We start from the raw sequence: 55,436 nt of genomic DNA on the forward strand, positions 1-55,436 counted from the left end.
AGGCGCCGATGGCGCCGGCGCCGGCCGCCGAGCCCGGCGGCCTCGTCTTCGAGGAGCCCGGCTTCTCGCCGACCCCGATCGACCGCACCTCGCCCTATCGCGACGACCCGGAACCCGATCCGGCGCCGCGCCAGACCGCCTCGGTCCATGCCGGCTATCCGCCCCAATATCCGAGCATGGGCGAGCCGGTGCCGACCGGCCCGTCGCGGGTCGAGCCGCTGACCACCGCGTCGGTCGCCGCCGCCGTGACGCCGGCCGCGACCCTCGCCTGCCCGATGGTGTCGCAGCTCGACCGCTGGGTGGTGGAGGGCGTGCAGCCCGCCGCGCAACGCTGGTTCCGCCAGCCGGTGGTCGAGATCAAGCAGATCTCCGCCTACTCGTGCCGCGGCATGAACGGCAATCCGCGCGCCCGCATCTCCGAGCACGCCTTCGGCAACGCGCTCGACATCGCCTCCTTCAAGCTCGCCGACGGCCACGTGATCACCATCAAGGGCGGCTGGCGCGGCACCCCGGAGGAGCAGGGCTTCCTGCGCGACGTCCAGGTCTCGGCCTGCCAGCTGTTCTCCACCGTGCTGGCGCCCGGCTCGAACGTCTTCCACTACGACCACATCCATGTCGACCTGATGCGCCGATCGTCGGGCCGCCAGATCTGCCAGCCCGCCGCCGTGCCGGGCGAGGTGGTGGCGGCGCGGGCGCGGGCGAACGGCGGCTATGCGGCGCGGCGGCCCGACTTCGGCGCCACCGGCGCGCTCGGCAGCCGCCCCGCCCCGAAGCGCACCGCCGGCGCCGGCTCCTCGCGGTTCGACGAGGATCGCGAGATGCCCACCGCGGTCCCTGGCGAGGACTGAGGCGAGGACTGTTGCGCCGGCCGGACCGGACCGCCGATCCGAGGTCGGCGGGCTGCCGGAGCCGTTAGCTCGAGCCCTCGAACGGGACGTCGACGGTGCGCGCCATGACGAGAGCGGTCTCGGCGCGGCGGTTCTCACGCTTTGTGAACCCCTCGGCGAGCAGCGTGTCGACGGCCGCGAAGGCCGACACCTCGCCGCGGTCGAGGCGGCGATCGGTGGCATCGAGGATCTCGACGGCTCGCGGCATCCCGGGGCGGCCAGAGATTGCTGACGTACAGCGGAGTGGAGCCGGCGCGGATGAACCAAGGAGATGAACCCGTCACGATCGCGCAACAGGCACGCTTCCTCGCCGTGGCACTGATCGTCGGCGCTCTCACGGGCGTGTTCGGCGGCTTCTTCCACCTCGCCATCGACTGGATCATCGATTGGCCGACATGGCTCGCGGACCATGCCGAGGGTTGGCTGTTGGTCGCGGCGAGCGCCACCATGACCATGGCGGCCACGTTGCTTGCGGTGTTCATCACCCGGCGCTTCGCCCCCGAGGCGAGCGGGAGCGGGGTCCCGGAGATCGAGGGGGCCATCGCCGGGATCAGGCATGTGCATTGGGAGCGCGTGCTGCCGGTGAAGTTCATCGCCGGCATTGCGGCGATCGGCTCTGGCCTGGTTCTCGGCCGCGAGGGGCCGACCATTCACATGGGCGGATCGGTTGCGCTGGCCGCGTCCGAAAAATTTCGTTTGAGCACCGAAGACCGGCAGGCGTTGCTCGCGGCAGGCGCGGGAGCAGGTCTCGCCTGCGCCTTCAATGCCCCGATGTCCGCCGTGCTTTTCGTGATCGAGGAAACGCGCAAGCAATTTCCGTACAGCTTCCAGAACTACATGGGGGTGTTCGCTGCGGCGATCGCCGGCACGGTGGTGACCCAGATCATCTCGGGTGCGCGGCCGTGGCTTCCGCTGCCCGCCGGGGTGGCAGGGTTGGCTTCGTTGCCTGTCTTCGCAGCCCTGGGCATCATCCAGGGGGCCGTGGGCGTGCTCTTCAATCGAAGCATCATGGCGATGCTGGACGTGGCCGCCGCATGGCAGCACCGCGCGCCGTTTGTCTGGCCTGCTCTGGTGGGGCTGCTGGTGGGCGCCCTGATGATCGTCGCGCCGCTCACCGTCACGGGTGGGGAGCGGGTCATCTCACAGATCGCCGTTCTGCCCCCGAGCGCGGGCGTGCTCCTGATTCTCGCGGTCGCTCGGTATTTCACCTCGGTTGCCTGCTATTCCGTCGGGACGCCGGGCGGCATCTTCGCGCCCATCCTGTCCGTGGCGACCTGCATCGGATTGGCCTTCGGCGTGCTCCTGCAGATGACGTTCCCCGAAGAGTTGTCCAGCCTCGGGGTGACGCCCGTCTCCTTCGGAATCGTGGCGATGTCCGCCCTGTTCAGTGCGGCAGTCCATGCACCTGCCGTGGGCGTGGTGCTGGTGGTCGAGCTCACCGGCGCCTATGCGCTCGTTCTGCCCATGCTGACGGCCTGCCTCACGGCCAGCCTCGTGGCCCGATGGCTCGGCGGACGCCCGATCTATGAACAGATGTTGGAGCGGACCCTCGCCGCGGCGGGCCGGACGCCGCCCTCCAGCGCGGATGTCGGTCTGGCTGCCGACTCGAATCGTCCTGCGACGTGACATCAGAGCGTGCGCCGAGACCGAGTGCGACGAGACCGGCGCAGATCGCGAGCAACACGGACGGCGTAAATATCTCGCCCTTCCGCAGCATGCTGGTCATCGCCGCGCCGCACACCGCCGAGCCGATGCCGCAGCCGAGCGCGAACAGTATTCGGCTGCTTGCGCTTCGTCCGGAAAAGCCGGACCCTCCGACGGCGAGTCGGCCGGCTCCGCCCGCGGACGGCGGACCGGCGGCGCAGCGGAGGGGCAGGGTGTCGGCGCGCGCGGGCAGCCGTTTTCGGACAGCGACGGGGCTCGTGCGACGGCTCGTCCGGCGCCCCGTGCCGCTGCGGCTGGCGCTGTCGCTGCTGGCGCTCGCGGCGCTCCTGCCGAGCCTCGCCTTCTTCGCCGTCCAGTATCGCTCCGCCGTCGACGAGAAGCAGATCCAGGTCGAGCGGCAGGGGCGCCTCTACGCCCGCGCCATCGCCGACGACATCCTCGGCGAGCTCGCCGTCAAGAAGGCGCAGCTCGTGGTGCTGGCGACCTCGCCGTCGATCGCCGCCGACGACCTCGCCGCCTTCCATGCCCAGGCCCGCCAGAGCATCGCGGCCGGGCCCGGATGGATCGCGATGTTCGGCGAGGACGGCCACCAGATCCTCAACACGCTCGAGCCGTTCGGGCGGGTCCTGCCGCGCACCGGCGCGCCGGCGCTGGTCCGCCGCGTCGCCGAGACCGGCACCTGCGCCAGCTCGGGTGTGTTCCGCACCGCGCTCGACCGCATCGTGGTGGTGCTGCTCTGCCCGGTCCCGGGCACCGACCGCGTCCTCTCCGGCGTGCTGCCGATCCAGCACCTGGCCGGTGTCGTCGCCCGGCAGACGCCGGCGGGCTGGCTCGCGACCCTGGTCGACGCGGACGGCCGGGTGATCGCCCGCAGCGACGCCGCCGACACCGGCGCGGCGCTGGCGCCGGCGCTGCTGGCGCGCATCGGGGACGCGACGGCCGGCTGGGCCGGTGCGGCGCCGGGCGGCGGCGACCTCGACATCGCCTGGCATCGTCTGCCCAACGGCTGGACCGTGATGGCGGCGGTGCCGCACGCGACCGTCGACGCGCCGATGCGGCGCTGGAAGTCCGATGTGCTGTGGAGCCTCGTCGTCTTCTCGGCGCTCGCCGTGCTGTGCTCGGCGCTGGTCGGCGAGTGGATCATCCGCTCGACCCGCGAGCTGTCGCGCGCCGCCCGGGTGATCGGGGCGGGCGGTGTGATCGACGCGGTCGACACCGGCATCCGCGAGATCAACGAGGTCGGGCGGGCGCTCGCCGAGGCCTCCAACGACCGCGCCCGGGGCGAGATCGCCAACGCGCATCTGGCCGCGATCGTCTCGTCGTCCGGCGACGCCATCATGAGCGTCTCGCTCGACGGCGAGATCCTGAGCTGGAATGCCGCCGCCGAGGAGCTGTGGGGCTACCGGGCCGAGGAGGCGGTGTGCCATCCGCACGCGATGCTTCTGCCGGCCGACCGGTTGCACGAACTCGATGCCAAGCTGGACGCCGCGCGCGCCGGGCAAAGCCTGCGGCTGGAGACGATCCGGCTGCGCCGCGACGGCACGCCCGTCGAGGTGTCGCTCGACGCCGCCCCGATCCGCGGCGCCGACGGCACCCTGGTCGGCATCTCGGTGATCGCCCACGACATCAGCCGGCGCAAGCGCGACGAGGCGCATATGCAGTTCGTGATGCGCGAGCTGTCGCATCGCACCAAGAACCTGATCACCGTGATCATCGCGATGGCGCGGCGCACCGCCCGCCAGAGCGACGACTTCTCGGACTTCGAGGTGAAGTTCACGGGCCGGCTGCACGGGCTCGCCCGCTCGCACGACCTGCTCGTCCACACCGACTGGATGGGCGCCAGCATCGAGGAGCTGGTGCGCCTGCAGCTCGAGCCGTTCGTCGGGGAGGCGGCGCTGGAGGTCGAGGGCGCGCCCCTGATGCTGCGGCCGGAGGCGGTGCAGAATCTCGGCTTCGCCCTGCACGAGCTCGCCACCAACGCCAACAAGTACGGGGCGCTGGGGCAGGCGGGCGGGCGCGTCCGCATCGCCTGGCGGCTGGCGACGGCGCCGGACGGCGGCGAGCGGGTGCGGCTCGTGTGGCAGGAGAGCGGCGGCCCGCCGGTCACGCCCCCGACCCGGGCCGGCTTCGGCTCGACCGTCATCCAGAAGCTCACCGAGGCGTCGCTCAATGCCGTGGTGACGGTCGCCTACGATCCCGAGGGGTTCCGCTGGGAGGCCGACATGCCGGCGGCCGAGATCCTGTCCGACGTCCCCCCTCCGGCGCCTCCGGCGCCGGTCGCCGCCGGCGACCCGCCCGGCCCGGCGCCGGCCGCCCCGGACGGTCCTGCGGCGCCCCCCTCCGACCCTGCGGCCGTGTCGGCCGAGCCCGAGGCCGCCCGGCCGGGCTGAAGCGCACCAGGACGGGGACCGCCGCCGGCTCGTGCCGCTCCGCCAGCGGCGTTCGCGCGACGTCAACCACGCCGCGGATCCGCCCTGATCGCGACAAAGCGCCACTTCCCCACCACAGCCCCGGTGCCGATATAACTCCCCAGACCTGCCCCCGTTTTGCGCAGGGGCTTTGGAGGAGACGCATGTTCGGTTCGCGCACGCGCCCGATTTTCCTTTCTTTCGCCGTGGCTTCGGCCCTCGTCCTGGTGGCCGGCGACTTCGCCTGGGCACGCGCCGGCGGTGGCTCGAGCGCGGGCAGCCGCGGCAGCCGCACGTTCTCGGCGCCGGCGCCGACCCGCACGGCTCCGTCGACGGCGGCGCCGATGGAGCGCTCGATGACCCAGCCGGCGCGGCCGAACGCCGCAAGCCCGGCGGCCGCCCAGCCCAATCGCGGCGGGCTGTTCGGCGGCTTCGGCGGCGGCCTGCTGGGCGGTCTCGCGGCCGGCTTCCTCGGCGCCGGCCTGCTCGGCATGCTGTTCGGCGGCGGCTTCATGAGCGGCCTCGGCGGCTTCGCCTCGATGCTCGGCCTGCTGCTGCAGATCGGCCTCGTCGCGTTCCTGGCGATGTTCCTGTGGCGAATGTGGCAGGGCCGGCGCGCCCAGCAGCACGCCATGGCGGGCGGCCCGAACTATCGCGAGGCGCATGGCGACCAGCCCCGCAACGGGCTCGGCATGCCGCTCGGCCTCGGTGGCGGCACCGGTGGCGGCCCGGCGGCCGGGCTCGGCGCCGGCCTGGGTGGCGGCCTGGGGGGCGGCCTCGGCGCCCGCCCGGCGGAGCCGTCCGACGACATCGGCATCGCCCCGCAGGACTACGACGCCTTCGAGCGCCTGCTCACCGATGTCCAGGGCGCCTACGCCAAGGAGGACCTCTCGGCCCTGCGCACCCGCGTGACGCCCGAGATGCTGTCCTACTTCTCGGAGCAGTTCGCCGAGAACGCCGGCCGCGGGGTGATCAACGAGATCGCCGACGTGAAGCTGGAGCAGGGCGACCTCGCCGAGGCGTGGCGCGAGGGTGACACCGACTACGCCACCGTGGCGATGCGCTACTCGCTCGTCGACCGCATGGTCGACCGGGCGTCCGGCAAGGTGGTGTCGGGCGGTGAGCCCGAGACCATCACCGAGGTGTGGACGTTCCGCCGTCCGCGCGGCGGCGCCTGGATGCTCTCGGCGATCCAGCAGGCGAGCTGACCGCCCACTCCGGCACGCGCCCGGAGCGAGCAGGAGACACGACGGCCGCGGGGCGACCCGCGGCCGTCTTCATTTGATCTGATTGTTTGGTCTACCTGGTCATGGCCGGGCTCGTCCCGGCCATCCACGTGTTCGCGGCCGTGGGGCTCGGACGTGGAGGCCGGCACGAGGGAGCATGACGGGGCGTAGATTTGGGTGAGGAGGCTCACACCCGCTCGATCAGCATCGCCAAGCCCTGGCCGACGCCGACGCACATGGTGCACAGGCCGTAGCGGCCGCCGCTGCGCCGGAGCTGATAGAGCGCCGTCGTCACCAGCCGGGCGCCGCTGGCGCCGAGCGGATGGCCGAGCGCGATGGCGCCGCCATACGGATTGACGCGCGGATCGTCGTCGGCGACGCCGAGCTGGCGCAGCACCGCGAGGCCCTGCGCCGCGAACGCCTCGTTCAGCTCGATCACGTCGACGTCGCCGATCGCGATCCCCAGCCGGCCGAGCAGCGTGTTGACGGCCGGCACCGGGCCGATGCCCATCACGCGCGGGGCGACGCCCCCCGCCGCCATGCCGAGGATGCGCGCCTTCGGGGTCAGGCCGTGACGCTTCGCCGCCTCCTCCGAGGCGACGATGACGGCGCAGGCGCCGTCATTGACGCCCGAGGCGTTGCCGGCCGTGACGGTGCCGTCCGGCCGCACCACGGGCTTGAGCTTGCCGAGTGCGTCCAGGGTCGTGACGCGCGGATGCTCGTCGCGGTCGACGACGGTCGGCTCGCCCTTGCGCTGCGGGATCGTGACCGCGCAGATCTCCTCGGCGAGGCGGCCGTCCGCCTGGGCGGCCGCGGTCTTCTCCTGGCTGCGCAGCGCGAACAGATCCTGGTCGGCGCGCGACACTTGGAAGTCGGTCGCGACGTTCTCGGCCGTCTCCGGCATCGAGTCGATGCCGTACATCGACTTCATCAGCGGATTGACGAAGCGCCAGCCGATCGTCGTGTCGTAGATCTTCGCATCGCGCGCGAACGGCGTCTCGGCCTTGCCCATCACGAAGGGCGCGCGCGTCATGCTCTCGACGCCGCCGGCGAGCGCCAGCTCCATCTCGCCGCAGGCGATGGCGCGCGCCGCCTGGCCGATCGCCTCCATGCCGGAGGCGCACAGGCGGTTCACCGTGACGCCCGGCACCGTCTCGGGCAGTCCGGCGAGCAGCAGCGCCATGCGGGCGACGTTGCGGTTGTCCTCGCCGGCCTGGTTGACGTTGCCGTAGAACACGTCGTCCAGCGCCGCCCAGTCGACCGACGGGTTGCGCGCCATCAGCGCCTTCATGGGCACGGCGCCGAGATCGTCGGCGCGCACCGACGCGAGGGCGCCGCCGTAGCGCCCGAAGGGAGTGCGGATCGCGTCGCAGATGACGGCGTGTCGCATGATGAAAACGTCCTCGTGAGACTCAGGATTTGCGCAGCAACGGAAAGCCGCAGAGCCGCTCCAGGGCCGCGTGGTCGAGGCCCGGGACGAGGCCGTGGGCGACGACGCCGGCGGCCGTGATGTCGAAGGTCGCGTGGTCGGTGTAGACGCGCTTGACGCAGCCCACCCCGGTGAGCGGGCTCGCGCAGCGCTCGACCAGCTTGCACGCGCCCGTCTTGGTGAGCAGGTCCATCATCACGAACACCGACTTGGCGCCGATCGCCAGATCCATGGCGCCGCCGACCGCCGGGATCGCGTCCTTGGCGCCGGTGTGCCAGTTGGCGAGGTCGCCCGTGACCGAGACCTGATACGCGCCGAGCACGCAGTAGTCGAGATGGCCGCCCCGCATCATCGCGAAGGAATCGGCGTGGTGGAAATAGGCGGCGCCGGGCAGGGCGGTGACGTACTGCTTGCCGGCATTGATCAGGTCGTCGTCCTCGTCGCCCTGCTGCGGCTTCGGCCCCATGCCGAGGAGGCCGTTCTCGGTGTGCAGGATGATGGCGACACCCTCGGGCAGGCAGTCGGCGACCTCGGTCGGCGCGCCGATGCCGAGATTGACGTAGGAGCCGTCCGGAATGTCGGCGGCGATGCGCTCCGCGATGGCGCGGCGGCTCAGGCGTTCGATGGTGCTCATCCGAGACTCTCCGCTTCCGCTGCTCATGTCCGCCGTCCGGCGGCCGGCACCGCGACGACGCGCTTCACGAAGATGCCGGGTGTCACAACGTGCTCTGGATCGAGGTCGCCGACCCCGACCACCTCGGACACCTGGGCGATCGTGCAGGCCGCCGCAGTCGCCATCACGGGCCCGAAATTGCGCGCCGTCTTGCGGTAGACGAGGTTGCCGAGCGCGTCCCCCTTGTGGGCCTTGATGAAGGCGTAGTCGGCCCGGATCGGATATTCGAGCACGTAGTGCTTGCCGTCGATCTCGCGCGTCTCCTTGCCGTCGGCGAGCAGCGTGCCGTAGGCGGTCGGGGTGAAGAAGGCGCCGATGCCGGCGCCGGCGGCGCGGATGCGCTCGGCGAGATTGCCCTGCGGCACCAGGTCGAGGATCAACTCGCCCTTGAGGTAGCGCTCGTCGAAGGCCTTGGAGTCGGCCTGGCGGGGGAACGAGCAGACGATCTTCCTCACCCGGTCGAGCTTGATCAGCTTGGCGATGCCCTCCTCGCCGGTGCCGGCATTGTTGGAGATGATCGTCAGCGCCTTGGCCCCCTGCTCGACCAGGGCGTCGATCATCTCGAACGGCACGCCGGCGTCGCCGAAGCCGCCGATCATGATCGAGGCGCCGTCCGGAATGTCCGCGAGCGCGTCCTGGAGCGACGGGCGGATCTTGTTCATGGGCTCTCCCTGCCGGGCGCGTAAATCCGGGATTTCGCACCCCTGTTCGATTAGCGCGCGGAACGTTGCCCGTCCCCTGCAGTCGGGTCAAGTTCTATAATCGCACAAGTGTTCGAAAGAGAGCTTGTTTGCAGGCGGTGCAGACCGACGGGCTCCACGACCGTGGACGATTCGGCGCGGTGAGGGCTGGCGTCGGGCTGCACGTCCGGGTAGACCCGTGCACCGGGAACTGCGCGATAATCGAACGCGACGACTCGCGCCGGCGGCAGGTCCGGCGGACCGGCAGGAGCGCGATGACGAAGACCCGACCCGAAGCTGCCACCGAGCCCGGCGCGGCCATCGACGTCGATGCCGACATGGACGACGACGCCGTCGCGGCCGGTCCGGCGGCGGAGGGGCCGCTGCCCGGCGATCCCAACATCATGACGTCGCTGGTGCGTGGGCTCGCCGTCATCCAGGCGTTCTCGCGCGACACGCCGTCGATGACGATCTCGCAGATCAGCCAGACGACCGCGATCCCGCGCGCCGCCGTGCGGCGCTGCCTCTACACGCTCAAGGCGCTCGGCTTCGCCGACACCCAGGATGGCCGTCGCTGGGTGCTGCGGCCGCGCATCCTGGCCCTCGGCCACGCCTATCTCAGCTCGATCCCGCTCACCCGTGTGGCGCAGCCGCTGCTGCGGCGGATCAGCGAGCGGCTCAACGAGTCGTGCTCGATGGCGATCCTCGACGGCGACGACATCGTCTACATCGCGCGCGCCTCGGTCTCCCGCATCATGACCATCGACCTGCATGTCGGCAGCCGGCTGCCGGCGGCGTTCACGTCGATGGGCCGGGTGCTGCTGGCGGCGCGCCCGCAGGAGCTCGACGCGCGGCTCGCCCGCGTCACCTTCACGCCGTTCACGCCCAACACGGTGCGCGATGCCGCCGCCCTGAAGGCCGAGATCGCCAAGGTGCGGGCCGCCGGGTACTGCATCGTCGACCAGGAGCTCGAGCTCGGCCTGCGCTCCATCGCGGTGCCGATCGTCGCCTCGGACGGCACCGCCTATGCGGCCCTCAACATCGGCGCGCATGCGTCGCGCATCTCGGCGGCCGAGATGGTGGAGACCATCCTGCCGCTCCTGCGCGAGGCCGCCGCCGAGCTGTCGCTCTGCGTGGGGTGACGATCACGCCGCCTCTGGACCGCGGCGCCGCGACGCGGCACAGTCGCGGCCGTGAGGTCCATCCCGCGGCCGCCCGGCCGAACCATCCCAACAACATCCGGCGGTTGCACGAGCGAGGAGCGTTTCCCGTGAGCCTGACGTCTGCCATCAAGGGCGTGATCCCGATCTCGCCGACGCCGTTCTTCGCGGACGGCCGTGTCGACATGGATTCGATGGCGCGGCTCACCGACCACTTCGGCGCGTCGGGGGTCGACGGCATCACCATCCTGGGCCAGCTCGGCGAAGCGCCGAAGCTCGAGTTCCAGGAGGCGCGCGCCATCGTCGAGCTGGTGGCCAAGCGCTTCACGCAGCCGATCGTGGTCGGCGTCTCGGCGCCCGGCTTCGCGGCGATGCGGGCGCTCGCCCGCGAGGCGATGGAGCTCGGCGCCTCGGGCGTGATGATCGGCCCGCCCAACACGCTGCGCACCGACGACCAGATCGTCGGCTACTATCGCCAGGCCGCCGAGGCGATCGGCCCGGACGTGCCCTTCGTGCTGCAGGACTACCCGCTCACCTTCTCGGTCGTGATGACGCCGAACGTCATCAAGCGCATCGTCGGCGAGAACGAGAACTGCGTGGTGCTCAAGCACGAGGACTGGCCCGGCCTCGACAAGATCACGGCGCTGCGCGGCTTCGAGAAGGACGGCGCGATGCGCCACATCGCGATCCTCGTCGGCAACGGCGGCCTGTTCCTCGATTTCGAGATGGAGCGCGGCGCCGACGGGGCGAACACCGGCTACGCCTTCCCCGAGATGCTGGTCGACGTGGTCAAGCTCTCGGCCGCCGGGAAGCGCGACGCGGCGCACGATCTGTTCGACGCGCATCTGCCCTATCTGCGCTACGAGCAGCAGCAGGGCCCGCTCGGCCTCGCGGTGCGCAAGTGGGTCTACATGCGCCGCGGCCTGATCGCCTGCGACACCCAGCGCAAGCCCGGCGCGTCCCTCAACGCCGCCGCGAAGGGCGAGGTCGAGTATCTGCTCTCCCGCATCGCGCGGACCGACAGCCGCGCCGTGCTGAAGGCGGCGTGATCCGACGAAGCGTCATGCGCGGCGAAGACCCTGCGCATCTATCCTCTTCGCGAGATGGATGGCCGGGTCGGCCGGCTGGTTCGGTCCTGACCCTCTCCCAGAGGGAGAGGGTCGACGCGCTCATGCGCGTCGGGGTGAGGGGTTAGGGCGTCAATTGGAGGGCTCGGCATCCCCTCACCCGGACGTCGCGCCTACGGCGCGAACCCCGACCTCTCCCCGCTGGGGAGAGGTGACGGCCGTGCTGTTCACGACCTTCCGTGCTGATCACCTCGACCGACAGAGCTACTTCACCCCCGGCAGGGTCTTCACGAGCTTGCGGAAGGCGTCGCCGCGGACCTCGAAGTTCTTGAACTGGTCGTAGGACGCGCAGGCGGGCGACAGGAGCACCACGGCCTGCTGGAGGCCGGCCGCGGCGGCGTCCGCGGCGGCCTTCGCGACCGCCTGGTCGAGCGTGCCGGCGATCGTCCACGGTGCCTTGCCGTCGAGCGTCTGCGAGAACTCCTGCGCCGCCTCGCCGATCAGATAGGCTTTTCGCACGCGCGGGAAGAACGGCTCGAGCGACGTGATGCCGCCCGACTTCGGCTTGCCGCCGGCGATCCAGAAGATGTCGGAGAAGCAGGCGAGCGCGCGCGCCGCGGCGTCCGCGTTGGTCGCCTTGGAGTCGTTGACGAACAGGATCGAGCCGTAGCGGCCGACCTCCTCGATGCGATGCGGCAGGCCCGGATAGGTGCGCAAGCCAGCCTGGATCTGTTGCGGCGTCAGGCCGAGCGCGAGCGCCGCGGCCGACGCGCAGGCGGCGTTCTGGGCGTTGTGGGTGCCGCGCAGCGTGGCGATGCCGCCGAGGAGCGCGATCTCGCGCAGCGCGGCGCCCTCGGCGCGCAGGATGCGGCCGCCCTCGACGAAGACGCCGTCGGCGAGCGGACGCCGCACCGAGACGCGCACGACGTCGCGGCCCGAGCGGGCCACGCGGTCGGCGGCGGCCTGCGAGAAGTCGTCGTCGACGCCGATCACGGCGGTGCCGCCCTCCTGCACGCCGGCGACCAGGCGCTCCTTGAGGCCCGCATAGATCTCCATGGTGCCGTGGCGGTCGAGATGGTCCTCGCTCACGTTGAGCAGGATGCCGACCGACGGGTCGAGGCTCGGCGCGAGATCGATCTGGAACGACGAGATCTCGATCACGTGGACGAGGCCGGGCTGCGGCGGCTTCAGCGACAGGATCGCGGTGCCGATATTGCCGCCGATCGCCACCTCGCGGCCTGCCGAGGCGAGCAGATGCGCGGTCAGCGCCGTCGTGGTCGACTTGCCGTTGGTGCCCGTGATGGCGACGAAGGCGGCGTTCGGCGCGTGCGCGGCGCGCTCGCGGCAAAAGAGCTCGATGTCGCCGATCACCTCGACGCCGGCGGCGCGGGCGAGCCCGACCGTCCAGTGCGGCGCCGGATGGGTGAGCGGCACGCCGGGCGCCAGCACCAGGGTCGAGAACCGCGACCAGTCGATGGTCCTCAGATCCGCGGTCGGGATGCCGGCGCTCGCCGCGTAGTCGATGCGCTCCTCGCTGTCGTCGAAGCCCACGACGTCGGCGCCGCCGGCGAACAGCGCGCTCGCGGTGGCGAGCCCGGACCCGCCGAGCCCGAAGATCGCGACCTTCTTGCCCTTCAGCGTGGTGACGGGGATCATCGGCTCACCTCAGCTTCAGGGTGGAGAGGCCGGCCAGCGCCAGCACCACCGAGATGATCCAGAAACGGATCACGATCTGCGGCTCGGTCCAGCCGAGCTGCTCGAAATGATGATGCAGCGGGGCCATCTTGAACACCCGCTTGCCGGTCAGCTTGAACGACACGACCTGGACGATCACCGACACGGCCTCCAGCACGAACAGGCCGCCGATGATGCCGAGCACCACCTCGTGCTTGGTGACCACCGCGATCGAGCCGAGCAGGCCGCCGAGCGCCAGCGACCCGGTGTCGCCCATGAACACCGAGGCCGGCGGCGCGTTGAACCATAGGAAACCGAGCCCGGCCCCCAAGATGGCGGCGCACAGCACCGCGAGCTCGCCGGCGCCGGGCACGAAGTTGAGCTGCAGATAGTCGGCGAACACGGCGTTGCCGACCACCCAGGAGATGCCGCCGAAGCTCGCCGCCGCGATCATCACGGGCACGATGGCGAGCCCGTCGAGGCCGTCGGTGAGGTTCACGGCGTTGCCGGCCCCGACGATGATGAAGGCCCCGAAGGCGAGAAAGAACCAGCCGAGGTCGAACACCAGATCCTTGACGAACGGGAAGGCGACCGAGGTCGAGAACGGCGACCGCCCGAGCGAGGCGACCGCGAAGCACGCCATCACGGCGATCAGGGTCTCCAGCGCGAGCCGCGTCTTGCCGGAGAAGCCCGCATGGGTCTGCTTCGTCACCTTCAGATAGTCGTCGTAGAAGCCGATCATGCCGAAGCCGAGCGTCACCCCGAGCACCACCCAGACGTAAGGGTTCGCCGGGTTCGCCCACAGCACCGTGGAGACCAGGAGGCCCGAGAGGATCATCAGCCCGCCCATGGTCGGGGTGCCGACCTTGGTGAGCAGATGCGACTTCGGCCCGTCGGCGCGGATCGGCTGGCCCTTGCCCTGCTTCACCCGCAGGAGCCGGATGATGGTCGGACCGAACAGGAACACGAACAGGGCCGCGGTGACGATCGCGCCGGCCGCCCGGAACGTGATGTAGCGGAAGACGTTGAAGGCGCTGAAGACGTCGGAGAGGTCGGCGAGCCAATACAGCATCCGGATTCAGCCTCGCACTGGAGTGTCGGCCGCCGCGGGGGCGGGATGGCGGCGCGCCAGCGCCTTGACGATCGGGCCCATGCGGGAGCCGAGCGAGCCCTTCACCATCACGGCGTCGCCGGCGTTGATCGAGGCGAGCACCAGCGGTTCGAGCTCCTCGGAGTTTCCGGCCCAGCCGCCGCGCCGCTCGGGCGGCAGCGCGTCCCACAGGCTGCGCATCAGCGGGCCGGCACAGAAGACGACGTCGACGTCGTGCGCCACCACGGCTTCGGCGAGCTCGGCGTGCAGCGTGGTCGCCGCGGCGCCGAGCTCCAGCATGTCGCCCAGCACGGCGATGCGCCGCCCGCGCGCGCCGATCGGCGCCTGGCCGAGCACGGCGAGGGCGGCCCGCATCGAGGTCGGGTTGGCGTTGTAGCTCTCGTCGATCAGCAGCGCCCGGCCGCCCGGCATCGTGAGATCGATGCGGGTGCCGCGGCCGGCGGCGGGCCGCTGCCCGGCGAGCGCCAGCGCGGCGAGCGCCAAGTCTGCCCCGACGAGGCTCGCGGCCGCCAGCACGGCGAGCGAGTTGAGCACGAAGTGGCGGCCCGGCGCGCCGATGCGGTAGTCGACCAGCGTGCCGAGGATCGACGCCTCGACGGTCGAGCCGTCCTCCTGCAGGGCGTACTTCATCAGCCGCGCGTCGGCCTTCGGGTGCTCGCCGAACGATACGATGTGCTGGACGCCGGCCTGGGCGGCGCGGCGCTCGAGCCGGGCGAAATGCGGGTTGTCGTGGTTGATCACCGCGGTGCCGCCCGGCACCAGGCCGGTGAAGATCTCGGCCTTGGCGTCGGCGATGCCCGTGATGTCCGGGAAGAACTCGAGATGCACGGGCTCGACCGTGGTGACGATCGCCACGTGCGGCCGCACCATGGCGACCAGCGGCGTGATCTCGCCGGCGTGGTTCATACCGATCTCGAACACGGCGTACCGCGCCGTCTCGGGCAGGCGGGCGAGCGACAGCGGCACGCCCCAGTGATTGTTGAACGAGGCCGTCGAGGCGTGGGTCTCGCCGTCGGCGCGCAACGCGACGCGCAGCGCCTCCTTGGTCGAGGTCTTGCCGACCGAGCCGGTGACGGCGACCACCTTGGCGGGCGAGCGGGCCCGCGCCGCGCGCGCCAGCCCCCGCAAAGCCTCCAGCACGTCGGGCACGACGAGGAGGGGCGCGTCGGCCGGAAACTCGCTCCGCCGCGCCTGCGACACCACGGCGAGCGCGGCGCCGTTCGCCAGCGCCTTCGTCACGTAGTCGTGGCCGTCGAGCCGGTCGCCGACGATGGCGAAGAAGGCCTCGCCGGCCGACACGGTGCGGCTGTCGATCGACAGGCCGACGACGTGATCGGGCAAAGGGCCGGACGTTTCGGCCGCCATCGCGGCGGCCATGTCGCCCGTGGTCCACAGAGGTGGCGAGGACGCTGGCGGCGTCGAAGCCGGCGGCATGGTCATGCGCTCTTCTCCCGCAGGGCCGAAACCACCGCCTCGTGATCGCTGAACGGAAGCGTCGTGCCCTTGATGGTCTGGCCGGTCTCGTGGCCCTTGCCGGCGACGACCAACACGTCGCCTTCGGCGAGTCCGGCGATCGCCTGCGTGATCGCGGCCCGGCGGTCGCCGATCTCGATCGCGCCGGGCGCGGCGGCGAGAATCGCGGCGCGGATCGCCGCCGGGTCCTCGCTGCGCGGATTGTCGTCCGTGACGATCACCCGGTCGGCCTTCTCGGCGGCGATCTCCCCCATCAGGGGCCGCTTGCCGGTGTCGCGATCGCCGCCGCAGCCGAACACGACGACGAGCTTGCCCTTGGCGTAGGGGCGCAGCGCCTCGAGCGTCTTGGCGAGTGCATCCGGCTTGTGGGCATAGTCGACGAAGATCGGCGCGCCGCAGCGGTGGCCGACCAGCTCGAGCCGGCCCTTGGCGCCTGCGAGCCCTTCGAGCTGCTCGAACACGGCGACCGGATCGCCGCCCGTGGCGATCACCTGGCCGGCGGCGACCAGCGCGTTGTCGACCTGGAAGGCGCCGACCAGCGGCAGCCGCACGCGGTGGCTCCGGCCCTCGTGGGCGATGGTGACGGTCTGCGAGAAGCCGTCGATCTCTTCGGCGACGGCGCGGATGTCCGCTGCCTCGCTGCGGCCGACCGTCAGCACGGTCACGCCGCGGTCCTGCGCGACCTGCAGGACCACCTCCGCATGCGGGTGGTCGATGTCGATCACGGCGGCGCCGTCGGCAGCCAGCAGCCGGTCGAACAGGCCGAGCTTGGCTTCGAGATACGCCTCGAAGGTGACGTGATAGTCGAGATGGTCTCGGGTGATGTTGGTGAAGCCGGCGACCGCGATCCGCACACCGTCGAGCCGGTGCTGCTCGATGCCGTGCGAGGAGGCTTCCAGCGCCAGATGCGTGACGCCGGCGCCGGCGATGCGGTCGAGCGTGACGTGCAGGGCCACCGGGTCCGGCGTGGTGAGCGAGCCGTACTCGCTTTCCGTCGGCGTCACGAGCCCGATCGTGCCCATCGCGGCGGCCGGATGGCCGAGCGCGGCCCAGAGCTGGCGCGTGTAGGAGGCGACCGAGGTCTTGCCGCTCGTCCCCGTCACGGCGGCGATGACGGCCGGCTGGCGCGGGTGCAGGCGCGCCGCGGCGCGCGCCAGGGCGCGGCGGACATTGTCGACCAGCACCAGCGCGACGCCGGCGGGCAACGGCTCGGCCGGCGCCCGCTCGGCCAGCACGGCGACGGCGCCGGCGGCGACCGCGGCCGGCACGAAGACGAGCCCGTCGGCCTTGGTGCCCGGCACGGCGGCGAACAGGGCGCCCGGCGTCACGGCGCGGCTGTCCGCCGTCACGGCCGTCACGACCGTCTCGGCTGAATTGCTGTCGTATCGAGCGCCCGGATCGAGAAGATCGCCAAGCCGCATGTCCGCCCCGCCATGCTCCGGCCGGCGCTCTTCGCGCACGGCCGCCGGGCCTCGCCCGGTTGCCGGGATTGCCCCGGCCGCCGGAGCTATCGCCCGGCGGCTCCGGTTTAGCATGTTCGTTAACGGTGGGAAGCGGCCGGGCGGACGGGATGTTGCGACGCAGCATCAGCAATCGCCGCCAAGCCCTTGAGCCTAAATAATGAGCGGTGCGCGGATTTGCCTAGTTAGCCATCAGCCTCGCCTTTTGGTAGAATTCGGGGATCGTCGACCCTGCCGGGCGGCTCGCCCGGCCCGTGACGGTCGGCGATCGATTCGATCCATTGGGGGTGGCCATGGCTTCGCTCGCAGCCGCGACGTTCACGGGGCAGTCCGGTGAGGCTTACGAGTTCCTCGCCTACGACCGCGACACCGAGTTCAAGTCGGCCGGCGCCGTCTACGTGGTGGCGATCCGCTATCCGGTGCAGGACGGGTACACGTATCGCAACGTCTATGTGGGCGAGACCCGCGACCTCGCCGACAGCCCGCTGACCCACTGCCGCACGGCGTGCTTCGAGCGCATCGGCGCCAACAGCCTCTTCGTCCGCCTGGAGGGCAACGCGGCGCGCCGCCAGGCGATCGCGAAGGACCTGCTCGGCCGCTACGACCCGCCCTGCAACGGCGACCAGGACGGCATCTGCGAATACCCCAGCACGGAGTGCCCCCTGGTCTGGCCGCTGGGGCTGTGAGGGGGCGGCCGGAGGTCGTCGCTCGCAGGATGGGTGGAGCCGAAGGCGATACCCATTATGCGGCCCCGGTGGGGAAGGCGATGGGTATCGCCTACGGCTCCACCCATCCTACAGGTTTGTGACTCTCACCGCGCCGTCGTCGGCACCGAGGCGGGCGGGCGCACCGCCGGGGGTTTTGCCGCTGCGCCGGCCGGCGTCGTCGTGCCGGCGGCCCCGCCCGTCGCCTTCGCCTCGCGGCGGGTCGTCGACGAGGTCACGTCGGCGGCGCTGCGGCCCGTGCCGCGGCCGAGGATGAGCTGATCGGCGGGCGGCAGGTCGAAGCGCGGCTCGAGGCCGAGCAGAGGGGCGATTCGGGCGATCACCTTGCCGGCGGTCGGCGCGGCGTTCCAGCCGGCCGTCGCGAAGCCGTGCGTCTCCGGCGTCGCCTGCGGCTCGTCGAGCATGATCAGCACGATGTAGCGCGGCTTGTCGGCCGGCAGCACGGCGACGAAGTCGGTCAGCAGCTTGGTCTTGGAGTAGCGGCCGTTCACCACCTTCTCGGCCGTGCCGGTCTTGCCGCCGACATAGTAGCCCTTCACCTCGGCGGTCCTGCCCGAGCCCTTCTCCGAGTTGAGCCGCATCAGGTAGCGCATCGCGACCGAGGTCTCGGGCTTGAGCACCCGCTTGGCGATCGCGCGGGCCTCCTCGGGGCTGCGCTTGAGGAAGGTCGGAGCGATCAGATAGCCGCCGTTGACCAGCGAGGCCATGCCCATCAGGGCCTGCAGCGGCGCCACCGACAGGCCGTGGCCGAACGAGATCGTGATGGTGTTCAGCTCGCCCCAGCGCTTCGGCACGATCGGCTCGGCGCTCTCCGGCAGCTCGGTGCGCAACCGGTCGAGCTGGCCGATCTTGCGCAGATACTGCTTGTGCCCCTCGACCCCGACGGCGAGCGCCATCCGGGCGGCGCCGACGTTCGACGAGTAGGTGAACACCTCGGGCACCGACAGCACGCGGTTCTGGGCGTGGTAGTCGCTGATCTTGAACTTGCCCCAGTGCAGCGCGCCGCGCGCGTCGACCGACGAGTTCAGCGTCATCTTGCCGGAGTCGAGCACCATCCCGACGGTCAGGGCCTTGAAGGTCGAGCCCATCTCGAACACGCCCGTGGTGAGGCGGTTGATGCGGGTCGGATCGAGCGCCTCCTTGGGATTGTTCGGGTCGTAGTCGGGATGCGACACCAGCGAGACGATCTCGCCCGTGTCGACGTCGAGCACGATGCCGGCAGCGGCCTTGGCCTTGAACTTCTCGCGGGCGCGGCCGAGCTCGTCGTGCATGGCGTGCTGGACGCGCAGGTCGACGGCGAGCTGCAGCGGCTCCTGCTGGCGGTCCGAGGCGAAGCCGGCGCGGTGCAGGTCGGCGAGGCCACGGCTGTCGAGATACTTCTCGAGGCCGGCGATGCCCTGGTTGTCGATGTTGACGTGGCCGATGAGATGCGACACCTCGCGGCCGTTCGGATAGATGCGCTTGTTCTCGTTGAGGAAGCCGACGCCCGGGATGCCCAGCCGGTGGATCTCGCGCTGCTGCTTGGGCGAGATCTCGCGCTTCAGCCAGGCGAAGCCCTTCTTCGAGCCGAGCCGGTCGCGCAGCTCGCCCGTGTCCAGATCCGGCATCACGGCGGTCAGCAGCTCGACCGCCTCGTCGGCGTCGATCAGCCGCTTCGGCTCGGCGAACAGCGACGGCACTCGCACGTCGGTCGCGAGAATCTCGCCGTTGCGGTCGAGGATGTCGGGGCGCGCGGTCGCGACCGCGTCGGAGCCGACGACGCGGCGGGTCTCGTGCGGCGGCACCACGGCATAGAGCACCAGCCGCCCGGCGATCACGGCGTAGATCGCGCCGAACACCAGGACGGCGAGTCCGATGCGGGCGCGCGTCTTGCGGGTGCGGTCGATCTTGCGGTCGTAGAGGAGGCTCTGGATCAGCCGGCGATGCCAGGGCACGTGCGCCGCCTCCGGCGCCACGGCCGGGAGCGTGGCGCTCGCGCCGGGGGCGGAGGCGGTCGCAGGTCCGTGTGCGGGGACGACCGTCATCGCCGGACTCCGGTCTGGGCCGGCCGCGGCAGGCTGCCGGTCGTCTCGCCGGTGGGCGCGGCGGCGGGCGCCGCCGAAGCGGCCGGGACGGCCGCCTCCAGCATGGCGCCGATCGGGTCGCCCTCGGCCGGCGGCGGCGCGACCGGGCGCATCGGCAGCCGATCGAACGCCTCGATCTGGGCGCCCTCGAGCAGCTGCAGCTGGAGATGGCGCTTCGTCAGCTCCTGGATGCGGCCGGGGTTCTCGAGCTTGGCGGCCTCGGCGCGCAGCGCCGCCGTCTTGTCGCGCTCGCGGGTGATCTCGTGGCGCAGCTTGGCGACGCGCTCGGCCTCGACGGTCGCCTCGAACTTGATCTTGTAGACATAGACCGCGGCGAGGACGAGGAGCGCCGCGACGATCACGTTGAGGATCCGCATCGTCAGCCCCCCCGCAGCATGTCGTCGAGCGTCGGCAGCGGCGGCAGGCCGGCCGGCTCGCTCGTCCAGGCGGCCGCGGCGGTGCGCTCCGCGGCGCGCAGCTTGGCGGACCGGGCGCGCGGATTCTCGACGAGCTCGGCGTCGTCGGCCGTGACGGGGCGCTTGGTCAGCACCGTGAAGCTCGGGTCCGGCCGCACTGTCTCGGGCATGTGGCGGGAGACGCCGGCGCCGCCGGCGCGGCCGGCCAGGAAGGTCTTCACCAGCCGGTCCTCGAGCGAATGGAACGAGACGACGACCAGCCGGCCGCCCGGCGCCAGCACGCGCTCGGCGGCGAGGAGGGCGCGGGCGAGCTCGCCGAGCTCGTCGTTGACCATCATGCGCAACGCCTGGAACGTCCGGGTCGCCGGATGGATGTCGCCGGGCTTGTGCCGCACCACCCGGGCGACGATCTCGGCGAGCCGCGCCGTGGTGGTGATCGGCGCCTCGGCGCGCGCCTTGACGATGGCGCGGGCGACGGCGCGCGAGTGGCGCTCCTCGCCGAGCTGGAAGATGACGTTCGCCAGGTCGCGCTCGGACGCGCGAGCGACGAGGTCGGCGGCGGACGGCCCGTCCTGGCCCATGCGCATGTCGAGCGGGCCGTCGAAACGGAACGAGAAGCCGCGCGCCGGGTCGTCGATCTGCATCGATGAGACGCCGATGTCGAGCACGACGCCGGCGACCGTGCCGGGCGCCGCGACGTCGGCGAGATCCGAGAAGCACGATTCGACCAGCGTCAGCCGGCCGCCCGCCGCCTCGACGAGATCCCAGCCGGCCGTGATGGCGGTGCGGTCGCGATCGAGCGCGATGACGCGCGCACCCGGCGCGGCGTCGAGGATCGCACGCGTGTAGCCGCCCGCGCCGAACGTGCCGTCGATGTAGAGACCGTCGGTGACCGCCAGGAGGTCGAGGGCGGGGCGGGCGAGCACGGGAATGTGGCGAGCCGGTCCGCCAGCGACACCCGCGCGGGCCTCCCGGCCCGGGGTGTCGCGGCCCGCCGTCATTCCCGTGCTCCGGCGCCAGGCGCCCCGCGCTCGGAACCCAACCGCTTCGTCGTCTCGCGCACCTTCGCAGTGGCCTTTGCTAGATGCGCCCGGAAGCCTTCGGGTTCCCAGATCTGAAACTTGTGACCGAGCCCGACGAAGCCGACCGTGTCGCCGATCCCGGCGTGAACCTTGATCATCTCGGTCAGCACCACCCGGCCCTCGCCGTCCACGCGCAGGGTCTCGCTCGTCCCGTAGAGCGCGACCCGAAACTCCTCCCGCTCCTCCGAGTAGGGCGGAAACCGTTCGATCAGCTGCTCGATCTCGCCGAGCAGGGCGTTGCCCCCCGCATCGACGGCCGGCCGGTCCAGGCTCGGATAGCAGTACAGCCCCTCGAAGCCGTCGCGGGCCAGCACCGCCCGGAAGGGGGCCGGGATCGACACCCGCCCTTTCGCATCCAGCCGCGCCGTGACCTGTCCGACGAAGCGGTCCATTCGGGTGCGGACTCCACGCCGGCCTCACGCTGGCCGCGTACGCGGTCCGCCGCAGGCCGAACGGCCCGGCCGGGGCGGACAGAAACATGAACGCTGGGTAATGTTGGGATACCATGGGATGGTATGGGCGTCAATGGAATCCAGCGTATGCGCGCCGACGCACGACGGCCCGCGACACGTCGATTAGCAGCGGTTAAACTTAAGGAAACGTTGCCGGCAGCCGGGGGGTGGGACACGATCATGCGCACGGCCCTGATCAGTGACATCCACGGCAATCGCGAGGCGCTGGAGGCCTGCCTGGAGCACGCCGATCGCGCCGGCGTCGACGCCTACGTGTTCCTCGGCGACTTCGTCGGCTACGGCGCCGATCCGGTGTTCGTGCTCGACACCGTGATGGACTTCGCCACGAAGGGCGCCGTCGCGGTGCTGGGCAACCACGACGCCGCGGCGGCCGGCGCCCGCACCGACATGAACGACGACGCGGCGGCGGCGATCGCCTGGACCCGCACCGTGCTGTCCGACGCTCACCGCGACTTCCTCGCGCGGCTGCCGCTGGCCGTCGAGAAGGGGACGACGCTCTACGTCCATGCCGATCCGAGCGATCCGGCCGGCTGGGGCTACGTCACGGATCTCTACTCGGCCTCGCGGGCGCTCGTCGCCACGCGGGCGCACGTCACCTTTTGCGGCCACACCCATGTGCCGAGCCTGTTCCACATGTCGGTGACGGGGAAGTTCGCGAGCTTCGATCCCGTCGACCGCGTCGAGATCCCGCTCACCCAACGCCGGCGCTGGCTCGCCGTGATCGGCTCGGTCGGCCAGCCGCGCGACCGCAATCCGGCGGCGTGCTACGCCATCCTGGACGACGCGACCGACGTGCTCACCTATGTCCGGGTGCCCTACGACATCGACAGCGCCGCCCGGAAGATCATCGAGGCCGGCCTGCCGGTCGGCCTCGCCTACCGGCTCTACGAGGGGTACTGAGCGTGCCGCGAATTCCGCTCATTCCCGCGAAAGCGGGACTCCAGATTCCTTGCCGTGTCGCCCCTGGGTCCCCGCGTTCGCGGGGACGAGCGGGTCGTGACTTCCGGCGGGCGCCACCTGCGGTCATCCCCGACCAGGATCGCCGCTCGTGATCAACGTGCGGTCGCTGGCGCCGGGGCAGGTGGTCGACGGCTTCAAGCTGGAGCAGCAGCTCGAGCCGGGCGGCATGGCGGACTTCTGGCGGGTGTCGCGCGACGGCGAGGCGATGCCGCTGATCATGAAGATCCCGCTGCTCCGCCGCGGCGAGGATCCGCTCACCATCGTCGGCTTCGAGCAGGAGCAGATGATCCTGTCGCGGCTGTCCGGGGCGCACGTGCCGCGCTATGTCGCCGCCGGCGACTTCGAGCGGCCCTACATCGTGATGGAGTTCGTCGCCGGGCGCCCGTTGAAGAACCTGCTCGCCGACACGCCGCTGCCGGCCGCCGAGGTGGCGAAGATCGGCGCCGCGATCGCCGAGGCGCTGCACAGCATCCACCGCCAGCACGTCACCCATCTCGACCTCAAGCCCTCCAACATCATCCTGCGCGACGACGGCTCGGCCGTGCTGATCGACTTCGGCCTGTCGCGTCACGACCAGCTCCCCGACCTGATTGCCGAGGAGTTCGACGAGCCGGTCGGCACCGGCGCCTATGTGGCGCCCGAGCAGGTGCGCCGCTTCCGCGGCGATCCGCGCAGCGACATCTTCGCGCTCGGGGTGACGCTGTATTTCCTGGCGACCGGCGAGCGCCCGTTCGGCGAGCCCGAGCGCGAGTCGGAGTGGCGCCGAAGGCTGTGGCGCGATCCGTTCCCGCCGGCGCGCTGGAACGCGCTGGTGCCGCCGTGGCTGCAGGAGATCATCCTGCGCTGCCTGGAGATCGACCGCGACGACCGCTACTCGTCGGCGGCGCAGCTGCGCTTCGACCTGCAGCATCCCGACGGCGTGCCGCTGACCGAGCGGGCGGTCCGGCGCGATCGCGACGGGATGCTGACCGTGCTGTCGCGCTGGCTGAAGGTGCGCAACGCGCCGCCCCTGCGCATGCGCAGCATCGCCGGCGTCATCGACCGCTCGCCGATCGTCATGGCCGCCGTCGATCTCTCGGCCGGCGACGATCTCGGCGACGCCATCGCCGCGGCGTTGCGTCGCGTGCTCGCCACCGTGCCGGACGCGCGCCTCGCCTGCGTCAACGTGCTCAAGGTGTCGCGCCTGGCGCTCGACCCGATGGAGGACGCGCACGGCCGCAATCCGCATCTGCAGCGTCTCGTCGAGCTGAAGCACTGGGCGCGGCCGCTGCCGGTGTCGACCGACCGCATCACCTATCACGTGTTCGAATCGCCCGATCCGGCGGCCGCGATCGTCGATTACGCGCGCAACAACAATGTCGATCACATCGTGATGGGGGCGCGCGGCTCGTCCTCGCTGCGGCGGTATCTCGGCAGCGTCTCGGCCCAGGTGGTCGCGCAGGCGCCCTGCACCGTGACGGTGGTGCGCCGGTCCGCCACGGCCGACGAGACGTCCTCGGCTCCGGCGTCCACCGCGGAGGCGCCGTCGGCCGGAGAGTAGGGAGCGACGTGGCGATCGTGCGGAACAGGTGTCGGGTGGCCGGGTTGTCGGGGCACAGGGCGACGCTCCGCCCTGGCAGTTTCACCGACCATGGAGGCATTCCGATGATCCGCAATCTCGTGGCCGTTGCGGCCGTGAGCGGCCTGATGATGACGACGGCGCTCGCCCAGGCCCCCGCCACCACCACGACGCCCAGCACCAACGCGCCTGCCGCCGGCAGCTCGAGCTCGGGTGCGATGGGCTCGGCCACCAGCAACCCGTCCTCGGCCGTGATCACTCAGCAGAGCGCCAATCAGTGGCTGGCGTCCAAGTTCATGGGCACCGACGTGATGGGCACCGACAACAACAAGATCGGCGACGTCAGCGACGTGCTGTTCGACAAGTCCGGCAAGGTCGACGCGCTGATCGTCGGCGTCGGCGGCTTCCTCGGCATCGGCCAGAAGGACATCGCGCTGCCGGTGTCGGCGTTCCAGGTGATCCCGGCCAACAGCGGCCAGAACAACTCGAGCTCGGATCAGCTCCGCCTGTCGATGACCAAGGACCAGCTCCAGCAGCAGGCCGAGTTCAAGACGATGAACGACAGCAACCGGACCACGACCGGCTCCGGCGCGACCGGTGGCGCGACCGGTGGTGCGACCGGTGGCGCGACGACCACGCCGCGCAACAACATGGGCACCGGCTCGGGCGCCGCGACCGGCACGCCGAACCGCTGATCGCGTTCCGATCCGAAACTGCGAAAGGCCCGGAGCCCGCTCCGGGCCTTTCGTCGTCTCTTCGAGCCGTGGTAGGGCGGTATCTGCGATGCCGGGGACGACGGCGGCGACGTCCGCCATCGAACGGCGCCGCGGGGCGGACGACGCTCGCATGAGAACGCGGATCAAGGTGTGCTGCATCTCCTCCGTCGAGGAGGCCAGGATGGCGATCGCCGCCGGCGCATCTGCGCTCGGTTTCGTCGCCGAGATGCCGAGCGGCCCGGGCGTCATCGCCGACGATCGCATCGCCGAGATCGCCGGCGCGGTTCCGCCGCCGGTGTCGCGCTTCTTGCTCACCAGCCGCACCGCGCCGGCCGACGTGGTGGCGCACGTCGCCGCCTGCCGCGTCGATACGGTGCAGCTCGTCGATGCCGTGCCGGTCGACACCTACGCGGCGCTCCGACGTGAGTTGCCGCATGTCCGCATCGTTCAGGTACTGCATGTTGAAGGGTCCGACGCGGTGGCGCAGGCGCGCGCTGTCGCGCCTCTCGTCGATGCGATCCTCCTCGATTCCGGCCGTCCCTGGGCGGCGCTGCGTGAGCTCGGCGGGACCGGACGTGTCCACGATTGGGCGATCAGCCGCGACGTGGTGACCGCGGTCGCCGGCACGCCGGTGTTTCTCGCCGGCGGTCTCGGCCCGGACAATGTGGGCGCCGCGATCCGGATGGTCCGGCCGTTCGGGATCGACCTGTGCAGCGGAGTCCGCATCGGCACGCGGCTCGATGCCGCCGCGCTCGCTCGTCTCGTCGCGCGGGTCGGCGCTGCCGATGCGGGGCTGGGAGATGCCGCGATCGAATCCTGTCGGAGTGCCCTCGAATGCCGACGTTGAGGCCCGATTCGCCGCTGGTCGCGGAAGTCTTCGCCTCGCCCAACCACGAGCCGCGGGCCGGCCGGGGCGGCACGGCCGGCCCCGACCTGCTGCTGCTCCACTACACCGGCATGGCGTCGACCAGCGAGGCGATCGCGCGACTGTGCGACCCGGACGCCAAGGTGTCGTGCCACTATCTGGTCCGCGAGGACGGGGCGGTCGTGCAGATGGTCGCGGAGGCGCGGCGCGCCTGGCATGCCGGTGTGTCGTGCTGGGCCGGCGACAGCGACGTCAACTCGCGCTCGATCGGCATCGAGGTCGCCAATCCGGGGCACGATTTCGGGCTGCCGCCGTTCCCGGCCGTCCAGATCGAAGCCGTGGTGGCGCTCTGTCGCGACATCCTGGCCCGGCACGCGATCCTCCCGGCCCGGGTGCTGGCCCATTCGGACGTCGCGCCGGCCCGCAAGCAGGACCCCGGCGAGGCGTTTCCGTGGGAGACGCTGGCCCGCGGCGGGGTCGGCCTGTGGGTGCCGCCGGCGCCGCTCGACACGCCGGGGCAGACGCTCGGGCCATCGAAAACGGGCGGCGAGGTCGCCGCCCTGCAGGCGGCGCTCGCGACCTATGGCTACGGGGTGCCGGAGAGCGGGCGCTACGACGAGGCGACCCGGCTGGTGGTCGCGGCCTTCCAACGCCACTTCCGGCCCGCCCTGGTGGATGGGATCGCCGATCCCTCGACCCGGGAGACCCTCGCGGCGATCGAGGCGAAATCGGATTCACTCTTTGGCGGTAGTCTGGCGTGACGAGTTGCGGTCGCCCGCCGAATTAGGTCGCCGAGTTCACAAGTCCTGTTGCGATGCAGCAATTTTTTACCGAGGATTCCGTCAGTACTCTTCCCGATGTCAGAGCCACCGCCGCGGTGGCCGACCTAAGGAATGAACCGATGTCCGAGAAGCTCACCCGTACCGACGCCGCCACGTCCGCCCAGAAGGGTGGCAAGAAGGGCTTCGTCGCCCGCGCCATCCAGTCCTTCGTGAACTCGGCCTACAACAGCCACTACATGCCGCACATGTGAGGCTCGGCCAGCCGCGCCCGGATCCCCCGGTCGGGCGCGGCGGCCGGCTCGCAACTTGCTGCGGCGGCGCGCCGGCGGGTGCGTCAGTCCTCCGCGGTGCCGCTGTCGGCGGTCACAGGGGTCTCGGCCTTCGGCCGGTCGAGCCGCGTGCGCCACGGCGCATCGGCGAATCGCGCGACCAGAAAATCGATGAACACCCGCACCTTGAGCATGCGGTGCCGGCCCTGCGGGTAGACGGCCGAGATCGGGATCGGCTCGACCATGTGATGCTGGGTGAGAAGCGGCACGAGCTCGCCCCGTCGCACCGCATTGCCGACCAGGAGATCGCTCAGGTGGACGAGCCCGGCGCCGCTCACCGCGAGGCGGAGCGCCGCCTCGGCGTCGTCGACCACCAGCCGCCCCTCCGCCTCGAAGCTGCGAATCGCGTTTCCGTCCCGGAACGGCCAGTGATTGATGGACGGCACCGAGCTCAGCACGATGCAGTCGTGCTGCGCGAGGTCGTCGGGGGTCTGCGGGATGCCGCGCCGCTCCAGATAGCGCGGGGCCGCGTAGATGCCGCGCTCGGTCGCGGCGAAGCGGCGCGCCACCAGCGAGCGGTCGGCGATCGGCCCGATGCAGATCGCCACGTCGGCGTTCTCGACCAGGTTGTCGACCCGGTCCGTCACCGTGATCTCGATCTCGATCTCCGGATAGCGGGTCAGGAAGTCGGGCAGGGCGGCGGCGAGCTCGTGCAGCATGAAGGCGCTGCCGGTGTTGAGCCGCAACTTTCCACGCGGTGTCGTGGAGGCCCGAGCGACCTCCGTCTCGGCGTCCTCGATGGCGGTGAGGATGTCGCGAGCCCGCACCAGATAGGTCTCGCCCTCGGGCGTGAGGGCGAGCCGTCGGGTTGTGCGGTGCAGCAGCCGGACCCCCAGCCGATCCTCCAGACGGGACACCAGCTTGGACACGGCCGAGGGGGTGAGGCCGAGATCCTCGGCCGCCGCCGAGAAGCTGCCGCGCTGAACCACCTGCACGAAAGCCCGCATGTCGCTGACCTGATCCATCAGCCGGCGCTCCTCACTCGGTCCCCCAGTTCCAAGGTGGTTGTCTTCCGAGACCAATGATTCATCAGGGTTTTTCGGCTACGAGAAGCCCAACGACACGCTGAAGGCCTGCTTCCATGACACTCTTCGAACTCCGTGGTCCCGCCGAGCTGGTGGAGACCGAAACCCGCCGTTCGGTTTCGCTCGGCCGCCTGCTGCTCGGCCTGCTCGATCGCTTCCGCGGCGCACACTACGACACGATCGCAGCGCGGCAGAACCGCCGCCCGATCGCCACCTGGACCCCCAACGGCTGGGTCTGACCCTGGTCCGGCCGTGCCGACCCGGCGGCGTCGCGCGCTGCCCCGCCTTCGCCGCTTCGGCCCGAGGCCCGACGGGACATCCCGCCGGGCCTTTTTCATGACCGGGGACGGTCGTCAAGAAGCTCCGGATCATTGTTCATCTGATGCGATGCATCATTGCGCGACGACGAGCATCACGCTTGCATCGTTGCGGCGGGAGGAGCGCAAGGGAAATTCGATCCCACGCGTCCAAGATCGAATTCCGGACCGACTGATTATCGGCCGCTCGCTCCTGAATATCATACCCGTCGTGGTCATTCGATCGGGAGAACCACCATGCATCCCCGCCATCCGCTGTCGCATGCCGCCGCCCAGGGTCTGCTCGCCCGCGCCCAGTCGGGCCGGCCGGTCGGCCTCTCGACGCTCGCGAAGGCGGGGTACTGCGCGGCCGGGGAGTTCTTCCGCGAGTCGTTCCGCGCCGCCCAGTTCACCCCGTCGCCATTGCGCGTGCGGCAGAAGCTGGCGGCCCCCCGGATTCTCGGCCGGTCCCTCTAGAGGGTATCCCCGCGAGGTGACCTCCGACTCGCGGGGAGGCGCTTTCGAGATCGGCCGCACTGCCGGTGTGGGGAGGCGAGGCCTTGACGTCGCAGCCTCGTCTCCCCATTCCTGGTCCGTCAGTCGGCCGGACGGCCGTCCCGGCGATCACCGAAAGGTGGCCGGGGAGGAAAGTCCGGGCTCCATGGACCAACGGTGCCGGATAAGGTCCGGCGGGGGCGACCCCAGGGACAGTGCCACAGAGAATAGACCGCCTGCGGCCGCGTTGCGTTTTGGCCGTCGGCAAGGGTGAAACGGTGCGGCAAGAGCGCACCGCGCGTCCGGCAACGGAAGCGGCACGGCAAACCCCACCGGGAGCAAAACCGAATAGGGACGGCGTGGAGGCCGGTTCGTCTGGGTTCGCCCGGGCGGGCTCGTCTCCGGATCGGTGTCCGGATCCAGCCGTCCGGGTAGGTCGCTCGAGGCGCCGGGCAACCGGCGCCCCAGAGGAATGGCCGTCACGCGGAGGCAGCCTTCACGGGTCACCTCCGCCCTACAGAACCCGGCTTACAGGCCGGCTGATCGTTTGGGGCCCGGGCGGGAGATCGCTCGGGCCTCGCCCGTTTCGGAGCGCTCGAAGCAGGGACGGGAATCATCAGGCGGCGGCGTCGCGCGGCGGGTTCGTGACGGCGGGCAGGCCGGCGAGGCGGCCGGGCAGCGCCGCCATGATCCGCCGGCGCTCGTCGTCCGAAAAATCCGACCACTCGGCGATCTCGGCGAGCGTGCGGCCGCAGCCGAGGCAGAAGCCTGTCGCCCGGTCGACGGTGCAGACCTTGTTGCACGGAGTCTCGATCGCCATTCGCCACCTCCGGTCCCGCATCGCACCTTAATGCAACGCGGCGCGCGAGTCCCGGCGCGCGATTTCCCGTCGTCCGGGCAGAACGCGTCGGTGGGTACCTCCGTGCGCCGGTCGATCGCGCAACTCGGAACGAGGTCGGGAGCCCCACGTTTCCTCGGCAGTCGTATCGAGCAAGGAGGCAGACGATGCGGACGAAGGTTCTTCTCGGAGCGCTCGCGCTCGTGGTCGCGGCGCCGACCCTGGCGGCGGCCCAGAACGACCCGGTCAGCGGTGCGGCTCAGGGGGTCGAGCGCGGCGCCACCACGGGCGGCCCGGTCGGCGCGATCGTCGGCGGGGCGGCCGGTGCGGTCGGCGGCGCCGCCAACATGGTGCTCGGGCCGCCGCCCGCCGAGGTGCGCACCTATGTGATGCGCGAGCGGGTGCCGTCGGTGGCGGTCGAGGAGCGCGTGGTGGTCGGGCAGCCGCTTCCGCCGCGCGTCAAGCTGCACAGCGTGCGCGGCCACGACGCCTACTCCTACGCGGTCGTCAACGAGCGCCGCGTGGTGGTCGACCCGCGCACCCGCCGGGTGATCGAGATCTACGAGTAAGCGCTTCGCGGACCACGTGCTGAATCGAAACGCCCGCCGGGAGAGGTTCCCGGCGGGCGTTTTTTGTTCTTGTCGTGAGTCCTGAAGGCGCCGGTCTCATCTCACCTCTCCCCGCGCGCGGGGAGAGGTCGGACTTTGCGCCGGCAGGCGCGAAGTCCGGGTGAGGGGGCGTCTCGTGGATACGGAAGCGCCCCTCATCCGACTCGCCGCTCTCGCGGCGAGCCACCTTCTCCCCGCGCGCGGGGAGAAGGTCGCGGCGCCGCGGCGAGCGCGTTCGTCCTCACATCTTCTTATAAGACTCGATCACCGCTGCTCCGTCCGGACCGGCCTTCTTCAGCCAATCGGCGGTGAGCTGGTCGCCGATCTTGGTCAGGCCCGCCTTGAGCTCGGGGCTCGGCGGCAGCACCTTCATCTTGTTGGCCTTGAGCTGCTCAAGGTACCAGGTCGCCTTCTCCTCGGCCATCTTCCAGCCGCGCTCCTCGGCGACCGCGGCGGCCTTCAGCAGGGCCTCCTGGGTCGGCTTGTCGAGCGCGTCGAACGCCGCCTTGTTGACGAAGGTGATGTTCTTCGGGATCCACGCCTGGGTGTCGTAGTAGTGCGTCATGGTCTCCCAGGCCTTGCTGTCGTAGCCGGTCGAGCCCGACGTCATGAACGCGTTGACGACGCCGGTCGCCAGCGCCTGCGGCAGCTCGGCCGCCTGGATCGTCACGGCCTGGGCGCCGACCAGCTCGGCGATCCGGTTGGTGCCGACATTGTAGCCTCGCCACTTGAGGCCCTTCATGTCCTCGACCTTCTCGATCTCCTTCTTGGCGTAGATGCCCTGCGGGCCCCACGGCACCGCGAACAGCACCATCAGGCCCTGCGCGGCGAGTCGCTTCTCCACGGCGGCGCGGCTCGCCTTCCACAGCTTCAGCGACTGCGGATAGCTGGTGGCGAGGAACGGGATCACGTCGATGCCGAAGATCGGGTCGTCGTTCTCGTGGATCGAGATCAAGACTTCGCCGGCCTGCGCCTGGCCGGTCTGGACGGCGCGCTTGATCTCCGGCGCCTTGAACAGCGAGGCCGCCGGATGCACCGTGATCTGCAGCTTGCCGCCGGTCGCGTCCGTGACGTCCTTGGCGAAGGCCATCAGGTTGACGGTGTGCGGATTGTCGATCGGGTAGGCGGCCGGCAGGTTCCACTTGGTCTGCGCGGCGGCCGGGCCGGCGAGCGTGAGGGCGGCGGCCGCGGCCGCCAGGGCGAGCATCGCGAGGCGTTTCGTCATCTCGTGTCCTCCGTTGAACGTTCAGCGTCGGTGAAGTCGTTACTTGGTGAAGGCCATCTCGGGCAGCACCATCACGATCTGCGGGAAGATCGTGATCAGCGCCACCGCGGCGACGAGCAGGAAGAAGAACGGGATCGAGGCGCGCGCCACCGTGTAGGAGTCCTTGCCGCTCATCGTCTGCAGCACGAACAGGTTGAAGCCGACCGGTGGCGACACCTCGGCCATCTCGACCACCAGCACGACGAAGATGCCGAACCAGACGAGGTCGAAGCCGGCCTGCTTGACCATCGGGATCACCACGGCGGTGGTGAGCACGATCATCGAGATGCCGTCGAGCGCGGTGCCGAGCACGATGTACATCACGGTGAGCGCCGCGATCAGGGCGTAGGGCGAGAGGTTCAGGGCGCCGACCCATTCGGCGAGTGCCACCGGGATGCCCGTATAGGCCATCGCGGTGGAGAGATAGGACGCGCCGGCGAGGATCAGCATGATCATGCAGGTGACGCGGGTCGCCCCCATCACGCTCGCCCAGAACGACTCCCAGGTGAGGGCGCGGTGCCACGCCGCGATGGCGAGCGAGCCGAGCACGCCCCAGGCGGCGCATTCCGTCGCCGTCGCCCAGCCGAGCAGCAGCGACAGGAAGACGAGCAGGATGAGCAGCGTCAGCGGGATCAGTTTGCTCGACTCGGCGAGCTTTTCCCGGAGCGGCATCGGCGGATCGGCCGGTGGCGTTTTCTTCGGGTTGAGCAGCGACCAGACGATCAGGTAGCCCGAGTACAGCACCATCACCAGGAGGCCGGGCAAAAAGCCGGCGAGGAAGACCTGGATGATCGAGACGTTGGCCGCGACCGCATAGACCACCATGGTGATGGACGGCGGGATGAGAATCCCGAGCGTGCCGGCGCCGGCGAGCGAGCCGAGGCTCACCATCTCGTCGTAGCCGCGGCGCTTCAGCTCGGGCAGCGCGATCTTGGCGACCGTCGCGCAGGTCGCGGCCGAGGAGCCCGACACCGAGCCGAAGATGCCGCAGGCCAGCACGTTGACGTGCATCAGCCGGCCCGGCAGCCAGTTGAGCCACGGGGCGAGGCCGCGGAACATCTCGTCCGACAACTTGGTGCGGAACAGGATCTCGCCCATCCAGATGAACAGCGGCAGGGCGGCGAGCGACCACGAGGCCGAGTTGCCCCAGATCGTGGTGGCGAGGACGCTGCCGGCCGGGATGTTGCCGCCGACGAACTGCATGCCGACGAAGCCGCAGGCCATCAGCGCGACGGCGATCCACACGCCGCCGGCGAGCAGCACCGCGAGGAGGAGTAGCAGCAGGGCTGCGATCTCGAGAAGCTCCATCGCGGCTGCCTCAGACGCCGCTCTGGATCGCCTGCTCGACGACCTCTTCGGCGGTCGTCGGCTTCGGCTTCTCGTAGCGCGGCGCGCGGCCGCCGACGACCCAGACGAGCTCGTCGACGAGGGCGATGGCGAGGATCACGAGGCCCGACGTGAAGCCGAGCTGCGGGATCCACAAGGGGATCGCCAGCACGCCCTGGGTCATGTCGAGGAAGCGCCAGGAGTCGTAGGTCATCACCACGGCGTTCCAGGCGAAGAAGCCGACGAAGCCGCAGCCGACGACGAGGGCGGCGATCTCGATGGCATGGCGCGTCCGGCCGGAGATGTTGTCGATCAGCAGCCCGACCCGGATCATCTCGCCGGACCGGAACGTGTGGGCGAGGCCGAGGAACGCCATCGCGGCCATGCACCAGGAGACGATGTCGTCGCCGGCCGGGACGTTGATCCCGAGCGGGCGGCCCGCCGACAGCACCATCATCAGGACGAAGATGAGGATCAGGAAGCCGCCGGCCAGCCAGCCGGCGACGAGATAGAGCGTATCGAGCGCGGTACGGATCATGACGGGATACTGGGTCCGGCGGGTTGTGTCGGCGCGAGCCCTCATCCTGGTCCGCGCCGGGCCGTCCGTGCAAGGGCGGCGGCGGCACACGACGAAGGTCGCGCGGGGTGTTTCGCAGCCGCGAGGTCAAGCAAGAGTCGAGCCAGGGAGCGGTATCGCGGGACGCGCTTCACCTCTCCCCGCGTGCGGAGTTGCACCTCTCCCCGCGTGCGGGGAGAGGTCGGGGTTCGCGCCGGAGGCGCGAAGTCCGGGTGAGGGGGCGCCACCGCGAGTCTCCGCTGCGTGGAAACGCCCCCTCACCCGCCGCCCTTCGGGCGTCGACCTCTCCCCGCCAGCGGGGAGAGGTGTCCCTACCGCGACGCCGCCGCCTTGCTCTTCGGCGCGGCGAACAAGCCGAGGTCGATGGCGTGGCCCATCACGTGATAGCCGGTGCGGTTCGGGTGCAGGCGGTCGCCCTTGCCGCCCGTGGTGCTGTCGGGGACGAACTCCTCGCGCAAGCCCCCGGACGACGGGTCGAGGGTCGCGGCGTCGAAGTCGATCACGGCGTCGAACACGCCCGGCTTGCGAATGTGGTCGTTGAGGTCGCGCCGCTTCTCGTCCTGCTCGACGAAGCCGTGCGCCGGCGAGGTGCTGCCGAGCGCCGACACGACCGTGGCGCCGATCAGCTTGATGTCGGGGCGCTCCTTGCGCAGCCGCGCCAGAACCTCGTCCATCGCGGTCCGCACCGTCTCGACGCTGGCATTGCCGTTGCGGCTGAAGTCGTTGGTGCCCTCGAGCCAGATCAGGGCGCGCACGCCCGACAGCGCCAGCACGTCGCGGTCGATGCGGGTCCTGGCGCTCGGTCCGCCCGGGAACGGCTTCTGCGGGGAGTACTCGGCCGGACCGGCGATCTGGTTGCCGCCGATGCCGGCGTTCACCACGGCGACGCGGTTGCCGTAGGCGGCCTTGAGCCGCCGCGACAGCACGTCGGGCCAGCGGTCGTCGACGTTCATGGTCGAGGCGGTGCCATCGGTGATCGAATCGCCGAAGGCGACGACCGCGAACGTGTCCGCCGGCGCCTTCATCTCGACCGCGTCGAGGAAGAACCACGACGATGTGCCGTAGGGGAACGCCGCCTCGCCCTCCTCGTGGCCGTGGGCGCCGCTGCCCGGCGCCGAGACGTAGGAGGTCTGCAGCGCCTTGGCGTGCCAGGTCATCGGCCCGCTCTCGCCGACGACGTGAAAGCTCACCGCGAGCTTTCGCCCGGCGAGCAGCGGATCGTCCGGGTTCTTCACGAAGGCGAGCCGCACCGGGTCGCTCCACGTCGACTCGCCTGGCGGGATCGTCACGCTTCCCTTGCCGCCGAACGTGACCGGCCGGTTCGAGCCCTTGACCAGCGCCGGGCCGCCGAGCTGCAGGCCGGCATGGACGCCGTCGAGCGTCAGCGGCTTCGTCCCGAACATGTTGGAGAAGCGCAGGCGCGCCTCGCGGCCCCAGATGTCCGGCCGGACGACGAGCCGCAGGGTCTGGTCGCGGGCGCCGGCCTCCGGCGACGGGAAGGCGAAGCGCTGGTCCGGCTGGGCGGACGGGTTGCCGACCGGGTAGGGGCCCTGCACCGAGCCGGTCCAGCTCACCACCCAGTGCTCCTTCTTCGCGGCGGCCGCGGCGGGACCGGCCGGCAGGAGGAGCAGGACGGCCAAAGCGACCAGGACGGGGCAGGCGACGAGGCGGGAGAAGACGGTCCGGTCGGCGGGGCTCGGCATGGCGATGTCCTCGTTGGGCTGTCTTTTGCGTTCGGGGCCGCGCCCCCGACCGAGGTCGGACGGGCTCCGGGAGGACTATAGGCGAGCGCCGTGGCGCCGCTATCGCGGCGTGCACCGCGCAATTCGAAATTTTTCCTTAACGATCGGCAAACCATAGTCGGCCGGAGCACCCGCCCCGAGAGGACAGCCGCCATGGTTTCGCGCGCCGAACGCACCTGGTTCGCCGACTGGTGGTGGACCGTCGACCGGCTGCTCCTGTTCGCGCTCGGCGCCCTGATGCTGGCCGGCATCATCTTCTCGCTCGCGGCGAGCCCGCCGGTCGCCAACCGGCTCGGCCTCGACGCCTTCTACTTCGTCAACCGCCACATCATGTACCTGGCGCCGGCCATCGCGGTGCTGCTCGGGGTGTCGTTCCTGTCGCCGCGGGCGATCCGCCGGGTCGCCCTGGTGGTGTTCGTGGTCAGCCTGGCGCTCACCGCCGCGACCCTGCATTTCGGCGCCGAGGTGAAGGGAGCGCGGCGCTGGATCGTGCTCGCCGGGGTGAACATCCAGCCGTCCGAATTCGTCAAGCCGGCCTTCGTGATCCTGGTGTCGTGGCTGTTCGCCGAATCGTCGCGCAAGAGCGACGTGCCGGCCAACTCGCTCGCCATCGCGCTCCTGGCGGCCGTCGTCGCGGTCCTGGTGCTGCAGCCGGACTTCGGCCAGACCCTGCTGGTCACGCTCGTGTTCTGCGCCCTGTTCTTCATGACCGGGATGCGCTTCGTGTGGGTGATCGCGCTCGCCGGGCTCGGCGCCGTCGGCGGCTTCGCCGCCTATTCGACGATCCCGCACGTGGCGCGGCGCATCAAGCGCTTCCTCGATCCCGCCTCGGGCGATACCTTCCAGGTCGACGCCGCCGTCGAGTCGTTCGTCAAGGGCGGGTGGTTCGGCCGCGGGCCGGGCGAGGGGACCGTGAAGCGCATCCTGCCGGACAGCCATGCCGACTTCGTCTTCGCGGTCGCGGCCGAGGAGTTCGGCATCGTCGTCTGCCTCGCCGTGGTCGCCCTGTTCACCTTCATCGTGCTGCGCGCGCTGCGCCGGGCGCAGCGCAGCGAGGACCCGTTCGCCCGCTTCGCCGTCACCGGGCTGGCGCTCCTGTTCGGCACCCAGGCGGCCATCAACATGGCCGTCAACCTCGCCCTCATCCCGGCCAAGGGGATGACGCTGCCCTTCATCTCCTATGGCGGCTCGTCGATGATCTCGATCGCCTACGGCATCGGCATGCTGCTCGCCCTGTCGCGCGAGCAGCCGCGCGCCGAGATGCTGGTCGCCTCGGCCGGCGGCGCCCTGGTGGAGCGCCCCGCATGAGCGATCCCGCATCGGCCGCGCCCGAGAGCACGCCCGTCCCCGAGAGCACGCCGTTCACCCGGGTGGAGGGCGAGCCGCTGATCGTCGTCGCCGCCGGCGGCACCGGCGGCCACCTGTTCCCGGCCGAGGCGCTCGCCGTCGCCCTGAAGGCGCGCGGCTGCATCGTCGATCTCGCGACCGACGAGCGGGCGTTCCGCTACGGCGGCAGCTTCCCGGCCCGCGCCACCCACATCGTGCCGAGCGCGACCCTCAAGGGGCGCGACCCCAAGGCGCTGCTCAAGACCCTGACCGTGCTGGGCAAGGGGATCTTCCGGGCCTACCAGCTCTACGGCAGGATCCGGCCGGCCGCCGTGGTCGGCTTCGGCGGCTACCCGACGCTGCCGCCCGTGCTCGCCGCGACGCTGCGCGGCATCCCGACCATCATCCACGAGCAGAACGGCGTCGCCGGCCGCGCCAACCGGCTCCTGGCGTCGCGCGTCACCGCGATCGCCACCGGCTTCCCGGCGATCTTCGGCCACGATCCCCGGCTCGCCGCCAAGAGCACCCACACCGGCAATCCGATCCGCCCGGCCGCGGTCGCCGCCGCCGCGCGGCCCTATCCGGGACCGGACGAGCCGTTCCGCCTGGTCGTGTTCGGCGGCAGCCAGGGCGCCCGCATCATGTCGGACATCGTGCCGCCGGCGCTGGAGCTGCTGCCCGTCGTCGTGCGCTCGCGCCTCCAGGTGGTGCAGCAGGCCCGCGACGAGGACCTCTACACGGTGGAGGAAGCCTACAAGCACGCCGGCATCCCGGCCGAGGTGAAGCCGTTCTTCCGCGACATGCCGGCCCGCATCGCCGAGGCCAGCCTGGTGATCGCGCGGGCCGGCGCCTCGACGGTCGCCGAGCTCGCCGCCATCGGCCGACCGTCGATCCTGGTGCCGCTGCCGCACGCCCTCGACCAGGACCAGATGGCGAACGCCGGCATGCTCGAGAAGGCCGGCGGGGCGGTCCGCATGAAGCAGGCGGCGTTCTCGCCGGAACGCCTCGCCGCCGAGATCGCGCGGCTCGCCACCGAGCCCGGCCTGTTGCCCACAATGGCGGCCGGGGCGCGCAGCATCGGCGTGCTCGACGCCGCCGACCGCCTGGCCGAGCTGGTGCTCGCGGTCGCCGGCCGCGCGAAGCCGTAGTGTTACGCCCCCGAATTCGCTAAACCGACGGCCGCGATTGCGGGCCCTGTCGGGCCGGCAGGGCGTCGGCCTCCCTCTCCCCGCGCGCGGGGAGGGCCGGGCGGCGCTCTGCCGCGACATGCGCCGCGGACGGAGAGGGAACGACATGAAGCTGCCGCACGACATCGGGCCGGTGCATTTCGTCGGGATCGGCGGCATCGGCATGAGCGGCATCGCCGAGGTGCTGGCCAATCTCGGCTACACGGTGCAGGGCTCCGACGTCGCCGAGAACGCCAACGTCAAGCGGCTGCGCGGCAAGGGCATCAAGGTGGCGATCGGCCACGCCGGCGAGAACGTCGACGGTGCCCATGTGCTGGTCGTCTCCTCGGCGATCCGGCGCGACAATCCCGAGCTGGTCGCGGCGCGGGCGAAACGCCTGCCGGTCGTGCGGCGCGCCGAGATGCTGGCCGAGCTGATGCGGCTGAAGAGCTGCGTCGCGGTCGGCGGCACCCACGGCAAGACGACGACGACGTCGCTGGTCGCCTCGCTGCTCGACGCCGCCGGCTTCGACCCGACCGTGATCAACGGCGGCATCATCAACGCCTACGGCACCAATGCCCGGCTGGGCGCCGGCGACTGGATGGTGGTCGAGGCCGACGAGTCCGACGGCACCTTCCTCAAGCTGCCGACCGACGTCGCCATCGTCACCAACATCGACGCCGAGCATCTCGACCACTTCAAGACCTACGAGGCCGTGCAAGAGGCCTTCCAGGCCTTCGCCGAGAACGTGCCGTTCTACGGCTTCGCCGTGATGTGCATCGACCATCCGGTCGTGCAGACCATGGTGGGCCGCATCGAGGACCGCCGCGTCGTCACCTATGGCGAGAACCCGCAGGCGGACGTGCGCCTCGTCTATCAGGACCACACCGACGGCAAGTCGCGCTTCTCCGTGATCTTCCGTGACCGCGGCGGCGCGACCGAGCACGAGATCGGCGGGCTCGAGCTGCCGATGCCGGGCCGCCACAACGCGCTCAACGCCACGGCGGCGATCGCGGTCGCCCGCGAGCTCGGCGTGTCGGACGACAGGATCCGCAAGGCGCTGGCCGGCTTCTCCGGCGTCGGCCGCCGCTTCACCCGCACCGGCGCGTGGAACGGCGTCACCGTGATCGACGACTACGGCCACCATCCGGTCGAGATCGCCGCCGTGCTGAAGGCGGCGCGCGAGACCGCCAAGGGGCGCGTCGTCGCCGTGATGCAGCCGCATCGCTACACCCGCCTGCAGTCGCTGTTCGAGCAGTTCTGCACCTGCTTCAACGATGCCGACACGGTCGTCGTCGCGCCCGTCTATCCGGCCGGCGAGGCGCCGATCCCGGGCATCGACCGCGACTCGCTGGTCGCCGGCATCCTGGCGCGCGGGCATCGTCATGCCGTGCCGCTCGAGGGGCCGCAGGCGCTCGCCGGCGTGGTGCGGCAGATCGCCCAGCCGGGCGACTACGTCGTCTGCCTCGGTGCCGGCTCGATCACCCAGTGGGCGCACGCGCTGCCGAACGATCTCGCCGCGCTCGGGCCGGCGGCGTAGAGCAGGATTGCGCGAGAGAGTTGCCCCGATGTCCGCTCGTCCCCGCGCAGGCGGGGACCCAGGGGCGACACGGCACGCGGCCCCTGGATTCCCGCTTTCGCGGGAAGGAGCGGAGAGTGGGGCGCGTTCAGCGGGATACGATCCGAGGATCACGACTATGCCGAGCTGCATCGCCGTCCGTCACGTCGCCTTCGAGGATCTCGGGGTGCTGGGGCCGCTGCTGGCGGAGCGTGGCTACGACGTGAGCTGTATCGAGGCGCCGCTCGTGCCGCTCGACGCCGGCTCGCTCGTCGCCGCCGATCTGGTCGTGGTGCTGGGCGGGCCGATCGGCGTCTACGAGGAGGAGGCCTATCCGTTCGTGATCGGCGAGACGGCGGCGATCGCGGCGCGCCTCGCCGCGCGGAAGCCGACGCTCGGCATCTGCCTCGGCGCCCAGTTCATGGCCAAGGCGCTCGGCGCCACGGTCGCGCCCGGATCGGCGAAGGAGATCGGCTACAAGCCGCTGGACGTGACGGAGGAGGGCCGCGCCGCCGGGCTCGGCGAGTTCGCCACGACACCGGTGCTGCACTGGCACGGCGACAATCTCGATCTCCCCGCCGGCGCGACGCGGCTCGCCGCGACGGCGCCGTGCCCGAACCAGGCCTTCGCCATCGGCCCGTCGATCCTCGGGCTCCAGTTCCACATCGAGGTCGATCCCGAAAAGATCGAGACCTGGCTGGTCGGCCACACGGTCGAGCTCGGCAAGGCCGGCCTCGACCCGCGCACCCTCCGCTCCCAGGCCGCGAGCGTCGGGCGGGCGACGGCCGAGAAGGGCCGCGCGTTCCTGGGGCGCTGGCTCGACGGGGTGGCGCGGTGAGCGCGCTGGAGCGCCCGATCTGCTAGGCTGGGGCCGACAGGGAACGATCGACCGGAGCGACCGACATGGGTTTGAACGAGAATTTGCGCAAGCAGGTCTTCGCGCTGACCCCGGAAGAGAAGATCGACCTCGCGGTCGAGCTGTGGGACAGCATCGCGCAGGACGAATTTCCCCCGATCAGCGACGAGCTGAAGCAGGAGCTCGATCGACGGCTGGAGGAGCATCAGAAAGATCCGTCGTCCGCACGCTCGTGGGAGGAGGTGCGCGAGTGGCTCTGGTCGCGGCGTAAATGAAACGCCATGTCGTCGTCCGTCCGCAGGCGCGACTCGAGCTCGCCGCCGCATCCGATTGGTACGACGAGCACGCTCCAGGCATCGGAGACGAGCTGCTTCGAGCCTTCGAGACGACTGTCGCCGCGCTCGCACAGAATCCGTTCCGCTTTCAGGTGATCCACCGGAATTTGCGACGGGTCGGGATGGGCAAGTTCCCGTACGGCCTCTTCTACACGGTGTCCGACACCGACATCATCATCGTCGCCTGCATCCACGGCAGCCGCGATCCGAAGTTCTGGAAAAACCGGGTCTGACCCGGTGGTTGAAAGCACCATGCCCTTCCCCGATCTCCTCCCCGCCCTTCGTGACAAACTGCCCGACTTTCGTGGGCGCATCACTTCGAACGAGCCGTTGGCGCCGCTCACCTGGTTCCGGGTGGGCGGGCCGGCGCAGGTGATGGTGGTGCCGGCCGACGAGGCCGACCTCGCCTATCTGCTGGCGGGGTTGCCCGCCGACATGCCGGTGACGATGCTGGGGCTCGGCTCCAACCTGATCGTGCGCGACGGCGGCGTGCCCGGCGTCGTGATCAGGCTCGGCCGCGGCTTCTCCGAGGTCACGGTGGAGGAGGGGCACCGCATCCGCGCCGGCACCGGCGTTCCGGACGTGAAAGTGGCCCGCGCCGCGCAGGATGCCGGCATCGCCGGGCTCGCCTTCTTCCGCGGCATTCCCGGCTCGGTCGGCGGCGCGCTGCGCATGAACGGCGGCGCCTACGGGGGCGAGACCAAGGACGTGCTGATCGAGGCGCGCGGCGTCGACCGTGCCGGCCGCATCCATGTCCTCGGCAATGCCGACATGCATTTCACCTATCGGCACTGCGGCGTCGCCGACGACGTGATCTTCACCAGCGCGCTGTTCCAGGGCGCGCCCGGCGATCCGGCCGAGATCGCCGCTGCGATGGAGAAGATCACCGAGTCACGCGAGGCGACGCAGCCGATCAAGAGCCGCACCGGCGGCTCGACCTTCAAGAACCCGCCGGGCCACAAGGCGTGGCAGCTCGTCGACGCCGCCGGTTGCCGCGGCCTCGTCGTCGGCGACGCCCAGGTCTCCGAGCTGCACTGTAACTTTCTCATCAACCGCGGCAACGCGACCGCCGCCGACATCGAGACGCTGGGCGAGACCGTGCGCCGCCGCGTCAAGGAGACGTCGGGGGTCGAGCTGGAATGGGAGATCAAGCGGATCGGCCTGCCGGGGTGACGGCGCCGTGTCCCGGACGCGGCGCGACGCGCCGCGAGCCGGGACCCAGGAGTCACTTGTCGAAGCGTCTCCTGTGCCGCTCCTGGGCCCCGGCTCGGCGGCGCATCAGGCCTGCGGCCCGAAGCGCCTTGTCCGGGGCACGCGGAGATCGGGGCCGGTTCCTGAGCGGACGTCTCTCACCCCGTCTGCGACATCAGCTCGGCGGCCCGCTCGATCGGCACCGGCGAGACCCGCATGTGGCCGCTGAACGGGTACTCCTGCAGGGCGACGAGGCCGAGCGCGATGATGGCGCCGGCCGTGAACACCGCCATGGCGGCGAGCTTGGCGCGCGGCTTGTCGAGATGGACCAGCGCGACGGCGATCTGGGTGACGATGCCGAGCGCCAGCACGGTCAGCCACTTGATGTCGTTGGTCTGGTCGGAGGCGAGCGCGAGCCGCTCGGCGCGCGCGTCGCGGATGCGGATCACGGCGCCGAGGAGAGCCGTGGCCGCGGTCTGGCCGGCGTCGCGGGCGATCGCCGGATCGGCGGCGTGGCGCAAGAGCTCGCGCAGCGCCGCCCCGGTCGCCGGCGCGCGGCGGCCCTCCGCCATCACGGGCCATTCGTCCTTCAGCACGCTGTCGGCGTAGGTCTTCAGCTCTCCCCGGATGGCGCTCATGTCGCTGGCGGCGGCGAGGCTCAGCGTGTTGAGCATGACGATCGCGCTCGCCTCGCCGTTGACGGCCCGCCATGCCTGCCGGTTGCGGTCGGCGATGTCTCCGGCGAGAAACCCGGTGAGCAGCGAGAACAGCACGCTGACGGCGGCGATGAACGGCGCCACCACGCCCGTGAAGCTCTTGATCCAGCCGCTCACCGGCGAGGCCATGGCGAGCCAGGCGATCACGGCGGCGGTCGCCGCGTAGAAGGCGACCAGGGTGCCGAACAGCGCCCAGGCCGGGAGCATCAGCCAGCCGTTGATCATCGTCCCCTCCTCGACCAGGGTGCGAGCCCGCTGGACCGGAGTGCACCGGGGCGCCATACCGTCCGGTTAACGGGCCGCCGCGAGTCGGGCGCGGCGCCGGCCGCAAGGGGGAAGTTCGATGAGCAGGCACGTCGCCGTCCTGATGGGAGGCTGGTCGTCGGAGCGCGAGGTGAGCCTGCGCTCGGGGGCCGCCTGCGCGGCCGCGCTCGAGTCCCGCGGCTACAAGGTCACCCGGATCGACGTCGGCCGCGACATCGCGGCGGTGCTGACCGCGGTGGCGCCGGACGTCGCCCTCAACCTCCTGCACGGCCGACCCGGCGAGGACGGCACCATCCAGGGCATCCTGGAGGTGCTGCAGATCCCCTACAGCCACTCCGGCGTGCTCGCCTCGGCGCTCGCCATGCAGAAGGACACGGCCAAGGTGGTGCTCGCCGCCGCCGGTGTCCCGGTGCCGGAGGGCATCACGGTGGATCGGCTCCAGGCCGCCAGGGAGCACGCGCTGCCACGACCCTACGTGATCAAGCCGATCTGCGAGGGGTCGAGCGTCGGTGTCTTCATCGTCACCGAGCAGCACGAGCACCCACCCCAGGAGCTCACCCGGACGGACTGGTCCTACGGCGAGGAGGTGTTGTGCGAACGCTACATCGTTGGGAAAGAGTTAACGTGCGCCGTGATCGGTGACCGTGCCCTCGATGTCATTGAAATCGTTCCGAATGTCACCTTTTACGACTACACGGCCAAGTATGCGCCGGGGGGCTCGCGGCACGTCTTGCCGGCCGGAATTAAACCGAATGTTTACCAACACGTCCGAACACTGGCTCTCCGAGCGCACCTTGCACTCGGCTGCCGGGGCGTCAGCCGGGCCGACTTCCGGTTCGACGACCGCCTGGAGGGCACCGACGGGCTGTTCTGCCTGGAGGTGAACACCCAGCCCGGCATGACCGAGACCTCGCTGGTGCCCGAGATGGCCGCGCATGCGGGCATCGCGTTCGAAGAGTTGGTCGAATGGATGGTGGGGGACGCGTCTTTGAACCGCTGACCGGGCGAACGCCCGGCGGTTCGCCGCGTCCGCGCGCCGGCGCCGACACCGGCGCCAAGCCCGGTCCGAAGACCGGCCTGTTCGGCTTCAGGTTCGGCGCCAAGGCCGGTGCCAAGCCGCGCGACAAGTCCTCCATGAACAAGGCGGCGCGCCGCCGCCGGCCCGCGGCCCGCCGGCCGGAAGGGCGCTTCGCGAGCTTCGGGCCGCTCGCCGCGATCGAGCGCCGCATCGACCAGATCGTCGCGCTCGCCGAGCGCTGGCCGCGCTGGGGCGGCGCCGCCGCGACGGTCGCCATCATCCTGTCCAGCATCGGCTTCGGCATCGTGCGCGGCGACCACGCGCCGGTCGTCCTCGGGGCGCTGGCCGACGTCCGCGACATGGCGGCGAACGCCGTCGGCTTCCGCATCACCGGCGTCGCGCTCACCGGCCACAAGCATTTGTCGCGCGACGAGGTGCTGGCGATCGCCGGCATCACCGGGCGCAGCTCGCTCCTGTTCCTCGACGCGGCGGACGCGCGCGCCCGCCTGCGGGCCAATCCATGGGTCGCCGAGGCGACCGTGCAGAAGCTCTATCCGGACCGGGTCGCCATCGACATCACCGAGCGGGCCGCCTTCGCGCTGTGGCAGAAGGACGGCCAGGTCCACGTCATCGCCGCCGACGGCACCGTGCTCGACGCCTATGTGTCGCGCGGCGTGATGGCGCTGCCCTTCGTGGTCGGCACCGGCGCCGACACCCGCGCCCGCGCCTTTCTGGCCACGCTCGACCGCCATCCGGGCTTGCGCGACCAGGTCGCCGCCGCCGTGCTGGTCGCCGAGCGGCGCTGGAACCTCAAGCTCAAGAACGGCATCGACGTGCGCCTGCCGGAGACCGAGGTGCCGCGCGCCCTCGACCAGCTCGCCGCGCTCGAGCAGGACAAGAAGCTGCTGTCCCGCGACATCGTGATGATCGACCTCAGACTGCCCGACCGCGTGACCGTGCGGCTCTCCGACGGCGCCTTCCAGGCCCGCGAGGAGGCCCAGAAGGCCAAGAAGCCGAAGCCGAAGGGAGGCGCCGCATGAGCGATCTCCAGTTCGGTCTCGCCCCCAAGATGAAGCCGCTGGCGCCGCGGCGCAGCGCGGTCGTCGCCGCGCTCGACGTCGGCACCTCGAAGATCGCCTGCCTGATCGCGCGGCTGACACCGCAGCCGCCCCAGGAGGTGCTCCGCCGCCGCACCCACGCGATCGACGTGATCGGCTTCAGCCACGCCGAGTCGCGCGGCCTCAAGGCCGGCGGCGTCGTCGATCTCGCCGAGGCCGAGGTGGCGATCCGCCACGCCGTCGATCTCGCCGAGCGCGCCGGCCGCTGCCAGGTCGAGGCCGTGATCGTGTCGCTGTCGGCCGGCCGGCCGTCGAGCGAATTGTTCGCCGCCTCCGTCGACGTGCCCGGCACGGTGCGCGAGGGCGACATCGCCCGCGTGCTCGCCGCCGGCAGCCGCTCCTCGGTGCGGCCCGGCCGCGTCGTCCTCCACTCGGTGCCGATCGGCTACACGATCGACCACGAGCGCGGCATCCGCGATCCGCGCGGCATGCTGGGCCAGCGCTTCGGCGTCGACATGCACGTCCTCACCGCCGAGGCGGCGGCGGCTCGCAACCTGATGCTGGCGATCGAGCGGTGTCATCTCTCGGTCGAGGCCATGGTGGCGAGTCCTTATGTCGCAGCCCTGGCCGCATTGGCCGACGACGAGGCCGAGCTGGGCGCCGCCGTGGTCGACATGGGGGCGGGCACGACGACGCTCGCGGTCTTCACCGGCGGGCGTTTCGTGCATGCCGACGGCTTCGCGCTCGGCGGACATCACGTCACGATGGATCTGGCGCGCGGACTCTCGGCTGCCGTGCCGGACGCCGAGCGAATCAAGACGCTCTATGGCAATGTGCTCGGTGGCGCGATGGACGACCGCGACATGATCGCCGTCCCGGCGGTTCCGGGCGACGACCGCGAGCCGCCCCAGTTCGTCTCCCGGGCGACCCTGACACGCATCATCAAGCCGCGTGTCGAGGAGATTCTGGAGATGGTCCGCGACCGCCTGGCGGCGTCGCCGTTCGCCGCCGAGCCGCGCGGGCGCGTCATCGTCACCGGCGGGGCGAGCGAGCTGACGGGATTTACCGAGCTCGCCGCGCGGATTCTCGGGCGTCCGGTCCGGATCGGCCGGCCGCTCGGTGTCGCCGGCCTGCCGGACGGCGCCAAGGGGGCGGCCTTCGCGGTCGCGGCGGGCCTCCTGGTCTATCCCCAGGTGGCGCATCTGGAGCATTTCGATCCGCGTCGGACGCATCGCACGTCGGCGGGCGCCAGCGGATATTTCACACGGGTCGGACGATGGCTGCGCGAGAGCTTCTGACGACCGGCAAGAAATTCCCGAACCCCGTCGGTGGCGGACCGACGGACCCCGTGGGCGTCGCGCACGCCCCCGCATCGAAGAGGCAGCCATGAGCATCAATCTGAAGATCCCGGACATTCGGGAGCTGAAGCCGCGGATCACCGTGTTCGGTGTGGGCGGTGCCGGCGGCAATGCCGTCAACAACATGATCCGGGCGGGGCTGCAGGGCGTCGACTTCGTCGTCGCCAACACCGATGCTCAGGCGCTGACCATGTCCGAGGCCGAGCGCATCATCCAGATGGGCGTGCAGGCGACCGAGGGTCTCGGCGCCGGCTCGCAGCCGGATGTCGGCCGCGCCGCCGCCGAGGAGGTGATCGACGAGATTCGTGATCACCTCACCGGCGCCCACATGGTGTTCGTCACCGCCGGCATGGGCGGCGGCACCGGCACGGGCGCCTCGCCCGTGGTCGCCCGCGCGGCCCGCGAGCTCGGCATCCTGACGGTCGGCGTCGTCACCAAGCCGTTCCACTTCGAGGGCCAGCGCCGCATGCGGCTCGCCGACAGCGGCATCTCCGAGCTGCAGAAGGTGGTCGACACCCTCATCATCATCCCGAACCAGAACCTGTTCCGGATCGCCAACGAGAAGACGACCTTCGCGGACGCCTTCGCGATGGCCGACCAGGTGCTCTACTCGGGCGTCGGCTGCATCACCGACCTGATGGTCAAGGAAGGCCTGATCAATCTCGACTTCGCCGACGTCCGCGCGGTGATGCGCGAGATGGGCAAGGCGATGATGGGCACCGGCGAGGCGACCGGCGAGAAGCGCGCCCTGCGCGCCGCCGAGGCGGCGATCGCCAATCCGCTGATCGACGACGTGTCGATGAAGGGCGCCCGCGGGCTCCTGATCTCGATCACGGGTGGCAAGGACCTCACCCTCTACGAGGTCGACGAGGCCGCGACCCGCATCCGCGAGGAGGTCGACGCCGACGCCAACATCATCGTCGGCGCCACCTTCGACGAGACCCTCGAGGGCGTCATCCGCGTCTCCGTGGTGGCGACCGGGGTCGACCCGGCGATGATCGGCGCCAACCAGATCCATGCGCCGGTGCCGGCCGTCGAGGCCTTCACGTCGCGCACCCCGGACAGCCAGGCCGCGGCGGCGCACGAGTCGCGCATCGCCGAGCTCGCCAACCGGCTGCGCGCCGACAACAAGCGGATCGCCGAGCGCCTCGAGCAGGCGGCCCCGGCCGCCGTCCAGCCGCTGATCCCGGCCGAGCCGGCCGGCCATGCGGCGATCGACGCCGTCGCCACCGCGGCGGTCGCCGACGCGCTGATCCCGCGCGAGATCGAGGACGTCACCATCCGGCCGATTCAGCAGCCGAAGCCGACCTTCTATCCCGACGCCATGGCCCAGGAGGCGCCCGTGGAGGCGCACGAGGCGCCGCCCAAGGTGTTCATCCCGCCGCAGCCGGAGCGGCCGGCCGGCCGTCCGGCCCGCATGCCGCGGATCGACGAGCTGCCGCTGCCGGCCCAGAACGAGCTGCGCGCCCAGCGCGGCGCCGACCCGATGGGCGAGGAGCACCCGGAGAAGCGCCGCCTGACCCTGCTGCAGCGGCTCGCCGCCGTCGGCCTCGGCCGCACGGCCGAGGAGGCGCCGCGTGCCCCCGAGGCGCCGAAGGCGGCCCGTCCGGCGATGCCGGCGGAGCGCCCGATGGCACCCCGCATGCCGCCGATGCCGCCGGTCGGCCGCGCGCCCGATCCGGTCTCCGACTACGCCCGCCGGCCCGCTCCGGGCCCGCAGGCGCCGCAGGGTCTCGACATGCACGGTCGCCCGGCCGCCCAGCCCGGCCCGCAGCACGACGACGACCAGCTCGATATCCCGGCGTTCCTGCGCCGGCAGGCGAACTAGGACAGGGGCGGGGCGCCGTCCGCCTCGGCGCGCCGCCGCGACGTGCCGCCTGCGGACCGTCCGACCTGCCTCCGGATGGTCTGCACCGAATGGCCGGGCCCCGTGCCCGGCCATTCCATTTTTCGGCCGGGGTCGCTCGGGCACCGTTGACCTCGGCACGCGCCGCGCGCTCGTGGCGCATAGGGCAATTATCGCGCGATCGCATTCGTGGCGGGGCTGTGATTCGCCGGCCGCCGATTCGCCACGAAGCACCTGCAGCACGCGCCGTGGGGCGTTTCGCAGCCGCGGGAGACGGTCTCGCGAAGCGCGGTAGCGAGGTGTGGTGAATTCGCCGCCGTCAAGCGATAAAGCTGCTGAACAGGACAGTTGTCCTCTGATTTCGTGGCCGAAACCCGGTCGAAAGCGTTCGAAATTCAGGTAACAATCGGTAAGAAAGCGTGAGTTGGCCGTTACGGATCAGACGGTTAATGTTCGTTCGGCACGGGGACAGACTTGGGCCTCGACGGGGCAGCCACGCGCGCGTGACAAGCGACGGGCTGACGAGGACCTGAACACCGCGTCCCGTGGGGGAAAAACTTGAACGGACTGTCGCGGCATCGCGGCGCGCTAGAGTTTTTTGGGATTGGGACGGTTCACATGAAATCCGGCCGACAGACGACGCTGCGCTCCGACGTGACCGTATCGGGGATCGGCGTGCATTCCGGCGTGCCTGCCACCCTCACGCTGCATCCGGCCGGACCCGGCACCGGCATCCGCTTCGTGCGGCCCGGCACCGACGGCAAGCCCGACCGCGCCGTGAAGGCCGACGTCCGCTCCGTGGTGGCGACCGACTTCGCCACCGTGATCGGCGACGCGACCGGCCCGCTGTGCTCGACCGCCGAGCACGTGCTCGCCACGCTGGCGGGCCTGGGCGTCGACAACGCCGTCATCGAGATCGACGGTCCCGAGATGCCGATCATGGACGGTAGCGCCGAGGACTTCGTCGCGGCCATCGACCGGGTCGGCCTGGAGACCACGGCGGCGCCGCGCCGTTACATCAAGGTGCTCAAGCCGGTCCGGGTCGCCGACGGCCGCTCCTACGGTGAGCTGCGCCCCTACGACCGCGGCATGCGGTTCGAGGTCGAGATCGCCTTCGAGCACCCGCTGATCGGCCGCCAGGCGCTGGCCTTCGACCTCGACCCGCTCCATTTCCGCCGCGAGATCGCCCGCGCCCGCACGTTCGGCTTCATGAGCGACGTGGCGAAGCTGTGGAGCGCCGGCTACGCGCTCGGCGCCAGCTTCGAGAACACCCTGGTGGTCGCCGAGAATCGCATCCTCAACCCGGACGGCCTGCGCTGGGCCGACGAGTTCGTCCGCCACAAGGCGCTCGACGCGATCGGCGACCTTGCGCTCGCCGGTGCGCCGCTGCTCGGCATGTACCGCTCGGTGCGCGGCGGCCACAAGCTCAACCACGCGGTGATCTCGGCCTTGATGGCCGATCCGACCGCCTGGACCATGGTCGATGCGACCGCGCTCGCCCGCACCACGGTGCGCGGCCGCGCCGAGCTGACCACCGGCATCGCCGCCCCGGCCTACAGCGCCGACGTGTCCTGACGAATCTGCCTGGACGACCGTGTCCGTCGGGACGCATGTCCCGCGGCGCGACCCGCCGCAGACCCCTCCCGCCACATTCCCGGCCGAATGTCGGGGTTGAGTCCGACCCGACAGGGGATGTTCGGCGTCGACCATCGCGGCCTGGACGGGCGGCCGCGCGACGCGTCTCACGGGGGACTTCGGTGCTTTCAACGTCGACATCGCGCGCCGCGGCGCGCCCGGGCCGGTCCGCAGGCGGACGCGCCGGGCTGCGTCGCCTCATCGCGCTGCTGCCCGTTCTGGTGATTCTCGGCGGCTGCAGCAGCCTCTCGAACCTGTTCGGCGGCAACGACGACGACCTCGGGCCCGATCTTCCGGCCGACAAGCTCTACAACGAGGGCGTCTACCTCCTGAACGAGAAGAACGCGCCCAAGGACGCGGTCAAGAAGTTCGAAGAGGTCGACCGCCAGCACCCCTATTCCGAGTGGGCCCGCAAGTCGTTGCTGATGACCGCCTACTCCTATTACGAGACGCGCCAGTACGACGAGGCGATCGGCGCCGCGAAGCGCTACGTGACGATGCATCCGGGCAGCCCGGACGTCGCCTACGCCCAATATCTGATCGGCGCCTCCTACTACGACCAGATCCCGGACGTCACCCGCGACCAGACCCGCACCGAGAAGGCGATCCAGTCGCTGGAGGAGGTCATCCGCAAGTATCCGACCTCGGAATATGCGGCGCAGGCCCGCAAGAAGATCGAGGTCGGCCGCGACCATCTCGCCGCCAAGGAGATGGAGGTCGCGCGCTACTACATGCAGAAGAAGAACTTCATCGGCGCCATCAACCGCTTCAAGGTGGTGGTGACGCAGTATCAGACGACCCGGCACGTCGAGGAGGCGCTGATGCGCTTGACCGAGTGCTACATGATGCTCGGCATCGCCAGCGAGGCGCAGACCGCCGCCGCCGTGCTCGGCCACAACTTCCCGGACAGTCCCTGGTACAAGGACGCCTATAATCTGGTGAGGGGTGGCGGCTTCGAGCCGTCCGAGAACAAGGGCTCGTGGATCAGCCGCGCCTTCAAGAAGGTCGGCCTGGGCTGAGGCGGGCGCCGCGCGCCGGGGCCGATCGATTTGACGAGATTTGCGATGGCCGGGCCTTGTCCCGGCCATTCGCGTTCCTGTAGGACACGCTTTCGCTCCGTGCTTCACCTCTCCCCTGCGGGGAGAGGTCGACGCGCGGAACGCGCGTCGGGTGAGGGGGGGCCGAGGCGACCAACCGGCCTCGTAAACCCTCACCCCGGTCGCGAGCCGACGCTCGCGCCCGACCCTCTCCCTCGGGGAGAGGGTTTCAGTGCCCGCGGCGCCGAGACCGAACCGGCAGCCGAGGGACGAGCCCGGCCATGACGGACTGAGCCATGCTGGCCCGCCTTTCGATCCGTGACATCGTCCTCATCGACCGGCTCGACCTCGATTTCGGGCCGGGCCTCGCCGTGCTGACCGGCGAAACCGGGGCGGGAAAGTCGATCCTGCTCGACGCCTTCGCGCTGGCGCTCGGGGCGCGCGGCGACGCCGGCCTGGTGCGCAGCGGCGCCGAGCAGGGCCAGGTGACGGCCGTGTTCGAGCCGGGCGCGACGCATCCGGTCAACGACCTCCTGCGCGACAACGACATCGCGGTCGAGGACCAGCTCCTGCTGCGCCGCGTGCAGCTCGCCGACGGCCGCACCCGCGCCTTCGTCAACGACCAGCCCGTCTCCGTGAAGGTGCTGCAGAGCCTCGGCGAGCGCCTGGTCGAGATCCACGGCCAGCACGACGCCCGCGCTCTCGTCGATCCGGCGAGCCATCGTGATCTGCTCGACGCCTATGCGGGGCTGGAGCGCGAGGCCGCCGCGGTCGCCCGCCTGTGGACGGCGCGGCGCGATGCGGCCGAGGCGCTGGCGTCGCAGCGCGCCGCGGTCGAGCGGGCGCAGCGCGAGGCCGACTGGCTCCGCCACGCCGTCGAGGAGCTGCGCCGGCTCGCCCCCGAGCCCGGCGAGGAGACGACGCTGGCCGAGCGGCGCGCCCAGATGATGCAGGCCGAGAAGGCCGCCGACGACCTGCGCGACGCGCTCGCAGTCGTCGCCGGGCCGCAGTCGCCGGGTCCGGCGCTCGCGTCGGCGGTGCGGCGGCTGGAGCGGCGCGGCACGGCGGGCGGCCCGATCGCTCCGGCGATCGCGGCGATCGACGCGGCGCTGACCGCGCTCGACGAGGCGCGCGCCCATCTGGAGGCGGCGCTCGCCGCCGGCGCCTTCGACGCGAGCACGCTGGAGCGCATCGAGGAGCGGCTGTTCGCGCTGCGCGCCGCCGGCCGCAAGTACAACGTCGCGGTCGACGCGCTGGCGGCGCTCGCCGAGCGCTACGAGAGCGATCTCGCGCTGATCGACGCCGGGGCGGAACAGCTCGCGGCGCTGGAGCGCGCGGCCGCGGCTGCGGCCGCGGAGTTCGACCGCGCCGCCGCGGCCCTCTCGGACAAGCGCAAGCGCGCCGGCGAGGCGCTCGACAAGGCGGTCACCGGCGAGCTGAAGCCGCTCAAGCTGGAGCGCGCCCGCTTCACGACGGCGATCGTCGCCGAGCCGGAGCGCGGCGGCCCGCACGGGCTCGACCGCGTCGAGTTCCAGGTGCAGACCAATCCCGGCACGGCGCCCGGCCCGCTGATGAAGATCGCCTCGGGCGGCGAGCTGTCGCGCTTCCTGCTGGCCCTGAAGGTGGTGATTGCCGACCGCGGCTCGGCGCCGACCCTGGTGTTCGACGAGATCGACACGGCGGTCGGCGGGGCGGTGGCCGACGCCATCGGGGTGCGGCTCGCGCGCCTCGGCCGCAACGTGCAGGTGATGGCGGTGACGCACGCCCCCCAGGTGGCGGCGCGTGCCGACCGCCACGTCCTGATCAGCAAGGGCGCGCTCGACCGGGGCAAGCGCGTCGCGACGCGCGTCGCCGTGCTCGACGACGGCACCCGCCGCGAGGAGATCGCCCGCATGCTCTCCGGCGCCGAGATCACGACGGAAGCCCGCGCCGCCGCGGAGCGCCTGCTGAAGGCAGCAGGGGGGTAGGAGGCACGGACTTGGTCGTCCCGGTTCGGCGCGCGACGCCGGCTCCGTCATTCCGGGGCGCGCCGAAGGCGCGAACCCGGAATCCAGCGATGAATTCCGAAGATGTGGCTGGATTCCGGGTTCGCCGCTGCGCGGCGCCCCGGAATGACCGAAGCGAAGTCGTCTACCGGGTGATCTCCGGATAGAGATCCTTCCAGTCCGGATTGTCCTTTTCGATCAGGGCGACCTTCCAAGCCCGCCGCCACTTCTTGATCTCCTTCTCGCGAGTGATCGCCGCAACCGGGTCGTCGTAGATTTCGAACCAGACGAGACGATCGACGCCGTATCGATGGGTGAATCCGGGGATGTCATGAAACTTGTGCTGCCAGGTCCGGCGGACCAGATCCCGGGTCACGCCGACGTACAGCGTTCCTTGTTTTCGGCTCGCCAGCAGATAAACGTAGAACATCGGGCGTCGCGTTTGATCGAGACAACGGTCATTCCGGGGCGCGCCGAAGGCGCGAACCCGGAATCTAGCCCAGTCTGCGGACTGTCTTGTCTGGGCTGGATTCCGGGTTCGCGGGCTGTCGCCCGCGCCCCGGAATGACCGAGATTTGTGGTCTGATCTTATGATGTCGAAAGCTCTCAATACCACCCCCGTCGACTCCCTCACGCAGGACGAGGCCGCGGCCGAGCTCGCGCGGCTCGCCGAGGAGATCGCGGCGCACGACGCGCGCTACTATCAGGAGGATGCGCCGACCGTCTCGGACGCGGAGTACGACGCGCTGCGCCAGCGTAACGCGGCGATCGAGGCGCGCTTTCCCGAGCTGATCCGGGCCGACTCGCCGTCACGAAAGGTGGGGGCGGCACCCTCGCGCGGCTTCGCCAAGGTGCGCCACGCGGTGCCGATGCTGTCGCTCGACAACGCCTTCGCGGACGAGGAGGTGGAAGAATTCGTCGCGCGCGTGCGCCGCTTCCTGCGGCTTTCCGCGGACGAGCCGATCGCCTTCAGCGCCGAGCCGAAGATCGACGGGCTGTCGATGTCGCTGCGCTACGAGAACGGCCGCCTCGTCTCGGCGGCGACTCGCGGCGACGGCTTCGAGGGCGAGGACGTGACGGCCAACATCCGCACCGTGAAGGACGTGCCGCAGATCCTGAAGGCGCGCGGCGTGCCGCCGGTGTGCGAGGTGCGCGGCGAGGTCTACATGACCAAGGCGGCGTTCCTGGCCCTCAACGCGCGCCAGACGGCGGCGGGCGGCCAGGTCTTCGCCAATCCGCGCAACTCGGCCGCGGGCTCGCTGCGCCAGAAGGATCCGGCCGTCACGGCGTCGCGGCCGCTCGGCTTCTTCGCCTATGCGTGGGGCGAGATGAGCACCATGCCGGCCGACAGCCAGTCCGGCATGATCAAGTGGTTCGAGCACTGCGGGTTCAAGACCAATCCGCTGACGCGGCGCTGCGATTCGGCCGAGGCGCTGATCGCGTTTCACCGAAAAATCGGGCTCGACCGCGCAGCACTCGACTACGACATCGACGGCGTCGTCTACAAGGTCGACCGGCTCGACTATCAGGAGCGGCTCGGCTTCGTGTCGCGTAGTCCACGCTGGGCGATCGCCCACAAGTTCCCGGCCGAGCGCGCGACGACGCTGCTGCACGACATCGAGATCCAGGTCGGCCGCACCGGCGCGCACACGCCGGTGGCGAAGCTCGAGCCCGTGACGGTCGGCGGTGTCGTGGTGCAGAACGCGACGCTGCACAACGCCGACGAGATCGCGCGGCTCGGTGTGCGGATCGGCGACACGGTCGAGATCCAGCGCGCCGGCGACGTGATTCCGCAGGTCGTGCGGGTCGTCGAGGAGCGGTCGCGCGGACCGCATCCTTATCAGTTCCCGACCGTCTGCCGCTGCGACCTGAAGACGGCGCTGGTGCGCGAGACGACGGCCGCCGGCGAGGAGGGCGCCATCGCCCGCTGCACGGGCGAGTTCGCCTGTCCCTATCAGAAGATCGAGCACTTGCGGCACTTCGTGTCGCGCCGCGCCTTCGACATCGAGGGGCTCGGCGAGAAGCAGATCGCTTTCTTCTTCGAGGACGAGGACCTGCCGGTCACGGAGCCCGCCGCCATCTTCACGCTGGCGCGGCGCGATGCGGCGAACTTCAAGAAGCTGAAGGACCGGGAAGGCTTCGGCGCGACGTCGGTGAAGAACCTGTTCGATGCGATCGAGGCGCGGCGCACGATCTCACTCGATCGCGTCATCTACGCGCTCGGCATCCGTCATGTCGGCGAGACGACGGCGCGCCAGCTCGCCCGCGCCTACGGCTCGTGGGACGCCTTCTTCGCCGCGGCGAAGCGGATCGCGGCCGGCGACGCGGACGCGCGCGCCGAGATGGATGCCATCGACCAGATCGGCGACGCCGTGGTCGACGCGGTGGCGAAGTACTTTGGTGAAGCTCATAACGAGCGCGTCGTCGAGAATCTCGTGGCCGAGCTGTCAAGAATCGTCGACGCCGAGAAGCCGCAGACCACGACGCCGGTCGCCGGCAAGACCGTGGTGTTCACCGGCACGCTGGAGAAGATGACGCGCGACGAGGCGAAGGCGATGGCCGAGCGGCTCGGCGCCAAGGTGGCGGGCTCGGTGTCGAAGAAGACCGACTTTCTGGTCGCCGGCCCCGGCGCCGGCTCGAAGCTCTCGAAAGCGCGCGACGCCGGCGTCACGGTGCTGACCGAGGACGAGTGGTTCGCGCTGGTGGGGCAGGCGGGATCGTAGCGATGCGTCGTCCCGCGGCGACATGGCGTAAGATCACACGCACGCGGGTCGCGCAAACTGCCAAGTCGAACGAATAACGATGAAAAATCAATCCTATAGGTTCTCCGTCGCGCCCATGATGGACTGGACCGACCGTCCGTGCCGGGCTTTTCACCGGGCGCTGACCCGGCAGGCGCGGCTCTACACCGAGATGGTGACGACCGGAGCGGTGCTGCGCGGCGACCGGGCGCGGCTCCTGCGCTTCGATCCGTGCGAGCACCCGGTCGCCGTGCAGCTCGGCGGCAGCGATCCGGCGGCGCTGGCGGAAGCGG

Annotated in this window: 52 protein-coding genes and 1 other RNA gene (1 of these 53 running past the window's edge); 33 read left to right on the forward strand and 20 right to left on the reverse strand. The window is 70.9% G+C overall.

The window, feature by feature from the left end; translation table 11 throughout:
• Positions 1–848, forward strand: an 848-nt coding sequence (locus tag ABTU92_RS15505; RefSeq protein WP_408092159.1) for an extensin family protein, incomplete at its 5' end; no start/stop codon positions are given.
• A gap of 64 nt (positions 849–912) precedes the next feature.
• On the opposite strand, the gene ABTU92_RS15510 is transcribed toward ABTU92_RS15505, so the two are convergent.
• The gene (locus tag ABTU92_RS15510; protein WP_408092161.1) at positions 913–1,095 is read right to left on the reverse strand and encodes a hypothetical protein; all 183 of its coding nucleotides are present in this window, start codon (positions 1,093–1,095) and stop codon (positions 913–915) included.
• Positions 1,096–1,145: 50 nt separating this feature from the next.
• On the opposite strand from ABTU92_RS15510, the gene clcA reads away from it, so the two are divergent.
• From clcA to ABTU92_RS15525, 3 genes are all read left to right on the forward strand, one after another.
• On the forward strand, positions 1,146–2,513 hold the full coding sequence (gene clcA / locus ABTU92_RS15515; RefSeq protein ID WP_408092163.1) for a H(+)/Cl(-) exchange transporter ClcA: 1,368 nt from the start codon (positions 1,146–1,148) through the stop codon (positions 2,511–2,513).
• A 296-nt stretch (positions 2,514–2,809) separates the two neighbouring features.
• Positions 2,810–4,942: an HWE histidine kinase domain-containing protein gene (locus tag ABTU92_RS15520; protein WP_408092165.1), complete on the forward strand. Its 2,133-nt coding sequence runs from the start codon at positions 2,810–2,812 to the stop codon at positions 4,940–4,942.
• Positions 4,943–5,316: 374 nt separating this feature from the next.
• Positions 5,317–6,168, forward strand: coding sequence for a Tim44 domain-containing protein (locus ABTU92_RS15525; protein WP_408092167.1), 852 nt, complete (start codon positions 5,317–5,319; stop codon positions 6,166–6,168).
• 205 nt (positions 6,169–6,373) lie between these two features.
• On the opposite strand, the gene pcaF is transcribed toward ABTU92_RS15525, so the two are convergent.
• The 3 genes from pcaF to ABTU92_RS15540 are packed head-to-tail and all read right to left on the reverse strand — an operon-like array spanning position 6,374 to position 8,950.
• The gene (gene pcaF, locus ABTU92_RS15530) at positions 6,374–7,576 is read right to left on the reverse strand and encodes a 3-oxoadipyl-CoA thiolase (RefSeq protein ID WP_408092169.1); all 1,203 of its coding nucleotides are present in this window, start codon (positions 7,574–7,576) and stop codon (positions 6,374–6,376) included.
• Between the two features lie 22 nt (positions 7,577–7,598).
• The gene (locus ABTU92_RS15535; protein ID WP_408092171.1) at positions 7,599–8,249 is read right to left on the reverse strand and encodes a 3-oxoacid CoA-transferase subunit B; all 651 of its coding nucleotides are present in this window, start codon (positions 8,247–8,249) and stop codon (positions 7,599–7,601) included.
• 23 nt (positions 8,250–8,272) lie between these two features.
• Positions 8,273–8,950, reverse strand: coding sequence for a 3-oxoacid CoA-transferase subunit A (locus ABTU92_RS15540; protein ID WP_408092173.1), 678 nt, complete (start codon positions 8,948–8,950; stop codon positions 8,273–8,275).
• A gap of 293 nt (positions 8,951–9,243) precedes the next feature.
• Here ABTU92_RS15540 and ABTU92_RS15545 point away from each other — a divergent pair, with 293 nt between their 5' ends.
• Both ABTU92_RS15545 and ABTU92_RS15550 read left to right on the forward strand, forming a co-directional pair.
• The gene (locus ABTU92_RS15545) at positions 9,244–10,110 is read left to right on the forward strand and encodes an IclR family transcriptional regulator C-terminal domain-containing protein (RefSeq protein WP_408092175.1); all 867 of its coding nucleotides are present in this window, start codon (positions 9,244–9,246) and stop codon (positions 10,108–10,110) included.
• Between the two features lie 128 nt (positions 10,111–10,238).
• Positions 10,239–11,177: a dihydrodipicolinate synthase family protein gene (locus tag ABTU92_RS15550; RefSeq protein ID WP_408092177.1), complete on the forward strand. Its 939-nt coding sequence runs from the start codon at positions 10,239–10,241 to the stop codon at positions 11,175–11,177.
• A gap of 282 nt (positions 11,178–11,459) precedes the next feature.
• Here ABTU92_RS15550 and murD read toward each other — a convergent pair whose 3' ends face one another.
• The 4 genes from murD to ABTU92_RS15570 are packed head-to-tail and all read right to left on the reverse strand — an operon-like array spanning position 11,460 to position 16,874.
• Complete coding sequence (gene murD, locus ABTU92_RS15555; RefSeq protein WP_408092179.1) at positions 11,460–12,851, reverse strand: UDP-N-acetylmuramoyl-L-alanine--D-glutamate ligase; 1,392 nt, start codon at positions 12,849–12,851, stop codon at positions 11,460–11,462.
• A 4-nt stretch (positions 12,852–12,855) separates the two neighbouring features.
• Positions 12,856–13,941, reverse strand: coding sequence for a phospho-N-acetylmuramoyl-pentapeptide-transferase (gene mraY / locus ABTU92_RS15560; RefSeq protein WP_111357249.1), 1,086 nt, complete (start codon positions 13,939–13,941; stop codon positions 12,856–12,858).
• A 6-nt stretch (positions 13,942–13,947) separates the two neighbouring features.
• Entirely contained in the window at positions 13,948–15,420 is a 1,473-nt protein-coding gene (locus tag ABTU92_RS15565; RefSeq protein ID WP_408092181.1) for a UDP-N-acetylmuramoylalanyl-D-glutamyl-2,6-diaminopimelate--D-alanyl-D-alanine ligase, read from the reverse strand.
• Positions 15,417–16,874 carry a UDP-N-acetylmuramoyl-L-alanyl-D-glutamate--2,6-diaminopimelate ligase gene (locus tag ABTU92_RS15570; protein WP_408092183.1) on the reverse strand — a complete coding sequence of 486 codons (1,458 nt, stop codon included), beginning with the start codon at positions 16,872–16,874 and terminating at the stop codon, positions 15,417–15,419. The genes ABTU92_RS15565 and ABTU92_RS15570 overlap by 4 nt, the downstream gene beginning before the upstream one ends.
• A gap of 332 nt (positions 16,875–17,206) precedes the next feature.
• On the opposite strand from ABTU92_RS15570, the gene ABTU92_RS15575 reads away from it, so the two are divergent.
• Positions 17,207–17,599, forward strand: a complete 393-nt coding sequence (locus ABTU92_RS15575) for a hypothetical protein (RefSeq protein WP_408092185.1) — start codon at positions 17,207–17,209, stop codon at positions 17,597–17,599.
• 125 nt (positions 17,600–17,724) lie between these two features.
• Here the strand turns inward: ABTU92_RS15575 and ABTU92_RS15580 are convergent, their stop codons facing one another.
• From ABTU92_RS15580 to ABTU92_RS15595, 4 genes are read right to left on the reverse strand one after another with little or no spacing between them, the layout of a single operon-like run.
• Positions 17,725–19,662 (reverse strand): peptidoglycan D,D-transpeptidase FtsI family protein, encoded by a 1,938-nt coding sequence (locus ABTU92_RS15580; RefSeq protein WP_408092187.1) that lies wholly within the window; start codon positions 19,660–19,662, stop codon positions 17,725–17,727.
• Positions 19,659–20,078 (reverse strand): hypothetical protein, encoded by a 420-nt coding sequence (locus ABTU92_RS15585; protein ID WP_408092189.1) that lies wholly within the window; start codon positions 20,076–20,078, stop codon positions 19,659–19,661. Before ABTU92_RS15585 ends, ABTU92_RS15580 begins: the two co-directional genes overlap by 4 nt.
• 2 nt (positions 20,079–20,080) lie before the next feature.
• Complete coding sequence (gene rsmH, locus ABTU92_RS15590) at positions 20,081–21,118, reverse strand: 16S rRNA (cytosine(1402)-N(4))-methyltransferase RsmH (RefSeq protein ID WP_408092191.1); 1,038 nt, start codon at positions 21,116–21,118, stop codon at positions 20,081–20,083.
• A complete protein-coding gene (locus tag ABTU92_RS15595) occupies positions 21,115–21,591 on the reverse strand; it encodes a division/cell wall cluster transcriptional repressor MraZ (RefSeq protein ID WP_408092193.1) in 477 nt (158 codons plus the stop codon). Before ABTU92_RS15595 ends, rsmH begins: the two co-directional genes overlap by 4 nt.
• Before the next feature lie 240 nt (positions 21,592–21,831).
• On the opposite strand from ABTU92_RS15595, the gene ABTU92_RS15600 reads away from it, so the two are divergent.
• The 6 genes from ABTU92_RS15600 (at position 21,832) to ABTU92_RS15625 (ending at position 26,804) form a co-directional block, all read left to right on the forward strand.
• Positions 21,832–22,572 (forward strand): metallophosphoesterase family protein, encoded by a 741-nt coding sequence (locus tag ABTU92_RS15600; RefSeq protein WP_408092195.1) that lies wholly within the window; start codon positions 21,832–21,834, stop codon positions 22,570–22,572.
• Positions 22,573–22,720: 148 nt separating this feature from the next.
• Positions 22,721–24,172 (forward strand): protein kinase domain-containing protein, encoded by a 1,452-nt coding sequence (locus ABTU92_RS15605; protein ID WP_408092197.1) that lies wholly within the window; start codon positions 22,721–22,723, stop codon positions 24,170–24,172.
• Positions 24,173–24,276: 104 nt separating this feature from the next.
• The gene (locus tag ABTU92_RS15610) at positions 24,277–24,885 is read left to right on the forward strand and encodes a PRC-barrel domain-containing protein (RefSeq protein ID WP_408092199.1); all 609 of its coding nucleotides are present in this window, start codon (positions 24,277–24,279) and stop codon (positions 24,883–24,885) included.
• 151 nt (positions 24,886–25,036) lie between these two features.
• The gene (locus tag ABTU92_RS15615) at positions 25,037–25,753 is read left to right on the forward strand and encodes a phosphoribosylanthranilate isomerase (protein WP_408092201.1); all 717 of its coding nucleotides are present in this window, start codon (positions 25,037–25,039) and stop codon (positions 25,751–25,753) included.
• Positions 25,741–26,532, forward strand: coding sequence for an N-acetylmuramoyl-L-alanine amidase (locus tag ABTU92_RS15620; RefSeq protein WP_408092203.1), 792 nt, complete (start codon positions 25,741–25,743; stop codon positions 26,530–26,532). The genes ABTU92_RS15615 and ABTU92_RS15620 overlap by 13 nt, the downstream gene beginning before the upstream one ends.
• A 140-nt stretch (positions 26,533–26,672) precedes the next feature.
• The gene (locus ABTU92_RS15625; RefSeq protein WP_408092205.1) at positions 26,673–26,804 is read left to right on the forward strand and encodes a hypothetical protein; all 132 of its coding nucleotides are present in this window, start codon (positions 26,673–26,675) and stop codon (positions 26,802–26,804) included.
• Between the two features lie 83 nt (positions 26,805–26,887).
• On the opposite strand, the gene ABTU92_RS15630 is transcribed toward ABTU92_RS15625, so the two are convergent.
• Complete coding sequence (locus ABTU92_RS15630) at positions 26,888–27,847, reverse strand: LysR family transcriptional regulator (protein ID WP_408092207.1); 960 nt, start codon at positions 27,845–27,847, stop codon at positions 26,888–26,890.
• 116 nt (positions 27,848–27,963) lie between these two features.
• Here ABTU92_RS15630 and ABTU92_RS15635 point away from each other — a divergent pair, with 116 nt between their 5' ends.
• From ABTU92_RS15635 to rnpB, 3 genes are all read left to right on the forward strand, one after another.
• Entirely contained in the window at positions 27,964–28,146 is a 183-nt protein-coding gene (locus tag ABTU92_RS15635; RefSeq protein WP_408092209.1) for a hypothetical protein, read from the forward strand.
• 315 nt (positions 28,147–28,461) lie between these two features.
• Entirely contained in the window at positions 28,462–28,680 is a 219-nt protein-coding gene (locus tag ABTU92_RS15640; protein WP_408092211.1) for a hypothetical protein, read from the forward strand.
• Between the two features lie 119 nt (positions 28,681–28,799).
• Positions 28,800–29,245: RNase P RNA component class A (gene rnpB, locus ABTU92_RS15645), an RNA gene on the forward strand.
• Between the two features lie 69 nt (positions 29,246–29,314).
• Here the strand turns inward: rnpB and ABTU92_RS15650 are convergent.
• Positions 29,315–29,518: a DUF1289 domain-containing protein gene (locus tag ABTU92_RS15650; protein WP_408092213.1), complete on the reverse strand. Its 204-nt coding sequence runs from the start codon at positions 29,516–29,518 to the stop codon at positions 29,315–29,317.
• 185 nt (positions 29,519–29,703) lie between these two features.
• Here ABTU92_RS15650 and ABTU92_RS15655 point away from each other — a divergent pair, with 185 nt between their 5' ends.
• Positions 29,704–30,105, forward strand: coding sequence for a DUF1236 domain-containing protein (locus tag ABTU92_RS15655; RefSeq protein WP_408092215.1), 402 nt, complete (start codon positions 29,704–29,706; stop codon positions 30,103–30,105).
• A gap of 280 nt (positions 30,106–30,385) precedes the next feature.
• Here ABTU92_RS15655 and ABTU92_RS15660 read toward each other — a convergent pair whose 3' ends face one another.
• The 4 genes from ABTU92_RS15660 to ABTU92_RS15675 all read right to left on the reverse strand — a co-directional run bounded on the left by ABTU92_RS15660 (position 30,386) and on the right by ABTU92_RS15675 (position 35,014).
• Entirely contained in the window at positions 30,386–31,369 is a 984-nt protein-coding gene (locus ABTU92_RS15660) for a TRAP transporter substrate-binding protein (protein WP_408092217.1), read from the reverse strand.
• A 39-nt stretch (positions 31,370–31,408) separates the two neighbouring features.
• A complete protein-coding gene (locus ABTU92_RS15665) occupies positions 31,409–32,716 on the reverse strand; it encodes a TRAP transporter large permease (RefSeq protein WP_111359326.1) in 1,308 nt (435 codons plus the stop codon).
• Between the two features lie 10 nt (positions 32,717–32,726).
• Complete coding sequence (locus ABTU92_RS15670; RefSeq protein WP_111359325.1) at positions 32,727–33,272, reverse strand: TRAP transporter small permease; 546 nt, start codon at positions 33,270–33,272, stop codon at positions 32,727–32,729.
• Between the two features lie 350 nt (positions 33,273–33,622).
• Positions 33,623–35,014: a GDSL-type esterase/lipase family protein gene (locus tag ABTU92_RS15675; RefSeq protein ID WP_408092219.1), complete on the reverse strand. Its 1,392-nt coding sequence runs from the start codon at positions 35,012–35,014 to the stop codon at positions 33,623–33,625.
• Positions 35,015–35,206: 192 nt separating this feature from the next.
• Here ABTU92_RS15675 and ftsW point away from each other — a divergent pair, with 192 nt between their 5' ends.
• The 7 genes from ftsW (at position 35,207) to murB (ending at position 41,467) form a co-directional block, all read left to right on the forward strand.
• Complete coding sequence (ftsW, locus tag ABTU92_RS15680) at positions 35,207–36,361, forward strand: putative lipid II flippase FtsW (RefSeq protein ID WP_408092221.1); 1,155 nt, start codon at positions 35,207–35,209, stop codon at positions 36,359–36,361.
• A gap of 62 nt (positions 36,362–36,423) precedes the next feature.
• Positions 36,424–37,527 carry an undecaprenyldiphospho-muramoylpentapeptide beta-N-acetylglucosaminyltransferase gene (murG, locus tag ABTU92_RS15685; RefSeq protein WP_408092261.1) on the forward strand — a complete coding sequence of 368 codons (1,104 nt, stop codon included), beginning with the start codon at positions 36,424–36,426 and terminating at the stop codon, positions 37,525–37,527.
• A gap of 145 nt (positions 37,528–37,672) precedes the next feature.
• The gene (gene murC, locus ABTU92_RS15690) at positions 37,673–39,085 is read left to right on the forward strand and encodes a UDP-N-acetylmuramate--L-alanine ligase (RefSeq protein ID WP_408092223.1); all 1,413 of its coding nucleotides are present in this window, start codon (positions 37,673–37,675) and stop codon (positions 39,083–39,085) included.
• 157 nt (positions 39,086–39,242) lie between these two features.
• Positions 39,243–39,941, forward strand: a complete 699-nt coding sequence (locus ABTU92_RS15695) for a glutamine amidotransferase (RefSeq protein WP_408092225.1) — start codon at positions 39,243–39,245, stop codon at positions 39,939–39,941.
• 65 nt (positions 39,942–40,006) lie between these two features.
• On the forward strand, positions 40,007–40,234 hold the full coding sequence (locus ABTU92_RS15700; RefSeq protein ID WP_408092227.1) for an addiction module protein: 228 nt from the start codon (positions 40,007–40,009) through the stop codon (positions 40,232–40,234).
• Complete coding sequence (locus ABTU92_RS15705) at positions 40,231–40,527, forward strand: type II toxin-antitoxin system RelE/ParE family toxin (protein ID WP_408092229.1); 297 nt, start codon at positions 40,231–40,233, stop codon at positions 40,525–40,527. Before ABTU92_RS15700 ends, ABTU92_RS15705 begins: the two co-directional genes overlap by 4 nt.
• A gap of 19 nt (positions 40,528–40,546) precedes the next feature.
• Positions 40,547–41,467, forward strand: coding sequence for a UDP-N-acetylmuramate dehydrogenase (murB, locus tag ABTU92_RS15710; RefSeq protein WP_408092231.1), 921 nt, complete (start codon positions 40,547–40,549; stop codon positions 41,465–41,467).
• Between the two features lie 176 nt (positions 41,468–41,643).
• Here murB and ABTU92_RS15715 read toward each other — a convergent pair whose 3' ends face one another.
• Positions 41,644–42,426, reverse strand: a complete 783-nt coding sequence (locus ABTU92_RS15715; RefSeq protein WP_408092233.1) for a hypothetical protein — start codon at positions 42,424–42,426, stop codon at positions 41,644–41,646.
• Between the two features lie 118 nt (positions 42,427–42,544).
• Here ABTU92_RS15715 and ABTU92_RS15720 point away from each other — a divergent pair, with 118 nt between their 5' ends.
• The 7 genes from ABTU92_RS15720 (at position 42,545) to recN (ending at position 52,384) form a co-directional block, all read left to right on the forward strand.
• Positions 42,545–43,465 carry a D-alanine--D-alanine ligase gene (locus tag ABTU92_RS15720; RefSeq protein WP_408092235.1) on the forward strand — a complete coding sequence of 307 codons (921 nt, stop codon included), beginning with the start codon at positions 42,545–42,547 and terminating at the stop codon, positions 43,463–43,465.
• Entirely contained in the window at positions 43,432–44,523 is a 1,092-nt protein-coding gene (locus tag ABTU92_RS15725; protein ID WP_408092237.1) for a cell division protein FtsQ/DivIB, read from the forward strand. Before ABTU92_RS15720 ends, ABTU92_RS15725 begins: the two co-directional genes overlap by 34 nt.
• Positions 44,520–45,839: a cell division protein FtsA gene (ftsA, locus tag ABTU92_RS15730; protein WP_111360013.1), complete on the forward strand. Its 1,320-nt coding sequence runs from the start codon at positions 44,520–44,522 to the stop codon at positions 45,837–45,839. The genes ABTU92_RS15725 and ftsA overlap by 4 nt, the downstream gene beginning before the upstream one ends.
• A gap of 88 nt (positions 45,840–45,927) precedes the next feature.
• Complete coding sequence (ftsZ, locus tag ABTU92_RS15735; RefSeq protein ID WP_408092239.1) at positions 45,928–47,727, forward strand: cell division protein FtsZ; 1,800 nt, start codon at positions 45,928–45,930, stop codon at positions 47,725–47,727.
• Positions 47,728–48,363: 636 nt separating this feature from the next.
• Positions 48,364–49,320 (forward strand): UDP-3-O-acyl-N-acetylglucosamine deacetylase, encoded by a 957-nt coding sequence (gene lpxC, locus ABTU92_RS15740; protein WP_408092241.1) that lies wholly within the window; start codon positions 48,364–48,366, stop codon positions 49,318–49,320.
• A gap of 182 nt (positions 49,321–49,502) precedes the next feature.
• On the forward strand, positions 49,503–50,399 hold the full coding sequence (locus ABTU92_RS15745; protein WP_408092243.1) for an outer membrane protein assembly factor BamD: 897 nt from the start codon (positions 49,503–49,505) through the stop codon (positions 50,397–50,399).
• 314 nt (positions 50,400–50,713) lie between these two features.
• Positions 50,714–52,384, forward strand: coding sequence for a DNA repair protein RecN (recN, locus tag ABTU92_RS15750; RefSeq protein ID WP_408092245.1), 1,671 nt, complete (start codon positions 50,714–50,716; stop codon positions 52,382–52,384).
• A gap of 163 nt (positions 52,385–52,547) precedes the next feature.
• Here recN and ABTU92_RS15755 read toward each other — a convergent pair whose 3' ends face one another.
• Entirely contained in the window at positions 52,548–52,832 is a 285-nt protein-coding gene (locus ABTU92_RS15755) for a GIY-YIG nuclease family protein (RefSeq protein WP_408092247.1), read from the reverse strand.
• Positions 52,833–52,995: 163 nt separating this feature from the next.
• Between ABTU92_RS15755 and ligA the strand changes: the two genes are divergently transcribed.
• Together ligA and dusA are read left to right on the forward strand one after the other, a co-directional pair.
• The gene (ligA, locus tag ABTU92_RS15760) at positions 52,996–55,125 is read left to right on the forward strand and encodes an NAD-dependent DNA ligase LigA (protein ID WP_408092263.1); all 2,130 of its coding nucleotides are present in this window, start codon (positions 52,996–52,998) and stop codon (positions 55,123–55,125) included.
• A gap of 79 nt (positions 55,126–55,204) precedes the next feature.
• A protein-coding gene (gene dusA / locus ABTU92_RS15765; RefSeq protein WP_408092249.1) for a tRNA dihydrouridine(20/20a) synthase DusA crosses the window boundary here: on the forward strand, positions 55,205–55,436 show its 5' portion. 770 nt of this gene lie beyond the right edge of the window; the window shows 232 of its 1,002 coding nt (coding positions 1–232); the start codon lies at positions 55,205–55,207; the stop codon falls past the right edge of the window.

Origin of the sequence: Rhodoplanes sp. SY1 (assembly GCF_046000175.1) — a bacterium.
Classification (GTDB): Bacteria; Pseudomonadota; Alphaproteobacteria; order Rhizobiales; family Xanthobacteraceae; genus Rhodoplanes.

Bases quoted from the DNA above. Each gene is read 5' to 3' on its own strand.
- ABTU92_RS15510 (WP_408092161.1), bottom strand. From the start codon at position 1,095: ATGCCGCGAGCCGTCGAGATCCTCGATGCCACCGATCGCCGCCTCGAC.
- clcA (WP_408092163.1), top strand. From the start codon at position 1,146: ATGAACCAAGGAGATGAACCCGTCACGATCGCGCAACAGGCACGCTTC.
- ABTU92_RS15525 (WP_408092167.1), top strand. From the start codon at position 5,317: ATGACCCAGCCGGCGCGGCCGAACGCCGCAAGCCCGGCGGCCGCCCAG.
- pcaF (WP_408092169.1), bottom strand. From the start codon at position 7,576: ATGCGACACGCCGTCATCTGCGACGCGATCCGCACTCCCTTCGGGCGC.
- ABTU92_RS15535 (WP_408092171.1), bottom strand. From the start codon at position 8,249: ATGAGCACCATCGAACGCCTGAGCCGCCGCGCCATCGCGGAGCGCATC.
- ABTU92_RS15540 (WP_408092173.1), bottom strand. From the start codon at position 8,950: ATGAACAAGATCCGCCCGTCGCTCCAGGACGCGCTCGCGGACATTCCG.
- ABTU92_RS15545 (WP_408092175.1), top strand. From the start codon at position 9,244: ATGACGAAGACCCGACCCGAAGCTGCCACCGAGCCCGGCGCGGCCATC.
- murD (WP_408092179.1), bottom strand. From the start codon at position 12,851: ATGATCCCCGTCACCACGCTGAAGGGCAAGAAGGTCGCGATCTTCGGG.
- mraY (WP_111357249.1), bottom strand. From the start codon at position 13,941: ATGCTGTATTGGCTCGCCGACCTCTCCGACGTCTTCAGCGCCTTCAAC.
- ABTU92_RS15565 (WP_408092181.1), bottom strand. From the start codon at position 15,420: ATGACCATGCCGCCGGCTTCGACGCCGCCAGCGTCCTCGCCACCTCTG.
- ABTU92_RS15570 (WP_408092183.1), bottom strand. From the start codon at position 16,874: ATGCGGCTTGGCGATCTTCTCGATCCGGGCGCTCGATACGACAGCAAT.
- ABTU92_RS15575 (WP_408092185.1), top strand. From the start codon at position 17,207: ATGGCTTCGCTCGCAGCCGCGACGTTCACGGGGCAGTCCGGTGAGGCT.
- ABTU92_RS15580 (WP_408092187.1), bottom strand. From the start codon at position 19,662: ATGACGGTCGTCCCCGCACACGGACCTGCGACCGCCTCCGCCCCCGGC.
- ABTU92_RS15585 (WP_408092189.1), bottom strand. From the start codon at position 20,078: ATGCGGATCCTCAACGTGATCGTCGCGGCGCTCCTCGTCCTCGCCGCG.
- rsmH (WP_408092191.1), bottom strand. From the start codon at position 21,118: ATGACGGCGGGCCGCGACACCCCGGGCCGGGAGGCCCGCGCGGGTGTC.
- ABTU92_RS15595 (WP_408092193.1), bottom strand. From the start codon at position 21,591: ATGGACCGCTTCGTCGGACAGGTCACGGCGCGGCTGGATGCGAAAGGG.
- ABTU92_RS15600 (WP_408092195.1), top strand. From the start codon at position 21,832: ATGCGCACGGCCCTGATCAGTGACATCCACGGCAATCGCGAGGCGCTG.
- ABTU92_RS15610 (WP_408092199.1), top strand. From the start codon at position 24,277: ATGATCCGCAATCTCGTGGCCGTTGCGGCCGTGAGCGGCCTGATGATG.
- ABTU92_RS15615 (WP_408092201.1), top strand. From the start codon at position 25,037: ATGAGAACGCGGATCAAGGTGTGCTGCATCTCCTCCGTCGAGGAGGCC.
- ABTU92_RS15620 (WP_408092203.1), top strand. From the start codon at position 25,741: ATGCCGACGTTGAGGCCCGATTCGCCGCTGGTCGCGGAAGTCTTCGCC.
- ABTU92_RS15625 (WP_408092205.1), top strand. From the start codon at position 26,673: ATGTCCGAGAAGCTCACCCGTACCGACGCCGCCACGTCCGCCCAGAAG.
- ABTU92_RS15630 (WP_408092207.1), bottom strand. From the start codon at position 27,847: ATGGATCAGGTCAGCGACATGCGGGCTTTCGTGCAGGTGGTTCAGCGC.
- ABTU92_RS15635 (WP_408092209.1), top strand. From the start codon at position 27,964: ATGACACTCTTCGAACTCCGTGGTCCCGCCGAGCTGGTGGAGACCGAA.
- ABTU92_RS15640 (WP_408092211.1), top strand. From the start codon at position 28,462: ATGCATCCCCGCCATCCGCTGTCGCATGCCGCCGCCCAGGGTCTGCTC.
- ABTU92_RS15650 (WP_408092213.1), bottom strand. From the start codon at position 29,518: ATGGCGATCGAGACTCCGTGCAACAAGGTCTGCACCGTCGACCGGGCG.
- ABTU92_RS15655 (WP_408092215.1), top strand. From the start codon at position 29,704: ATGCGGACGAAGGTTCTTCTCGGAGCGCTCGCGCTCGTGGTCGCGGCG.
- ABTU92_RS15660 (WP_408092217.1), bottom strand. From the start codon at position 31,369: ATGACGAAACGCCTCGCGATGCTCGCCCTGGCGGCCGCGGCCGCCGCC.
- ABTU92_RS15665 (WP_111359326.1), bottom strand. From the start codon at position 32,716: ATGGAGCTTCTCGAGATCGCAGCCCTGCTGCTACTCCTCCTCGCGGTG.
- ABTU92_RS15670 (WP_111359325.1), bottom strand. From the start codon at position 33,272: ATGATCCGTACCGCGCTCGATACGCTCTATCTCGTCGCCGGCTGGCTG.
- ABTU92_RS15675 (WP_408092219.1), bottom strand. From the start codon at position 35,014: ATGCCGAGCCCCGCCGACCGGACCGTCTTCTCCCGCCTCGTCGCCTGC.
- ftsW (WP_408092221.1), top strand. From the start codon at position 35,207: ATGGTTTCGCGCGCCGAACGCACCTGGTTCGCCGACTGGTGGTGGACC.
- murC (WP_408092223.1), top strand. From the start codon at position 37,673: ATGAAGCTGCCGCACGACATCGGGCCGGTGCATTTCGTCGGGATCGGC.
- ABTU92_RS15695 (WP_408092225.1), top strand. From the start codon at position 39,243: ATGCCGAGCTGCATCGCCGTCCGTCACGTCGCCTTCGAGGATCTCGGG.
- ABTU92_RS15700 (WP_408092227.1), top strand. From the start codon at position 40,007: ATGGGTTTGAACGAGAATTTGCGCAAGCAGGTCTTCGCGCTGACCCCG.
- ABTU92_RS15705 (WP_408092229.1), top strand. From the start codon at position 40,231: ATGAAACGCCATGTCGTCGTCCGTCCGCAGGCGCGACTCGAGCTCGCC.
- murB (WP_408092231.1), top strand. From the start codon at position 40,547: ATGCCCTTCCCCGATCTCCTCCCCGCCCTTCGTGACAAACTGCCCGAC.
- ABTU92_RS15715 (WP_408092233.1), bottom strand. From the start codon at position 42,426: ATGATCAACGGCTGGCTGATGCTCCCGGCCTGGGCGCTGTTCGGCACC.
- ABTU92_RS15720 (WP_408092235.1), top strand. From the start codon at position 42,545: ATGAGCAGGCACGTCGCCGTCCTGATGGGAGGCTGGTCGTCGGAGCGC.
- ABTU92_RS15725 (WP_408092237.1), top strand. From the start codon at position 43,432: ATGGATGGTGGGGGACGCGTCTTTGAACCGCTGACCGGGCGAACGCCC.
- ftsA (WP_111360013.1), top strand. From the start codon at position 44,520: ATGAGCGATCTCCAGTTCGGTCTCGCCCCCAAGATGAAGCCGCTGGCG.
- ftsZ (WP_408092239.1), top strand. From the start codon at position 45,928: ATGAGCATCAATCTGAAGATCCCGGACATTCGGGAGCTGAAGCCGCGG.
- lpxC (WP_408092241.1), top strand. From the start codon at position 48,364: ATGAAATCCGGCCGACAGACGACGCTGCGCTCCGACGTGACCGTATCG.
- recN (WP_408092245.1), top strand. From the start codon at position 50,714: ATGCTGGCCCGCCTTTCGATCCGTGACATCGTCCTCATCGACCGGCTC.
- ABTU92_RS15755 (WP_408092247.1), bottom strand. From the start codon at position 52,832: ATGTTCTACGTTTATCTGCTGGCGAGCCGAAAACAAGGAACGCTGTAC.
- ligA (WP_408092263.1), top strand. From the start codon at position 52,996: ATGTCGAAAGCTCTCAATACCACCCCCGTCGACTCCCTCACGCAGGAC.